At 71.2% G+C, this 56,150-nt stretch carries 53 protein-coding genes and 1 pseudogene (1 of these 54 cut by a window edge); 36 read left to right on the top strand and 18 right to left on the bottom strand.

From position 1 onward, the window contains the following. Window positions 1-28 precede the first annotated feature (28 nt). Complete coding sequence (locus ACFYMM_RS01830; protein WP_388382788.1) at window positions 29-1,003, top strand: ATP-binding cassette domain-containing protein; 975 nt, start codon at window positions 29-31, stop codon at window positions 1,001-1,003. Then, on the top strand, window positions 1,000-1,851 hold the full coding sequence (locus tag ACFYMM_RS01825) for an ABC transporter permease (protein WP_388382785.1): 852 nt from the start codon (window positions 1,000-1,002) through the stop codon (window positions 1,849-1,851). The genes ACFYMM_RS01830 and ACFYMM_RS01825 overlap by 4 nt, the downstream gene beginning before the upstream one ends. A 78-nt stretch (window positions 1,852-1,929) precedes the next feature. On the opposite strand, the gene greA is transcribed toward ACFYMM_RS01825, so the two are convergent. Beyond that, complete coding sequence (gene greA / locus ACFYMM_RS01820; RefSeq protein ID WP_388382783.1) at window positions 1,930-2,430, bottom strand: transcription elongation factor GreA; 501 nt, start codon at window positions 2,428-2,430, stop codon at window positions 1,930-1,932. A 180-nt stretch (window positions 2,431-2,610) separates the two neighbouring features. Further along, window positions 2,611-3,009 carry a DUF4307 domain-containing protein gene (locus ACFYMM_RS01815; protein WP_388382781.1) on the bottom strand — a complete coding sequence of 133 codons (399 nt, stop codon included), beginning with the start codon at window positions 3,007-3,009 and terminating at the stop codon, window positions 2,611-2,613. Window positions 3,010-3,145: 136 nt separating this feature from the next. Between ACFYMM_RS01815 and mca the strand changes: the two genes are divergently transcribed. Together mca and ACFYMM_RS01805 are read left to right on the top strand one after the other, a co-directional pair. After that, a complete protein-coding gene (gene mca, locus ACFYMM_RS01810) occupies window positions 3,146-4,006 on the top strand; it encodes a mycothiol conjugate amidase Mca (protein ID WP_388383294.1) in 861 nt (286 codons plus the stop codon). A gap of 1 nt (window position 4,007) precedes the next feature. Then, window positions 4,008-4,253 (top strand): hypothetical protein, encoded by a 246-nt coding sequence (locus tag ACFYMM_RS01805; protein ID WP_388382779.1) that lies wholly within the window; start codon window positions 4,008-4,010, stop codon window positions 4,251-4,253. 5 nt (window positions 4,254-4,258) lie between these two features. On the opposite strand, the gene ACFYMM_RS01800 is transcribed toward ACFYMM_RS01805, so the two are convergent. Continuing rightward, window positions 4,259-7,459 carry a tetratricopeptide repeat protein gene (locus tag ACFYMM_RS01800; protein ID WP_388382777.1) on the bottom strand — a complete coding sequence of 1,067 codons (3,201 nt, stop codon included), beginning with the start codon at window positions 7,457-7,459 and terminating at the stop codon, window positions 4,259-4,261. 253 nt (window positions 7,460-7,712) lie between these two features. Here ACFYMM_RS01800 and ACFYMM_RS01795 point away from each other — a divergent pair, with 253 nt between their 5' ends. From ACFYMM_RS01795 to ACFYMM_RS01780, 4 genes are all read left to right on the top strand, one after another. Continuing rightward, complete coding sequence (locus ACFYMM_RS01795; protein ID WP_388382775.1) at window positions 7,713-9,764, top strand: thioredoxin domain-containing protein; 2,052 nt, start codon at window positions 7,713-7,715, stop codon at window positions 9,762-9,764. A 205-nt stretch (window positions 9,765-9,969) separates the two neighbouring features. Beyond that, window positions 9,970-11,238, top strand: coding sequence for a glycosyltransferase (locus tag ACFYMM_RS01790; RefSeq protein WP_388382773.1), 1,269 nt, complete (start codon window positions 9,970-9,972; stop codon window positions 11,236-11,238). Next, complete coding sequence (locus ACFYMM_RS01785) at window positions 11,235-12,887, top strand: ArnT family glycosyltransferase (protein ID WP_388382770.1); 1,653 nt, start codon at window positions 11,235-11,237, stop codon at window positions 12,885-12,887. Before ACFYMM_RS01790 ends, ACFYMM_RS01785 begins: the two co-directional genes overlap by 4 nt. Further along, window positions 12,884-15,307, top strand: coding sequence for a galactose oxidase-like domain-containing protein (locus tag ACFYMM_RS01780; protein WP_388382768.1), 2,424 nt, complete (start codon window positions 12,884-12,886; stop codon window positions 15,305-15,307). Before ACFYMM_RS01785 ends, ACFYMM_RS01780 begins: the two co-directional genes overlap by 4 nt. Here the strand turns inward: ACFYMM_RS01780 and ACFYMM_RS01775 are convergent. Both ACFYMM_RS01775 and ACFYMM_RS01770 read right to left on the bottom strand, forming a co-directional pair. After that, entirely contained in the window at window positions 15,304-16,035 is a 732-nt protein-coding gene (locus ACFYMM_RS01775) for a Mut7-C RNAse domain-containing protein (protein ID WP_388382766.1), read from the bottom strand. The two genes, ACFYMM_RS01780 and ACFYMM_RS01775, sit on opposite strands and share 4 nt — an antisense overlap. A gap of 51 nt (window positions 16,036-16,086) precedes the next feature. Then, window positions 16,087-16,800, bottom strand: a complete 714-nt coding sequence (locus ACFYMM_RS01770; RefSeq protein WP_388382764.1) for a hemolysin III family protein — start codon at window positions 16,798-16,800, stop codon at window positions 16,087-16,089. Between the two features lie 296 nt (window positions 16,801-17,096). Between ACFYMM_RS01770 and ACFYMM_RS01765 the strand changes: the two genes are divergently transcribed. Beyond that, complete coding sequence (locus ACFYMM_RS01765; protein WP_388382762.1) at window positions 17,097-18,920, top strand: phosphoenolpyruvate carboxykinase (GTP); 1,824 nt, start codon at window positions 17,097-17,099, stop codon at window positions 18,918-18,920. A 190-nt stretch (window positions 18,921-19,110) separates the two neighbouring features. On the opposite strand, the pseudogene ACFYMM_RS01760 reads toward ACFYMM_RS01765, so the two are convergent. After that, a pseudogene (locus tag ACFYMM_RS01760) lies at window positions 19,111-19,512 on the bottom strand (hypothetical protein); the annotation flags it as partial. Between the two features lie 89 nt (window positions 19,513-19,601). Then, window positions 19,602-20,813, bottom strand: a complete 1,212-nt coding sequence (locus tag ACFYMM_RS01755) for a pyridoxal phosphate-dependent aminotransferase (protein ID WP_388382760.1) — start codon at window positions 20,811-20,813, stop codon at window positions 19,602-19,604. 126 nt (window positions 20,814-20,939) lie between these two features. Between ACFYMM_RS01755 and ACFYMM_RS01750 the strand changes: the two genes are divergently transcribed. Then, on the top strand, window positions 20,940-21,167 hold the full coding sequence (locus ACFYMM_RS01750) for a hypothetical protein (RefSeq protein ID WP_388382758.1): 228 nt from the start codon (window positions 20,940-20,942) through the stop codon (window positions 21,165-21,167). Between the two features lie 129 nt (window positions 21,168-21,296). Further along, on the top strand, window positions 21,297-22,145 hold the full coding sequence (locus tag ACFYMM_RS01745; protein WP_388382757.1) for a trypsin-like serine peptidase: 849 nt from the start codon (window positions 21,297-21,299) through the stop codon (window positions 22,143-22,145). A 3-nt stretch (window positions 22,146-22,148) separates the two neighbouring features. On the opposite strand, the gene ACFYMM_RS01740 is transcribed toward ACFYMM_RS01745, so the two are convergent. Continuing rightward, window positions 22,149-23,762, bottom strand: a complete 1,614-nt coding sequence (locus ACFYMM_RS01740; protein ID WP_388382755.1) for an amidohydrolase family protein — start codon at window positions 23,760-23,762, stop codon at window positions 22,149-22,151. A gap of 37 nt (window positions 23,763-23,799) precedes the next feature. After that, complete coding sequence (locus tag ACFYMM_RS01735) at window positions 23,800-25,089, bottom strand: alanine racemase (RefSeq protein WP_388382753.1); 1,290 nt, start codon at window positions 25,087-25,089, stop codon at window positions 23,800-23,802. 136 nt (window positions 25,090-25,225) lie between these two features. Here ACFYMM_RS01735 and ACFYMM_RS01730 point away from each other — a divergent pair, with 136 nt between their 5' ends. The 4 genes from ACFYMM_RS01730 to ACFYMM_RS01715 all read left to right on the top strand — a co-directional run bounded on the left by ACFYMM_RS01730 (window position 25,226) and on the right by ACFYMM_RS01715 (window position 28,082). Continuing rightward, complete coding sequence (locus tag ACFYMM_RS01730; protein WP_388382751.1) at window positions 25,226-26,257, top strand: sugar kinase; 1,032 nt, start codon at window positions 25,226-25,228, stop codon at window positions 26,255-26,257. Continuing rightward, window positions 26,254-27,018: an IclR family transcriptional regulator gene (locus ACFYMM_RS01725; RefSeq protein ID WP_388382749.1), complete on the top strand. Its 765-nt coding sequence runs from the start codon at window positions 26,254-26,256 to the stop codon at window positions 27,016-27,018. The genes ACFYMM_RS01730 and ACFYMM_RS01725 overlap by 4 nt, the downstream gene beginning before the upstream one ends. Further along, window positions 27,015-27,425 (top strand): RidA family protein, encoded by a 411-nt coding sequence (locus ACFYMM_RS01720; RefSeq protein WP_388382747.1) that lies wholly within the window; start codon window positions 27,015-27,017, stop codon window positions 27,423-27,425. The genes ACFYMM_RS01725 and ACFYMM_RS01720 overlap by 4 nt, the downstream gene beginning before the upstream one ends. A 69-nt stretch (window positions 27,426-27,494) precedes the next feature. Next, a complete protein-coding gene (locus ACFYMM_RS01715) occupies window positions 27,495-28,082 on the top strand; it encodes a hypothetical protein (protein WP_388382746.1) in 588 nt (195 codons plus the stop codon). A 55-nt stretch (window positions 28,083-28,137) separates the two neighbouring features. On the opposite strand, the gene ACFYMM_RS01710 is transcribed toward ACFYMM_RS01715, so the two are convergent. Then, window positions 28,138-29,829 (bottom strand): chitinase, encoded by a 1,692-nt coding sequence (locus ACFYMM_RS01710; protein WP_388382744.1) that lies wholly within the window; start codon window positions 29,827-29,829, stop codon window positions 28,138-28,140. Between the two features lie 326 nt (window positions 29,830-30,155). On the opposite strand from ACFYMM_RS01710, the gene ACFYMM_RS01705 reads away from it, so the two are divergent. The 14 genes from ACFYMM_RS01705 to ACFYMM_RS01640 all read left to right on the top strand — a co-directional run bounded on the left by ACFYMM_RS01705 (window position 30,156) and on the right by ACFYMM_RS01640 (window position 41,364). Beyond that, entirely contained in the window at window positions 30,156-31,016 is an 861-nt protein-coding gene (locus tag ACFYMM_RS01705) for a hypothetical protein (protein ID WP_388382742.1), read from the top strand. A gap of 106 nt (window positions 31,017-31,122) precedes the next feature. Then, the gene (cpaB, locus tag ACFYMM_RS01700) at window positions 31,123-31,824 is read left to right on the top strand and encodes a Flp pilus assembly protein CpaB (protein WP_388382740.1); all 702 of its coding nucleotides are present in this window, start codon (window positions 31,123-31,125) and stop codon (window positions 31,822-31,824) included. Window positions 31,825-31,836: 12 nt separating this feature from the next. Next, window positions 31,837-33,084: a CpaE family protein gene (locus ACFYMM_RS01695; protein ID WP_388382738.1), complete on the top strand. Its 1,248-nt coding sequence runs from the start codon at window positions 31,837-31,839 to the stop codon at window positions 33,082-33,084. A 6-nt stretch (window positions 33,085-33,090) separates the two neighbouring features. Continuing rightward, the gene (locus ACFYMM_RS01690; RefSeq protein WP_388382736.1) at window positions 33,091-33,474 is read left to right on the top strand and encodes a TadE/TadG family type IV pilus assembly protein; all 384 of its coding nucleotides are present in this window, start codon (window positions 33,091-33,093) and stop codon (window positions 33,472-33,474) included. 1 nt (window position 33,475) lies between these two features. Further along, window positions 33,476-33,829 (top strand): TadE/TadG family type IV pilus assembly protein, encoded by a 354-nt coding sequence (locus ACFYMM_RS01685; RefSeq protein WP_388382734.1) that lies wholly within the window; start codon window positions 33,476-33,478, stop codon window positions 33,827-33,829. 25 nt (window positions 33,830-33,854) lie between these two features. Further along, window positions 33,855-35,192, top strand: coding sequence for a CpaF family protein (locus ACFYMM_RS01680; protein ID WP_388382733.1), 1,338 nt, complete (start codon window positions 33,855-33,857; stop codon window positions 35,190-35,192). Window positions 35,193-35,200: 8 nt separating this feature from the next. Then, window positions 35,201-36,145: a type II secretion system F family protein gene (locus ACFYMM_RS01675; RefSeq protein WP_388382731.1), complete on the top strand. Its 945-nt coding sequence runs from the start codon at window positions 35,201-35,203 to the stop codon at window positions 36,143-36,145. A gap of 10 nt (window positions 36,146-36,155) precedes the next feature. Then, window positions 36,156-37,043: a DUF5936 domain-containing protein gene (locus ACFYMM_RS01670; RefSeq protein ID WP_388382729.1), complete on the top strand. Its 888-nt coding sequence runs from the start codon at window positions 36,156-36,158 to the stop codon at window positions 37,041-37,043. 18 nt (window positions 37,044-37,061) lie between these two features. After that, a complete protein-coding gene (locus tag ACFYMM_RS01665) occupies window positions 37,062-38,417 on the top strand; it encodes a sensor histidine kinase (RefSeq protein WP_388382727.1) in 1,356 nt (451 codons plus the stop codon). A gap of 13 nt (window positions 38,418-38,430) precedes the next feature. Continuing rightward, entirely contained in the window at window positions 38,431-39,204 is a 774-nt protein-coding gene (locus ACFYMM_RS01660; protein WP_388382725.1) for a response regulator, read from the top strand. Window positions 39,205-39,332: 128 nt separating this feature from the next. Then, a complete protein-coding gene (locus ACFYMM_RS01655; RefSeq protein WP_388383292.1) occupies window positions 39,333-39,521 on the top strand; it encodes a Flp family type IVb pilin in 189 nt (62 codons plus the stop codon). Continuing rightward, window positions 39,518-40,117, top strand: a complete 600-nt coding sequence (locus tag ACFYMM_RS01650) for a pilus assembly protein TadG-related protein (RefSeq protein WP_388383290.1) — start codon at window positions 39,518-39,520, stop codon at window positions 40,115-40,117. The genes ACFYMM_RS01655 and ACFYMM_RS01650 overlap by 4 nt, the downstream gene beginning before the upstream one ends. 34 nt (window positions 40,118-40,151) lie before the next feature. Further along, window positions 40,152-40,733 (top strand): hypothetical protein, encoded by a 582-nt coding sequence (locus ACFYMM_RS01645; protein ID WP_388382723.1) that lies wholly within the window; start codon window positions 40,152-40,154, stop codon window positions 40,731-40,733. 7 nt (window positions 40,734-40,740) lie between these two features. Beyond that, on the top strand, window positions 40,741-41,364 hold the full coding sequence (locus ACFYMM_RS01640; RefSeq protein WP_388382721.1) for an OmpA family protein: 624 nt from the start codon (window positions 40,741-40,743) through the stop codon (window positions 41,362-41,364). Window positions 41,365-41,366: 2 nt separating this feature from the next. Here the strand turns inward: ACFYMM_RS01640 and ACFYMM_RS01635 are convergent, their stop codons facing one another. After that, complete coding sequence (locus tag ACFYMM_RS01635) at window positions 41,367-41,762, bottom strand: DUF192 domain-containing protein (RefSeq protein WP_388382719.1); 396 nt, start codon at window positions 41,760-41,762, stop codon at window positions 41,367-41,369. A gap of 138 nt (window positions 41,763-41,900) precedes the next feature. Between ACFYMM_RS01635 and ACFYMM_RS01630 the strand changes: the two genes are divergently transcribed. From ACFYMM_RS01630 to ACFYMM_RS01610, 5 genes are all read left to right on the top strand, one after another. After that, the gene (locus tag ACFYMM_RS01630) at window positions 41,901-42,692 is read left to right on the top strand and encodes a methyltransferase domain-containing protein (RefSeq protein ID WP_388382717.1); all 792 of its coding nucleotides are present in this window, start codon (window positions 41,901-41,903) and stop codon (window positions 42,690-42,692) included. 612 nt (window positions 42,693-43,304) lie between these two features. Beyond that, on the top strand, window positions 43,305-44,078 hold the full coding sequence (locus tag ACFYMM_RS01625) for an isoprenyl transferase (RefSeq protein ID WP_388382715.1): 774 nt from the start codon (window positions 43,305-43,307) through the stop codon (window positions 44,076-44,078). Between the two features lie 331 nt (window positions 44,079-44,409). Beyond that, entirely contained in the window at window positions 44,410-45,735 is a 1,326-nt protein-coding gene (locus ACFYMM_RS01620; RefSeq protein ID WP_388382713.1) for a PhoH family protein, read from the top strand. Between the two features lie 432 nt (window positions 45,736-46,167). Beyond that, on the top strand, window positions 46,168-46,866 hold the full coding sequence (locus ACFYMM_RS01615; RefSeq protein ID WP_388382711.1) for a transglycosylase SLT domain-containing protein: 699 nt from the start codon (window positions 46,168-46,170) through the stop codon (window positions 46,864-46,866). A gap of 141 nt (window positions 46,867-47,007) precedes the next feature. Then, window positions 47,008-48,342, top strand: a complete 1,335-nt coding sequence (locus ACFYMM_RS01610; protein WP_388382709.1) for an AI-2E family transporter — start codon at window positions 47,008-47,010, stop codon at window positions 48,340-48,342. 39 nt (window positions 48,343-48,381) lie between these two features. Here ACFYMM_RS01610 and ACFYMM_RS01605 read toward each other — a convergent pair whose 3' ends face one another. Both ACFYMM_RS01605 and ACFYMM_RS01600 read right to left on the bottom strand, forming a co-directional pair. Next, on the bottom strand, window positions 48,382-48,915 hold the full coding sequence (locus ACFYMM_RS01605; RefSeq protein ID WP_388382707.1) for an alkyl hydroperoxide reductase: 534 nt from the start codon (window positions 48,913-48,915) through the stop codon (window positions 48,382-48,384). A gap of 5 nt (window positions 48,916-48,920) precedes the next feature. Then, window positions 48,921-49,475: a peroxiredoxin gene (locus ACFYMM_RS01600; RefSeq protein WP_388382705.1), complete on the bottom strand. Its 555-nt coding sequence runs from the start codon at window positions 49,473-49,475 to the stop codon at window positions 48,921-48,923. Window positions 49,476-49,614: 139 nt separating this feature from the next. Between ACFYMM_RS01600 and ACFYMM_RS01595 the strand changes: the two genes are divergently transcribed. Beyond that, the gene (locus ACFYMM_RS01595; RefSeq protein WP_388383288.1) at window positions 49,615-50,556 is read left to right on the top strand and encodes a hydrogen peroxide-inducible genes activator; all 942 of its coding nucleotides are present in this window, start codon (window positions 49,615-49,617) and stop codon (window positions 50,554-50,556) included. A 41-nt stretch (window positions 50,557-50,597) separates the two neighbouring features. Here the strand turns inward: ACFYMM_RS01595 and ACFYMM_RS01590 are convergent, their stop codons facing one another. The 5 genes from ACFYMM_RS01590 to ACFYMM_RS01570 all read right to left on the bottom strand — a co-directional run bounded on the left by ACFYMM_RS01590 (window position 50,598) and on the right by ACFYMM_RS01570 (window position 55,463). Continuing rightward, entirely contained in the window at window positions 50,598-52,940 is a 2,343-nt protein-coding gene (locus ACFYMM_RS01590) for an ABC transporter permease (protein WP_388382703.1), read from the bottom strand. Further along, window positions 52,937-53,626: an ABC transporter ATP-binding protein gene (locus ACFYMM_RS01585; RefSeq protein ID WP_388382701.1), complete on the bottom strand. Its 690-nt coding sequence runs from the start codon at window positions 53,624-53,626 to the stop codon at window positions 52,937-52,939. The genes ACFYMM_RS01590 and ACFYMM_RS01585 overlap by 4 nt, the downstream gene beginning before the upstream one ends. Next, the gene (locus ACFYMM_RS01580) at window positions 53,623-54,147 is read right to left on the bottom strand and encodes a PadR family transcriptional regulator (RefSeq protein WP_388382699.1); all 525 of its coding nucleotides are present in this window, start codon (window positions 54,145-54,147) and stop codon (window positions 53,623-53,625) included. The genes ACFYMM_RS01585 and ACFYMM_RS01580 overlap by 4 nt, the downstream gene beginning before the upstream one ends. A 105-nt stretch (window positions 54,148-54,252) precedes the next feature. Continuing rightward, the gene (locus tag ACFYMM_RS01575) at window positions 54,253-54,507 is read right to left on the bottom strand and encodes a hypothetical protein (protein ID WP_388382697.1); all 255 of its coding nucleotides are present in this window, start codon (window positions 54,505-54,507) and stop codon (window positions 54,253-54,255) included. Continuing rightward, on the bottom strand, window positions 54,504-55,463 hold the full coding sequence (locus ACFYMM_RS01570) for an SPFH domain-containing protein (protein WP_388382694.1): 960 nt from the start codon (window positions 55,461-55,463) through the stop codon (window positions 54,504-54,506). The genes ACFYMM_RS01575 and ACFYMM_RS01570 overlap by 4 nt, the downstream gene beginning before the upstream one ends. 261 nt (window positions 55,464-55,724) lie before the next feature. On the opposite strand from ACFYMM_RS01570, the gene ACFYMM_RS01565 reads away from it, so the two are divergent. Further along, a protein-coding gene (locus ACFYMM_RS01565; RefSeq protein WP_388382692.1) for a transglycosylase domain-containing protein crosses the window boundary here: on the top strand, window positions 55,725-56,150 show its 5' end (the start). It continues 1,971 nt past the right edge of the window; only the first 426 of its 2,397 coding nucleotides appear in the window; its start codon is at window positions 55,725-55,727; the stop codon falls past the right edge of the window.

The raw sequence follows: 56,150 nt of genomic DNA, 5'->3' as shown, positions 1-56,150 counted from the left end.
AAGAATTCCCGACGACGTGGAGACTCACATGCCAGGTGCCATCTATGCCGAAGGCCTGGTGAAGACGTTCGGCGACGTAAAGGCGCTGGACGGCGTCGACCTCGATGTCCCCGAGGGCACGGTCCTCGGCCTGCTAGGGCCGAACGGCGCCGGCAAGACGACGACCGTCCGCTGCCTGACCACCCTGCTGAGCCCCGACAGCGGCAAGGCGGTCGTCGCCGGCATCGACGTGCTCAAACATCCCGACACCGTGCGCCGCTCCATCGGCCTGTCCGGCCAGTTCGCGGCCGTCGACGAATACCTGACCGGCCGCGAGAACCTGCAGATGGTCGGCCGGCTCTACCAGATGAGGTCCAGGGCGGCGAAGGCACGCGCGGCCGAGCTGCTGGAGCAGTTCCACCTCGCCGACGCCGCCGACCGCCCCGCCAAGACCTACTCCGGAGGCATGCGCCGCCGGCTCGACCTCGCCGCCGCCCTGGTGGTCTCGCCGCCGGTGATGTTCATGGACGAGCCGACCACCGGCCTTGACCCGCGCAACCGCCAGCAGCTGTGGGAGGTCATCAAACAGCTGGTCTCCGGGGGTACGACGCTGCTGCTCACCACCCAGTACCTGGAAGAGGCCGACCACCTCGCCCACGACATCGCGGTCGTCGACCACGGACGCGTCATAGCCCAGGGCACCTCCGACCAGCTCAAGGCCCGCACCGGCGGCGAGCGCGTGGAGGTCGTGGTCCACGAGCGCGAGCACATCGCGACCGCGGCCGAGGTCCTGCGCGGCTTCGGCAAGGGCGACACCACGGTCGAGGAGCACACCCGCAAGCTCACCGTCCCGGTCACCGGAGGCGCCAAGCTGCTCGCCGAGGTCATCCGGGAGCTGGACGGCCGCGGGATCGAGATAGACGACATCGGACTGCGCCGCCCCACCCTCGACGACGTCTTCCTGTCCCTGACAGGACACGTGGCCGAGGCGGACGGCGACAACAAAGAGGAGGCCGCCAAGTGAGTGCCGCCACCGAGACCGCGCGCGTCGCGGCACCCGCCAATCCCGTCGTCCAGTCCGTGCGCGATTCGCTGGTCGTGGCCCAGCGCAATCTGATCCGCATGGCCCGGATCCCCGAGATGCTCGTGTTCGGGCTGATCCAGCCCATCATGTTCGTGGTGCTGTTCACCTACGTCTTCGGCGGGTCGATCCAGGTGGGCTCGTCCACCTCCACGCAGGCCTACCGCGAGTTCCTGATGGCCGGCATCTTCGCCCAGACCGTCACGTTCGCCACGGCGGGCGCCGGTGCGGGCATCGCCGACGACATGCACAAGGGCCTCATCGACCGCTTCCGCTCCCTGCCCATGGCGCGCGGCGCGGTGCTGACCGGGCGCACCCTCGCCGACCTGGTCCAGACGGCGCTGACCCTGCTCGTCCTCGCGGTCGTGGCCCTGCTGGTCGGCTGGCGCACGCACGAGAACTTCGGCAAGGTGCTCGCCGGGTTCGCACTGCTCCTGCTGCTCGGGTACGCGTTCTCCTGGATCGGCGCGCTCATCGGCCTGTCCGTGCGCACCCCCGAAGCGGCGACCTCGGGCGGTCTGATCTGGCTGTTCCCGCTGACGTTCATCTCGAACGCGTTCGTCGACGCGAACCAGATGCCGGCCTTCCTGCGGCACATCGCGGAGTGGAACCCGTTCAGCGCCACCGTGCAGGCCGCCCGCGAGTTGTTCGGCAACTTCCCGCCGGGCTTCCGGGCGCCGGACGCCTGGCCCATGCAGCACCCCGTGTGGGCCTCGCTGATCTGGTCGGTCGCGATCATCCTGATATTCCGCACGCTCGCGGTCCGCAAGTACCGCAGGGCGGCCGGCTGACCGAGGATCTTCCATGACAGCGCCCCCGGCGTCGCGTGGCGCCGGGGGCGGGTCAGGGGTTCGGATGCGGGGCCCGGGTCAGCCCGAGTACGGCTCGGCCTTGAGGATCCGCACGGAGGCCTTCTTGCCGTTCGGCAGCTCGTACTCCGCGTCCTCGCCGACCTTGTGGCCGATGACACCGGTGCCCAGCGGGGACTGCGGTGAGTACGTCTCGACGTCGGCGCTCGCGTACTCGCGGGAGGCGAGCAGGAACGTCATGGTGTCGTCCTCGTCACCGTCGAAGGCGATCGTCACGACCATGCCGGGCGCGACCGTGCCATCGGTCGAGGTGGGAGCCTCGCCGACCTTGGCGTTCTCGAGAAGCTGGGTCAGCTGGCGCACACGCAGCTCCTGCTTGCCCTGCTCCTCCTTGGCCGCGTGGTACCCGCCGTTCTCGCGCAGGTCGCCCTCCTCGCGCGCGGCCGCGATCTTGGCGGCGATCTCCGTGCGCGCAGGACCAGTAAGGTACTCAAGCTCGTTCCTGAGCTTGTTGTACGCCTCCTGGGTCAGCCAGGTGACGTTCTCGCTGGTCTGGGTCACAGGGTGCTCCTCGTCGGTACAGGGAATACAAAGCATCGCCCTACCCAGAAGAATGGTCCTTCACGGATGGGCGAAACCACGAGCCTAACAATTACACGGCCGTAGGGGGAGGACATAAGGCATCAGAATTACGTCAGCGCAGGTCAGAGGGTACCTATTCCGGGTGGTGCCCAGGTCGTGTCAGTCGGCGTGGCAGCCGAGCAGCTCGGCGGTCATTCCCTTGGCCGTCGTACGCAGGGTGACGACCTTGTCGATGCGGGTGGCCGAGCCGGTGAAGCGGAAGTCCGCCCGGCCCACCTCGTTGCCGTCGGCGCCCTGGGAGCGCAGGGTGCAGTAGCCGTTCGTGCCGGAATCCTTGTGCACTTCGAGATGTACCTGAACCGCGCTGTCGGACGCCTCGAAGGTGACCACCTGGGCGCTGATCTTGTTCTCGACGACGTAGTGGTAGGCGAAGTAGCCGACGAGCAGGAGCAGGACCACGCCGAACACCGCACCGGCGATCTTGAGCTTGTGGTCGGCGCGCTCGTCCGAGGAGCGGCCGTAGCGGCCCTCGGGCAGCCGCGTGCTCGCCGTACTCATGATCGTCCTCTCGGCAGGGACCGGGCCCCGGAATTAATCGCCCCCCGCTTCGGTCACTATAGAAGCCGCCGATCGCACCCGAAGACACGGGGCGCCGACTTACGAGGATTGAGTCTTGACTGACCAGCTGCGACTGATGGCCGTTCACGCGCACCCCGACGACGAGTCGAGCAAGGGCGCGGCCACCATGGCCAAGTACGTGTCCGAGGGGGTGGACGTGCTGGTGGTGACCTGCACCGGCGGGGAGCGCGGCTCCATCCTCAATCCGAAGCTGCAGGGCGACACGTACATCGAGGAGCACATCCACGAGGTACGCAAGAAGGAGATGGACGAGGCCCGCGAAATCCTCGGCATCAAGCAGGAGTGGCTCGGCTTCGTCGACTCCGGGCTGCCCGAGGGCGACCCGCTGCCCCCGCTGCCCGACGGCTGCTTCGCCCTCGAGGACGTCGACAAGGCGGCCGGTGAGCTGGTGAAGCAGATCCGCTCCTTCCGTCCCCAGGTGATCACCACCTACGACGAGAACGGCGGCTACCCGCACCCCGACCACATCATGACCCACAAGATCTCCATGGTGGCGTTCGAGGGCGCGGCGGACACCGAGAAGTACCCCGAGCAGGAGTTCGGCGCCGCCTACCAGCCGCTGAAGCTCTACTACAACCAGGGCTTCAACCGCCCCCGCACCGAGGCCCTGCACAAGGCCATGCTGGACCGTGGTCTGGAGTCGCCGTACGGGGACTGGCTCAAGCGCTGGTCGCAGATGGAGCGCACCGAGCGCACGCTGACCACCCACATCCCGTGCGCCGACTTCTTCGAGATCCGGGACAAGGCGCTGATCGCCCACGCCACGCAGATCGACCCGGACGGCGGCTGGTTCAAGGTGCCGATGGAGCTGCAGAAGGAGGTCTGGCCGACGGAGGAGTACGAGCTGGCGAAGTCGCTCGTCGATACCTCCCTCCCCGAGGACGACCTCTTTGCGGGCATCCGCGACAATGCCTGACATGAGCGCAAGCCTGGCACTGACGCACCTGGTCCCCCTCGCCAAGGAGGTCGACCAGAACAAGGTCACACCCGGAGTCCTCGGCTTCATCGTCTTCGCGGTGATGGCCCTGGCGGTGTGGGGCCTCATGAAGTCGATGAGCAAGCAGATGCGGAAGGTCGACTTCAAGGAGGCCCCGGACCCCGAGGCGGACACCGAGGCCGAGGCGGGGGCCGCCACCGCCGACGGGAAGCCGCGGCGGGGCTGACCGGATCACCGCCCGGCCGGCACCGGAACGCCCATCACCTCCCGGGCGTGGCGGTCCGGCACCATTCCCAGCCGCCACGCCTGCCAGCCCGCCTCCAGGTTCACGCCCCGTTCCAGGAGCAGCTGGTACGCGCCCGCGTACTCGTTCAGCTTCTCGTCCCGGACCGGGTGACCGGCCCGGGCGAGCCGGCCCAGCTCCTCCTGGGCGACCGCGGTGCCCACCTCCACCCCGCCGGGCGCCGCGTAGGGCAGCAGGGTGCAGCGCAGGAAGCGGGCCCAGTCCTCGCCCCTGCGGTCGCCGTAGGACGTGAAGAGGGTCAGTGCCTCGTCGCACAGGGCGAGCGCCTGCTGGGTACGGGCGTTGCCCGCGTCCACGACCGCCAGCTCCAGGCAGGTCCAGGCCTCGCCGTGGGCGACGCCGATGCGCTGGAAGTCGGCGCGGGCGTCGACGAGCAGCTGCCGGGCGAAGCCGGAGTTGCGCAGTGAGCCGGTCTGGGCGGCGCGCTGGTCGCGGGTGACGCGGGCCGAGTGGTGGCGGGCACAGGCCAGGCCGTAGACGTCCCGCATGCGGGAGAACATCGTCCGGGAGCGTTCCAGCTCACGGACCGCCTGGTCCAGGTTTCCGGTCTCCTCCAGCGCCTGCCCCAGGTAGTAGACCGTCCAGGCCTCGCCGCGCGCGTCCTCGTTCTCCCGGTGCCGGGCGGCCGCTCGACGCAGCCCGTCCACGGCCGGGGCGCTGTCGCCGTCGACCAGCCGGGCCCGGGCCAGCTGGGTCAGCGCCCAGGCCTCGCCGCGGGCGTCCCGCGTACGGCCGTAACGGTCGAGGGCGGCCCGCAGCTCCGTCTCCGCGCGCGGCACGTCACCCATGCGCAGCGCCAGCTGCCCGAGCTGGAAGTGGGCCCAGGCCTCGCCGTGCAGGGAGCCGCCCTCGTGGTGCAGGACCAGGGAGCGGGTGAGCAGGTCGAGGGCCTCCGACAGACGGGCCCGGTCGCGCTGGACCGCCGCCAGGGCGTGCATGGTCCAGGCGCGGTCGGTGGCCAGTCCGGGGGCCGCCTGGAGGTCGAGGGCCTCCTGGAGCCTGGCCGCGGCCTCGGTCAGGTTGCCCTGGTGGTGCAGGGTGATGCCCAGGGAGCACAGGGCACGGGCCGCGCCCGCGTCGTGATGCGCCTCCAGGTACAGGTCGACGACGGAGGCCAGGGTGGTGCGGGCCTTGTCGAGTTCGCCCAGCTGGCGGGCCGCGATGCCGGTGCGCCACTGCACCGAGCGCACCAGCAGGCCCTGGTCCACTGCCTGGGTCAGCTCGCTGATCTCACCGAGCCGGTAGAGGTCGCCGCGCAGCAGGCAGTAGTCGCACAGCGCGCCGAGCAGGTTCAGGACGGCCGCCTGGTTCACGTCCTCCGCCTGGCGCAGGGCCGCCGTGATGAAGCTGGACTCGTCGTCCAGCCAGCGCAGCGCCTCGTCGAGCGAGGTGAAGCCGTGCGGGCGGAACTGGTTCGAACGGGTCGACATGTTGCCGTCGACCAGGCGCAGCACCGAGTCGGCGAGTTCCGCGTAGTTCACGATCAGGCGTTCCTGGGCGGCCGTGCGGTCGGACGGTTCCTCCTCGTCCCGCAGACGGGCCTGTGCGAAGGCGCGCACCAGGTCGTGCAGCCGGTAGCGGTTGCCGCGGACGTGGTCGATCAGCCCGGCCCGCGCGAGCGCGGCCAGGTGCCGGGTGGCCTCCGCCTCGTCCGTGGCGAGCAGCGCGGCGGCGGCCGCCGCGCCGAGGGAGGCCCGCCCGGCCAGCGCGAGCCTGCGCAGCAGCCGACGCGCGGTGTCGGACTGGTCGGTGTAGCGCAGCCACAGCACGCGCTCGACCGGCTCCACCGGTCCGTACGCGCCGAGGTCGGTGGCCAGTTGGCGCGGTGAGCGCGGTCCCAGCGAGGATCCCGCGACGCGCAGCGCCAGCGGCAGCCCGCCGCACAGCTCCCGGATCAGGTCGGCGGACTCGGCGTCGTAGGGACCGCTGGGGTCCTGCGCCGCCGCGCCGAGCAGTTCCTCGGCGCCCGCCGCGTCCAGCGCCTCCACCGGGAGGTGGTGCACCCAGGCCGCGAGGTCGGCGGGCAGGTCCAGGGGTGCCCGGGTGGTGACCAGGACCAGGCTGTCGGAGCGGTCGGGGATCAGGGCACGGACCTGTTCGGCGTCCGAGGCGTCGTCCAGCACGATGGTCACCGGCAGGCCGGCCAGATGCTGGTGGTACAGCTCGCTCAGCCGCTTGACCTGCTGGTCGGGGGAGGAGCGCTCACGGAACAGCAGCTGCTCGCGGGGCGCGCCGAGCCGGTTGAGCAGGTGCAGCAGCGCGTCGCGGGTGGGCAGCGGCGGATCGCCCCGGCTGTCGCCGCGCAGATCCACGACGACCGCGCCGCGGAAGTGGTCCCTCAGGTCGTGCGTGGCGCGCACCGCGAGTGTCGTACGGCCCGAGCCGGGCGGCCCGTGCAGGACCACCACCGTCGGCCGGGTCTCGGTGGTCGCCCGTGCCGACTGCGCCCACTGCCGGATCCGTGCCAGCTCCTGCCGCCGCCCGGCGAACAGGCCGTCAGGGGTGGGGAGTTGACCGAAGGACTGCTCCAGCACGGTACGCCTGCGGGCCGCCGCGCTCTTGTCCGAACCGCGCAGCTGGGGGCCGGTCTTCTTCGGGGACGTGGAGGCGGTGAGCACCCGCTGCTGGTCGAGGAACGGACGGATGCCGCGCACCTCCAGCGCGGTCAGCCACTGCAGGCGCAGTTGCTCGGGGCCGCCCGGCTGGCCCGTCGCGCCGGCGTGCCGGTGGGCGGCGGGCAGGTGGGAGCCGGCCGCCTTGACCACCGTGGCGGCGGCCGCCACCACGCCCACGGCGATGCCCGCGCCGACCGCCGTACTCGTGCCGGTGCCGAGCGAGACGTCGGCCACCACGGCGGCGACCGCGGCGACGGCGGCCACCAGCAGGGGGGTCCCGGCCCCCTCACGGGCGTAGCGCTGTGCGAAGGTCGGCCGGCCGGCCTCCGCCTCGTCGAGTGCGCGTGTGTAGGCGTCGTACTCCTCGGCGGCGTTCTGCGCCATGGCGTCCAGTGCGCCGCGCGTCCGGGAGAGCAGCAGCTGCCCGTCCAGGCGCCCGCCCGAGCGCCGTACCTCCTCTTCCACGGCCCGTACCACCAGCCGCTCGGCTTCCGCCCGATGGCCGTCCCGCATGTCCCGTCCCCCTCCGGCGGCAACTCCTTTGTCCACGAGTGTCCTTCGCGCGGGGCGGCAGCGCGAGAGGGCGTCGATCAATGGGCGGTCGCGGAGGCCGCCGCACCTCGGTCCGGGCCGGTCGGGCGGGCGGCAGCGCTGGTGGCGGCGCCCGCCGTTCGGCTCGTGATCGACGCCGACGCACGGAGCCGTACCGCCGCGCCCGGTCGGTTCCCTTTCCACGCCGTGCCGGACGGCGTGGGAGAGTGGAAAGGTGAACCGACTGGCCCATGAGACGTCCCCGTACCTGCTCCAGCACGCCGACAACCCCGTCGACTGGTGGCCCTGGTCGGCCGAGGCCTTCGACGAGGCCCGCAAGGCGGACAAACCCGTTCTGCTGAGCGTCGGGTACTCGAGCTGCCACTGGTGTCACGTCATGGCCCACGAGTCCTTCGAGGACCGGGCCACCGCCGACTACCTCAACGAGCACTTCGTCAGCGTCAAGGTGGACCGCGAGGAGCGCCCCGACGTCGACGCCGTCTACATGGAGGCCGTCCAGGCCGCCACCGGCCAGGGCGGCTGGCCCATGACCGTGTTCCTCACCCCCGACGCCGGCCCCTTCTACTTCGGCACCTACTTCCCGCCCGCCCCCCGGCACGGCATGCCCTCCTTCCGGCAGGTGCTGGAGGGCGTACGGCAGGCCTGGAGCGAGCGCCGGGACGAGGTCACCGAGGTCGCCGGGAAGGTCGTCCGCGATCTCTCGCAGCGCGAGATCACCTACCGGACCGCCCAGCTCCCCGGCGAGCAGGAGCAGGCCCAGGCCCTCCTCGGTCTCACCCGGGAGTACGACGCCCAGCGCGGCGGATTCGGCGGCGCGCCCAAGTTCCCGCCGTCCATGGCGCTGGAGTTCCTGCTCCGCCACCACGCCCGTACCGGCGCCGAGGGCGCCCTGCAGATGGCCCGGGACACCTGCGAGCGGATGGCCCGGGGCGGCATCTACGACCAGCTCGGCGGCGGTTTCGCCCGCTACTCCGTCGACCGCGACTGGGTCGTGCCGCATTTCGAGAAGATGCTGTACGACAACGCCCTGCTGTGCCGCGTCTACGCCCACCTCTGGCGCTCCACGGCCGGCGACGGAGCCGCTGACGAGGTCGGCGAACTGGCCCGCCGCGTCGCCCTGGAGACCGCCGACTTCATGGTCCGCGAACTGCGCACCGAGCAGGGCGGCTTCGCCTCCGCCCTGGACGCCGACAGTGACGACGGCACCGGCCGGCATGTCGAGGGGGCGTACTACGTGTGGACCCCCGAGCAGCTGGACGAGGTGCTCGGGCAGGACGCCGAACTCGCCGCCGGGTACTTCGGGGTGACCGAGGAGGGCACCTTCGAACACGGTCGCTCCGTGCTGCAACTCCCGCGGCAGGACGGTGTGTTCGACGCGGAGAAGGTCGCCTCCGTCCGGGAGCGGCTGCTGCGGGCCCGCGCGGAACGCCCCGCCCCCGGCCGGGACGACAAGGTGGTCGCCGCCTGGAACGGCCTCGCGGTGGCGGCCCTCGCCGAGACCGGCGCCTACTTCGACCGCCCCGACCTGGTGGAGGCCGCCGTCGGCGCCGCCGACCTCCTGGTACGGCTCCACCTCGACGAGCACGGCCGTCTCGCCCGCACCAGCCGTGACGGCCAGGTGGGCGCCAACGCGGGCGTGCTGGAGGACTACGCCGACGTCGCCGAGGGCTTCCTCGCCCTCGCGTCCGTCACCGGCGAGGGTGTCTGGCTGGACTTCGCCGGGCTCCTCCTCGACCACGTCCTCACCCGCTTCGCCGATCCGGAGAACGGCGCCCTGTACGACACCGCCGCCGACGCGGAGCGGCTGATCCGCCGGCCGCAGGACCCCACCGACAACGCCACCCCCTCCGGCTGGACCGCCGCCGCGGGCGCCCTGCTGGGCTATGCCGCCCACACCGGTTCCGAGGTCCACCGCACCGCCGCCGAGCGGGCGCTCGGCGTGGTGAAGACGCTCGGGCCCCGGGTGCCGAGGTTCATCGGGTGGGGCCTGGCCGTCGCCGAGGCGCTGCTCGACGGGCCGCGCGAGGTCGCGGTCGTCGGCCCGCGCCTCGGCGAGCCCGGGACGGCCGCCCTGCACCGCACGGCACTGCTGGGCACCGCGCCGGGTGCCGTGGTGGCCGTCGGCAGCCCGCAGAGCGACGAGTTCCCCCTGCTGGCCGACCGGCCGCTGGCGGGGGGCGTGGCCGCCGCGTACGTCTGCCGCAACTTCACCTGCGACGCCCCGACGACCGACCCGGAGCGGCTGCGCGCGGCCCTGGGCGGCTGAAAGGGGCGGGGACGAGGGGTCGTTCACCCTGTCGGAATTGAGGCAGGTGTTCGGAGAGATACCGCTTTCCGACCCAGCGTTCCGAAACATACTATTTATCAGAACGGCGCCCTTGATTCACAGATCCCCCCTAGTCTCTCCACAGTGCCGCGGCGGGGGTAACTCCCCGCCGCGACAGGGGGATTTGGGATCTGGGGGGATCTGTTTGCTGACGTCTGTCCTCATCGCCGCCGTTTCACTGGCCCTGTTCTGGATGGCGGCCTTCACGCTCTGGTGGCAGATGCACGCGTGGCGCACGCCCGAAGTGCTCGCCTCCACCCGCTTCGGCCGGCCCGAGGGGAACGAACAGCTGTCGTTCTCCCTGCTGTTGCCGGCCCGGCACGAACAGGCCGTGCTGGACCACACCGTCCAGCGACTGCTCCGGTCCACACACACCGACTTCGAGATCATCGTGATCGTCGGACACGACGACCCCGAGACCACCGCCGTGGCCGAACGGGCCGCCGAACGCGACCCGCGCGTCCGGGTCGTCGTCGACACCCATGAGAAGAAGAACAAGCCCAAGGCCATGAACACGGCTCTGCCGCACTGCCGCGGCGACGTCGTCGGGGTCTTCGACGCCGAGGACCAGGTCCATCCGGAACTGCTCGCCCACGTCGACCACGCCTTCCGCACCACCGAGGCGGACGTCGTGCAGGGCGGCGTCCAGCTCATCAACTTCCACTCCAGCTGGTACAGCCTGCGCAACTGCCTGGAGTACTTCTTCTGGTTCCGCTCGCGGCTCCATCTGCACGCGCAGAAGGGGTTCATCCCGCTCGGCGGCAACACCGTGTTCGTGCGCACCGAGGTCCTCAGGGAAGCGGACGGCTGGGACCCGAACTGCCTCGCCGAGGACTGCGACCTGGGCGTCAGGCTCTCCAGCGTCGGCAAGAAGGTCGTCGTCGCCTACGACTCCGACATGGTCACCCGCGAGGAGACCCCCGGCTCCCTGATGTCGCTGCTCAAACAGCGCACCCGCTGGAACCAGGGCTTCCTCCAGGTCTACCGGAAGAAGGACTGGCGCCAACTGCCGGGCTTCGGCCGGCGGCTGCTCGCCCGCTACACCCTGATGACCCCGTTCCTGCAGGCCTTCTCCGGTGTGATCATCCCGCTCAACGCGGCCGCCGCGCTCTTCCTCGACGTCCCCGTCGGCGTCGCCTTCCTCACCTTCCTGCCGCTGGTCACCGCCGCCGTCACCTTCGTCTTCGAGGTGGTCGGACTGCACGACTTCGGCAAGCAGTACGGGCTCCGTGTCCGCTTCGTCCACTACGTGAAGCTCGTTCTCGGCGGCCCCTTCTACCAGGTCCTCCTCGCCGGGGCCGCGATCCGCGCCGTATGGCGCGAGCAACGCGGCCGCAACGACTGGGAGCTGACCACTCACGTCGGCGCGCACCTCACCGCGGCCGAGACGATCCGAGAGGACGTTCCTGCGTGACCTCCACTCTTCCCGCGGTGACCGCTCCCGAGGTCCCCGCGCAGCCCCGGCCTGCGCCCACAACCCGTTCGACCGGTCGAACGGACCCGCCGGTGCGGCTCCGCTCCTCGCGCCCGGACCTTCTCCTGTGCGGCGCCCTGCTGGTGACCATCCTCGTGGTCCAGGGCTGGAACATCGCCGACTATCCGACCCTCGGCGACGACGAGGGCACCTACCTCGCCCAGGCCTGGGCGGTCCAGCAGGGCAGAGGCCTGGCCCACTACACCTACTGGTACGACCACCCGCCGCTCGGCTGGATCCAGATAGCCCTGGCCACCTGGATCCCCTCCGCGCTCCACCCCGGCGCGATGACCGTCGCCTCGATGCGCGCGGTGATGCTGCTGGTCAGCGGTGTCAGCGCGGTCCTGGTGTACGTCCTTGGACGGCGGCTGTCGCTGCCCCGCTGGGCGGCCGGCCTCGGCATGGCCCTCTTCGGTCTCTCCCCGCTCTCCGTGGTGCTCCAGCGGGAGATCTTCCTCGACAACATCGCCGTGATGTGGCTGCTGCTCGCGTTCTGCCTCGCCGCCTCGCCCAGCCGCCACCTCTGGCACCACTTCGGTGCCGGACTCGCCGCCGCCGCCGGCGTGCTCACCAAGGAGACGATGCTCGTCGTCCTGCCCGCCCTGTTCGTCACCATGTGGCGCAACAGCCACCGCGACACCCGCAAGTTCGCCCTCACCGGAGCCGTCACCGCCTGCCTCCTGATCGGCTGCTCGTACCCCCTCTTCGCCCTGCTGAAGGGCGAGTTGCTGCCGGGCGCCGGGCATGTCTCGCTCTGGGACGGCATCACGTACCAGATGTCGAGGCCGGGTTCCGGCTTCATCCTCGACCGGGCGTCGGGCTCCTGGGCCGTGCTCCACTCCTGGCTGTACTACGACCGTGTGCTGCCCCTCGGCGGCCTCGCCGCGGCCCTTCCGCTGCTGGCCGCCCGGCGCTGGTCCGGCACCGCCCGCGCACTGGCCGGACCGGCCCTGACCGTGGCGATCCTGGCCGCCGTGGCCATGCGCCCGAACGGCTATCTGCCCGCCATGTACGTCATCGGTGCGCTGCCCTTCCTCGCCCTGGTCCTGGCCGGTGCCGCCGCCTCCCTGACCCGCGCGGTCCTGCGCGGACGGCGCGCGGAGAACGAGCGGCGGTACGTCACCGGGGGGCGGTACGCCCTCGCCGCGGTGCTGGCCGTCGCCGCCGGCGCCTACGTCGTACCGCACTGGTACGACGGCGACCGCACCGCCGTCACCGCCGACGCCAACGCGCCCTACCGCGAGGCGTCCCACTGGCTCGGCAGCGAGGTGCCCGACCCGAAGGGCACCCGCGTCCTGGTCGACGACGCCCTCTGGCTGGACCTGGTCCACGAGGGGTACCGGCCCGGGCTGGGCGCCATCTGGTTCTACAAGGCGGACCTCGACCCGGCGGTGAGCCGGACCATGCCGCACGGCTGGCGGGACGTCGACTACGTGGTCGCCTCGCCGACCGTGCGCCGCGACGCCCGCGACCTGCCCACCGTACGGGCCGCCATCCAGCACTCCACCCCGGTCGCCACGTTCGGCACCGGCCCCGACCGCATCGAGATCCGGCAGATCCGCGACACCGGTCCGGGAGGCGGGCGATGAGCGGCCGGGAGAGGCACACCCGCACGTACCGCAGAAGTGCCGCGCTGGCCGGGGCGGGGGCCCTGACCGCCGGGCTCCTGCTGACCGCCCCCCAGCCCGCCGAGGCCGCCAACCTGGTCAAGAACCCCGGATTCGAAACGGCCGGCACGGACGGCATGCCGTACTGCTGGGAGAAGTCCGGCTGGGGCGACAACGACTTCACCTTCGCCACCACCTCCGACGCCCACTCCGGCGCCGAGGCCATGAAGGTCACGCTCACCCGCCGCGCGGACGGCGACCGCAAGGCGCTGATCACCGAGTCGGCCGCGTGCGCACCGGTGGTGACGGCGGGCAAACAGTACGACCTGTCGCTCTGGTACAAGTCGACCACGCCCGACACCGCCGTCACCCTCTTCCGGCACGACGCGACGGCCGGCTGGCAGTACTGGACCGACCTCAAGACCCTGGACATGGCGGCGGGCTGGACGCCGGCCTCGGTCCGCACCCCCGAGGTCCCGGCCGGCACCGACCGGATCACCTGGGGCGTCTCGGTCTACGGCACCGGCTCGGCCACCACCGACGACTACACGATGGAGCAGGTGCCCGACACCGTCCCGCCGCCGCCCTGCACCGGCACCGCGCAGCAGTGCGCGGACGGCAGCTGGTCGGTGCTGCCGACCCAGAACCCGGTCCGCTCCATGCACTCCGTGGTCCTCGACGACGGCAAGGTGCTGCTGATCGCCGGATCCGGCAACAGCGAGGAGAACTTCGCCGCCGGCTCCTTCACCTCCGCCGTCTACGACCCGGCCGACGGCACCTACAAGGTCATCCCGACCCCGAAGGACATGTTCTGCTCCGGGCACGTCCAGCTCCAGGACGGCCGCGTGCTCGTGATGAGCGGCAACAAGGCGTACCCGGTCGCGGGCGGGCACGGCTACGAGGGGTTCAAGGACTCCTACGTCTTCGACCCGAAGACCGAGACCTACAGCAGGACCAACGACCTCAACGACGGCCACTGGTACCCGTCGGCGACCGAGCTGGGCAACGGCGACGTCGTCTCCTTCGGCGGGCTGCGCGAGGACTCGACGGGCTCGGTGACGGCCGAGTACTGGTCGGACGCCCAGCAGAAATGGCTCGCGCTGTCACAGGTCCACCAGACCTGGTCCTACTGGGGCCTTTACCCGTCGATGATCCTGATGCAGGACGGCCGGCTCTTCTACTCCGGCAGCCATGTCTTCGGCAACAACATCCCGGGCACCGGATCGGCGATCTACGACTACGACGCCAACACCGTCACCCAGATCCCGGGTCTGCGGAACAAGGACGAGCGGGACCAGTCGGCCAGCGTGCTGCTGCCGCCCGCACAGGACCAGCGGGTGCTCACCATCGGCGGCGGCAACATCGACTCCAACCCGGACGCCAACCGCCTGACCGACCTCATCGACCTCAAGCAGGCCAGCCCCTCCTACGTCGCCGGGCCGCCGCTCCCGCAGGGCACCGTCGACCTCGGCAACGGGCCGGTGGCCGAGACCGGCGACCAGGGCAAGATGTACGTCTCCGCCGTCCTGCTGCCCGACGGCAAGGTGCTGGAGACCGGCGGCGCGCTGCACAACCGAGCCGACCCGGTCCACGAGTCCTCGCTCTACGACCCCGACAGCGACACCTTCGACCCGGTGGCCGCCGACCCCGAGGCCCGCGGCTACCACTCCTCGGCGTTCCTGCTGCCCGACGGCCGGGTGATGGCCACCGGCGACAACCCGGGCAACGGCACCTGGAACCACAACGTGTCCATCTACACCCCGCCCTACCTCTACCGGGGCGCCCGCCCGACGATCACCTCACTCATCGACACCGAGTGGAAGTACGGCGACACCCAGCGGATCACCGTCGACCGGCCCATCGCCAAGGCCGAGCTGATCCGCCCGGCGGCCGTGACCCACTCCTCCGACCCCAACCAGCGCTTCGTCGACCTGCCGCTCTCGGTGGACGGTGACAACGTCGACCTCAACGTGACGAGCAACCCCGATCTGGCCCCGCCCGGCTGGTACATGCTCTTCGCCGTCGACGCGAACGGGGTTCCCTCGGTGGCCAGGTGGGTGCACCTGCAAGGGCCGGCCGCGCTCGGCGCCTCCGACGCCACCGCGCACGTCCACTCCTTCGCCGACTCCCCGCAGGGCAAGGTCTCCGGGCCCGGCGGGAAGCGGACGTCGCAGCCGGTCGGCCCCACCATCTCCGGCTGCGACCGGCACTACGGCTCGGTCAACGTCTGCGTCCCGACCGTCTTCCCGCCCGGGGTCGGCAGGACGACGGCGGCCCGCTGCGGCTGGCTGAAACGGAACCAGTACGGCCGCCTGAAGGTCGACGGCGGTGACGATCCCCTCGGCCTGGACCCCGACCGGGACGGTGTGGCCTGCGGAAAGGGCGACCTGACACAGCGCTAGCCGCGGTCGGCGGACTCCGCCAGGGCGCGTTCCACGATGGCCTCCAGCTGATCGTGGTGCGCGCCCTTCCAGTACGCCCGGCCGCACTCGGCGCACTGCGCGAAGACGTCGTACGAGCGGTGGGTGCCGTGCTTGAGCTGATCCGCCACCTCGTCCTTGGTGGCCTCCCTGAGCAGGCCGTTGCAGGCGGTGCAGCGGGTCCAGGGGCGCAGTTCGGGGGCGAAGCGGCCGAGGATGTCGCGCAGCTGCTCCTCGGGGCGGGTGCTGTAGACGTAGGCGCCGGCCCACAGTTCGCGGCGGCGCAGCAGACCCCGGTCGCGGCTGAGCATGACCCGCTGCTCGGCCGCCGAACGCGCGGCCAGCGCCGGGTCCCCGATGTCCGTCGACTCGTACGCCGTGTCCACGCCGAGCAGGCGCAGTCGGCGGGCCAGGGTGCCGAGGTGGACGTCGAGGAGGAAGCGCAGGGGCGCGCCGGGGACGGACTGGGGGCGCTCGACCTCGTGGACGGTCACGTGCTCGCCGGCGGCCGGGACGTACGAGACCGGGACCTCCTGGCCGTCCACGACCAGCGCGCCGACCTCGGTCAGCGGGATGCCGAGGGACTCGACGGCATGGCCGAGCGTGGAGACGCCGTCCGTGGTGAGCGCGGTGGCGCCCTGGCGCCGGGCGGGCGCCACGAACAGCCCGAGGCCGGGGGCGACCTGGACGTGGATCTCGGGGCCGTTCATCCGGGCGGTCCGTTCCGCAGCATGCTCATGGGGCCATTGTCGGGCACATGGTCAGCCGTGCTGGTAGGCCACCAGCGAGATCCCGACGTAGTGGACGACGAAGGCGGCGAGGGTCAGCGAGTGGAAGACCTCGTGGAAGCCGAACCAGCGCGGTGAGGGGTTGGGCCGCTTGATGCCGTAGATCACGCCGCCGGCGCTGTAGAGGAGTCCGCCCACGACCACCAGGACGAGGACCGCGATCCCGCCGGTGCGCATGAAGTCGGGCAGGAAGAAGACGGCCGCCCAGCCCATCGCGATGTAGCAGGGGGTGTAGAGCCAGCGCGGGGCGCCGACCCAGAAGACGCGGAAGACGATGCCTGCCGCGGCCGCGCCCCAGACGCTCCACAGCAGCCACTGTCCCTTGGCTCCCGGCAGCAGCAGCATGGTCAGCGGCGTGTAGGTGCCCGCGATGATCAGGAAGATGTTCGCGTGGTCGAGTCTGCGCAGCACACCGTCCATGCGGGGGCTCCAGTCGCCCCGGTGGTAGAGCGCGCTGACGCCGAACAGCAGGCAGGCGGTCAGGACGTAGATCCCGCAGGCTATGCGGCCACGGGTGGAGTCGGCGAGGGCGGTGAGCACCAGGCCCGCGATGAGCACGGCCGGAAACATGCCGAGGTGCAGCCAGCCGCGGAGCTTGGGTTTGACCGGATGCGGCAGGGAGAGCGCGACGGGACCGCGGCCGGCGGCCGGCGGGTCCGTGGGCGCATCGGGGACGGACGCAGTCATTGGGGCATGGTACCGACGCCACCGTAAGTCATGCGTGAGTGTCCCGCTGTGACCTGCCCGAACGCAAAAAGTCCTTCAGCTGAACCCAACGTGGACGCAAAAAATCACGGAAACCGTGGGATTCCTCACGCTGCTCACCTGTGACCTCCTCTGGACAGATGGGCACTCGCATCGCAGGATCAAATGAGTGCGGTCGGCACCGGATGAGCGGCTACGAAGCATCCGGGTCGCAGCCCCCACGGGGCCAAGGAACAATCCCTGACAAGGGAAAAAAAATCCCTCACTTAGGAGCAATCGTGGCGCGCGACATCGCGGCTCCCTCCGTCGTTCCCACCCACCACCAGGAACTCGTCTCCTGGGTCAACGAGATCGCCGAACTGACGCAGCCGGACAACGTGGTCTGGTGTGACGGATCCGAGGCCGAGTACGAGCGACTGTGCGAGGAGCTCGTGGCCAAGGGCACCTTCAGGAAGCTGGACCCGATCAAGCGCCCGCACTCCTACTACGCCGCCTCCGACCCGACCGATGTCGCGCGGGTCGAGGACCGTACGTTCATCTGCTCCGAGCGCGAGCAGGACGCCGGCCCCACCAACCACTGGAAGGCCCCCGACGAGATGCGGGAGATCTTCCAGGGCGAGAAGGGCCTGTTCCGGGGCTCGATGCGGGGGCGCACGATGTACGTCGTGCCGTTCTGCATGGGACCGCTGGGATCGCCGCTGTCGGCGCTGGGCGTGGAGATCACCGACTCCGCCTACGTCGCCGTGTCGATGCGCACGATGACGCGCATGGGGCAGCAGGTGCTCGACGAACTCGGCGACGAGGGCTTCTTCGTCAAGGCCGTCCACACCCTCGGCGCCCCGCTGGAGCCCGGCCAGGACGACGTCCCCTGGCCCTGCAACTCGACGAAGTACATCTCGCACTTCCCCGAGAGCCGCGAGATCTGGTCGTACGGCTCCGGCTACGGCGGCAACGCGCTGCTCGGCAAGAAGTGCTACGCCCTGCGCATCGCCTCCGTCATGGCGCGCGACGAGGGCTGGCTCGCCGAGCACATGCTGATCCTCAAGCTGACCCCGCCGCAGGGTGAGTCCAAGTACGTGGCCGCCGCCTTCCCGAGCGCCTGCGGCAAGACCAACCTCGCCATGCTGGAGCCCACGATCTCCGGCTGGACCGTGGAGACCATCGGCGACGACATCGCCTGGATGCGCTTCGGCGAGGACGGCCGTCTGTACGCCATCAACCCCGAGGCCGGTTTCTTCGGCGTCGCGCCCGGCACCGGTGAGCACACCAACGCCAACGCGATGAAGACGCTGTGGGGCAACGCGGTCTTCACCAACGTCGCCCTCACCGAAGACGGCGACGTGTGGTGGGAGGGCATGACGGAGGAGCCGCCGGCCCGTCTGACCGACTGGAAGGGCAACGACTGGACGCCCGCCTCCCAGACGCCGGCCGCCCACCCCAACGCCCGCTTCACCGTGCCGGCCGCGCAGTGCCCGATCATCGCGCCGGAGTGGGAGGACCCCAAGGGCGTGCCGATCTCGGCGATCCTGTTCGGCGGACGCCGTGCGAGCGCGGTGCCGCTGGTGACGGAGTCCTTCGACTGGAACCACGGCGTCTTCCTGGGCGCCAACGTGGCCTCCGAGAAGACCGCCGCCGCCGAGGGCAAGGTCGGCGAGCTGCGCCGCGACCCCTTCGCCATGCTGCCGTTCTGCGGCTACAACATGGGCGACTACATGGCCCACTGGATCGACGTGGCCAAGGACAAGGACGCGGCCAAGCTGCCGAAGATCTACTACGTCAACTGGTTCCGCAAGAACGACGAGGGCAAGTTCGTCTGGCCCGGCTTCGGCGAGAACAGCCGTGTCCTGAAGTGGATCGTCGAGCGTCTGGACGGCAAGGCCGAGGGCGTCGAGACCCCGATCGGCATCCTGCCGGCCAAGGCCGCCCTGGACACCAAGGGCCTCGAACTGTCCGAGTCCGACCTGGACTTCCTGCTCACGGTGGACAAGGAGATCTGGCGCGAGGAGGCGGCGCTGGTCCCCGAGCACCTCAACACCTTCGGCGACCACACCCCGAAGGAGCTGTGGGAGGAGTACCGGGCACTGGTGGAGCGCCTCGGCTGACCACCTGACCGGTCGCACCGGGGAGGCTGTGGCTCCCGGTCCGCGCGTCGCTGCGGGTGCACGCGGACCGGGGCCGTTCGATGGGCCGGTGCTATCCGGCGGTGGTGCTCAGCTCGGGCGAGGGCGAGGACGAGGGCGAGGGCGAGGACGAGGCGGCCGGGGAAGCCGGGGCCGTCGGCGAGGACGGCTGCTGGGACTGGGCCGCCGCGTGGGCGTCCATCCGCTCGGCCGCCAGGATCGCCGCCGCCGTGTCCGCCCGGGAGGCGGCGACCACCAGGGCGCGCCCGGCCAGGGCGTGCGCCCTGCGGTGCAGGGTCTGCGGGGCGTCGACGGCGGGGAGGGACGCGCGGGCCGGCGTACGCCCGCCGCGCAGCCGGGTCACCTGCCCGGCGAGGCGTTCGGCGGCCGTCTCCAGGTCGGCGGAGGGGGTCAGCGCGCGCAGCTCGTCCGTGACGGCGAGCAGGGCCGCGAGGTGTCCGGCGAGCTGGATGTCCAGCTCCTCCTCGCGCGAGCGGTGCGGGAAGTCGGAGGTGCTGGGGGTGCCGCCGGCCATCGTGCTGCGGACCGACTTGGTGTGGATCGGTTCGTACATGGGGGATGGCCTCCTGTGCTCTGACAGGAAGCCATCCTAGCTTGGATTCCGTCTAAAGTTGAGTGCGGTCGCGGATTGTGCTCCGTTGACTACGGCTGGCCGTATCCGTCGAGGAAGTGTCCGATCCGGGTCACCGCGTCCCGCAGGTCCCCGACCGTCGGCAGGGTGACCACCCGGAAGTGGTCGGGTTCCGGCCAGTTGAAGCCGGTGCCCTGGACGACCATGATCTTCTCCCGGCGCAGCAGGTCCAGGACCATCTGCCGGTCGTCCTTGATCTTGAAGACCTTCGGGTCCAGGCGCGGGAAGAGGTAGAGCGCCCCCTTCGGCCGTACGCAGCTGACACCCGGGATCCGGGTGAGCAGCTCGTAGGCGACGTCCATCTGGTCCTTGAGCCGTCCGCCCGGCAGCACCAGGTCGTTGATCGTCTGGCGTCCGCTGAGCGCGGCGACGACGCCGTGCTGGCCCGGCATGTTCGCGCACAGCCGCATGTTGGCCAGGATGGTCAGGCCCTCGATGTAGGAGTCGGCGTGGGAGCGCGGGCCGGAGATCGACACCCAGCCGACGCGGTAGCCGGCCACCCGGTAGGCCTTCGACATGCCGTTGAAGGTGAGGGTGAGCAGGTCCGGGGCGACCTTCGCGGTCGGGGTGTGCGTGGCGCCGTCGTAGAGGATCTTGTCGTAGATCTCGTCGGAGCAGACCAGCAGGTTGTGGCGGCGGGCGATGTCGGTGAGCCCCCTGATCATCGCCTCGTCGTAGACGGCACCCGTGGGGTTGTTCGGGTTGATGATGACGATCGCCTTGGTGCGGTCGGTGACCTTCCGCTCCACGTCCGCGAGGTCGGGCATCCAGTCGGACTGCTCGTCGCAGCGGTAGTGCACGGCCGTACCGCCGGAGAGGGAGACGGCGGCGGTCCACAGCGGGTAGTCGGGGGCCGGTACGAGGACCTCGTCCCCGTCGTCCAGCAGTCCCTGCATCGCCATCACGATCAGCTCGGAGACGCCGTTGCCGATGAAGACGTGTTCGACGTCCGTCTCGATGCCGAGGGTCTGGTTGTGCATGACCACCGCCCGGCGGGCGGCCAGCAGGCCCTTCGCGTCGCCGTACCCGTGCGCGGAGGAGACGTTGCGGAGGATGTCCTCCAGGATCTCGGGCGGGCACTCGAAGCCGAACGCCGCCGGGTTGCCCGTGTTGAGCTTCAGGATGCGGTGACCGGCCGCCTCGAGCCGCATCGCCTCCTGGAGCACCGGGCCCCGGATCTCGTAACAGACGTTGGCGAGCTTGGTCGACTGGATCACCTGCATGTCCGTGAGCTTACGGCCCGGTAACGCACCCCGGGCCGTGTTTTCCACCACGTGAGACACCGCGTTTTGGGTTGTTGTCGCCGGTAGCTGTCTCATCAGCCACTTGCGTCTCTGGAATTCGCCGCCATGTCCACCCCACGTGAGGACGGAGGCGGGGCGTACGGCGCGCACGGGGCGGGCGACGCTCCCGCGGGTCCGCCGAACGTCTGCCAGCCGCAGGCGGCCACTGCCCCGGTCTACGAGGAGTACGCCGACCCCACTGCCACCTCCGCACCCGTCGGCGCGGTGAGTCACCCCGGCCGGGGCCACGGCGCCACCAAGCGACCCAAATGGCTTGCGCGCAAAGTAAGTTGAACCGCGCGGGCAAGCCGTTCGCATACAAGTCCTTGCTCAACCGCACCCCTCTCATGAGAATGTCCATGACAAGACGGACGGGCGACCGGAAGATCTCCGGTCGCTCACGTCCGCAGAGGGGACCCCCACATGAACAAGCCTCTCCTTGCCGCGCTCTCCGCCCTGGCCATCGCCGGGTTCGGCGCGGCACCGGCGGTCGCGGCGCCCCAGGCCGGAACGGTCAAGGCGCCCGGGGCCAAGGCGGTGACCGTCAACTTCGCCGGTACCGTCTCGCTCAGCAACTGCTCCGGCTCCGTCATCCGCTTCCCCAACTCCGCGGACACCGACCCGGCGCTCGTGCTGACCAACGGCCACTGCCTGGAGACGGGCTTCCCGGGCCCCGGCGAGGTCATCACCGGCCAGTCCTCCAGCCGTAGCTTCGGCCTGCTCAACTCCTCGGGCTCCAGAATCGGCACGCTAAGGGCCAACCAGGTCGTCTACTCGACCATGACGGACACCGACGTCACGATCTACCGCACCACCACCACCTACGCGGCGATCAAGAACTCGTACGGCATCAGCCCGCTCACCGTGAGCGCCACGCACCCCGTCGCCGGCAGCGCGATCAAGGTCGTCTCCGGCTACTGGAAGACCATCTACAGCTGCAACGTCGACGGGTTCGTGTACCGGCTGAAGGAGGGCGACTGGACCTGGAAGGACTCCGTCCGCTACACCTCCGCCTGCAACACCATCGGCGGCACCTCGGGCTCCCCCGTGATCGACACCACCACCGGCCAGGTCGTCGCCGTCAACAACACGGGCAACGAGGACGGCGAGCGCTGCACCGAGAACAACCCCTGCGAGGTCGACGCGAACGGCACCGTGACCGTCCGCCAGGGCATCAACTACGCCGAGGAGACCTACCTCATCCCGGCCTGCTTCACCACCGGCAACAAGCTGGACCTCACCCTCAGCGGCTGCACCCTGCCCAGGCCGTAGCGCTCACGCCCAGGGAGTGCGGCGCACCGACCGCCCCGCAAGTACGTCGGTGCGGCGGCCGTCCTCGATCACGAACCGGCCGTCGACCAGCACGTAGGGGATGCCGACGGGCAGCGCGCGGGGCCGCTCGAAGGTGGCCCCCGCCGCGACCGTCCCGGGGTCGAACAGGACCAGGTCGGCGCGGTAGCCCTCGCGCACCAGCCCGCGGTCCGGCAGACGCAGCCGGGCCGCGGGCCGCGCGGTGAGGTGCGCGACGCACTCCTCCAGCGAGAGCACCCCCAACTCCCGCACATAGTGGCCGAGATAGTGCGGGAAGGTGCCGTAGGCGCGCGGATGCGGCTTGGCGCCCTGGAGGATGCCGTCCGAGCCGCCGGTGTGCGCGCGGTGCCGCATGATCGTACGGACGTTCTCCTCGTGGCCGACGTGCTGGAGGATCGTCGGGCCCAGCCGGTCCTCGACCAGCAGTCGGCGGACGGTCGTCCAGGGGTGCTCGCCGCGCAGCTCGGCGGACTCCCGGACGGTACGGCCGACGTGGTCGGCGAGGGCCGGGTCGGTGACGCCCGAGATCTCGACGGTGTCCCAGTCGACGGGCACCCCGTGGCAGCCGTCGGAGCCGCTCACCTCGAGATCGTGCCGGATCCGCTCGGCCGTCCCCGGGTCGGCCAGCCGGGCGAGGATCTCCGGGGGGCCGCCCTCGCCCGCCCAGCCGGGCAGCAGCGCCGCCAGCGTCGTGCAGCCCGGCGTGTAGGGATAGGTGTCGAGGGTGATGTCCGCGCCCTGTGCGACGGCCTTGTCGAGGAGGGCGAGCAGCTCGGGCGCCCGGCCCTCGTTCACCCGGAAGTTCATGGTGGCGTGGGCGAGGTGCAGCGCAACGCCCGCCTCGCGGGCGAGGGCCACCATCTCCTCGTACGCCTCCAGGGCGCCCGCCCCGTAGGAGCGGTGGTGCGGGCAGTAGTAGCCGCCGTAGGACGCCACCACCCGGCACAGCTCGGTGAGTTCGGCGTTCCCGGCGTACCTGCCGGGGGTGTAGGTGAGCCCGGAGGACATGCCGACGGCGCCCTGCTCCAGGCCCTCCGCGACCAGCCGCCGCATACGGTCCAGCTCCCGGGGCGTGGCCGGGCGGTCCTCCCAGCCGACGGCGAGGGCCCGGACCGTGCCCTGCGGGACCAGGTAGGCCGCGTTCACGGCGACGCCCCTGTCCAGCCGGTCCAGGTACTCGCCCACCGACCGCCAGTCGAAGTCGATGTCGTCGCCGTACCCGTTCCAGCCGGTGATCGCCTGGCGCACCTGTGCCAGCGTACGGTCGTCGACGGGCGCGTACGACAGCCCGTCCTGGCCCAGGACTTCGAGGGTCACCCCCTGCGCGGCCTTCGCGCTGTGCTCGGGGTCGCGCAGCAGCGCCAGGTCGGAGTGGGCGTGCATGTCGATGAAGCCGGGGGAGAGGACCAGGCCCTCGGCGTCCAGCTCCCGCACGGCACGCGGGCGCAGACAGCCCGCCGCCGCGGCCTCCTTCACGATCGAGACGATCCGGCCGCCGTCGACCACGACGTCGGCGCGGTACGAGGGTTCCCCGCTGCCGTCGACGACGTCCGCGTCCCGGATGACGAGCTGCTCCACGAGCCTGGCCTCCTGTCCTCCCTGGCGTGCGGACTGTCTAGAAGAACGTGCGGACGTATTCCACGACCGTGCCGTCGGCCTCGGCCACCGGGATCAGCTGCCACTTGTCGAAGATCGTGCAGGGGTGGGACAGGCCGAGGCCGACCCAGTCACCGACCTCCAGGTCCGCCTCCGGTGCCGTACGCAGCCAGGTGTGCTGGTCGGACAGGCCGGTGACCTCGATGCCGGTGGCCGGGCGTTCGGTACCGTCCCGCCGCACCACCTGGGCCATGGGCAGGTCCAGGTCGTGGGCCGCGTCCCGCTTGCCCGCGTTGGTGAAGGCCTGCTCGGGAGAGGGGCGGGAGACCACCTGCGACCAGAGGCGGAAAGCGGGTTGCAGGGCGCCCTCCTCGGGGACGCGGCCGAAGGGGGTCAGCCTCCGGTAGTGCCCGTCGTCGTGCGAGACGTACGCGCCCGAACGCAGCAGCCTCAGCACGGGGACGGAGAGTCCGGGCAGCTCGGCGAAGACGTCGGCGACCGCGTCGAACCAGGCGCTGCCGCCCGCGCTCACCACGATCTCGTCCGTCCCGGTGAACCGCCCGGCCTTGTCGAGGTCCACGGCCAGCGCCACCAGCCGCCGCAGATACGCCCGCACCCGCTCGGGATCGGCGCGCGGCACCTCGCCCTCGTAGCCCGCGACGCCGACGAGCCGCAGGTGCTCCGCGCGGGCCACGGCGTCCGCGACCGCCGCGCCCTCGGCCTCGGTGCGCACGCCGGTCCGGGCGCCGTCGCCCGCGGCCAGCTCGATCACGACGTCCACCGGGCGGGCGGCGCTCCGCAGGGCCGCGTCCATCAGCTCGGCGCCGCGCACCGAGTCGACGTAGCAGACGAAACGGAAGGAGGGGTCGGCGGCCAGTTCGGCGGCGAGGCGGCGCAGGGCGGCCGCGTCCACCAGCTCGTTGGCCAGGAAGATCCGTCCGAACCCGAACGCCCGGGCCACCCACACCTGGTGCGGCACCGCGAGGGTGATGCCCCACGCGCCCCGTGCGAGCTGGCGTTCGAAGAGCTGTGGGGCCATGGAGGTCTTGCCGTGCGGCGCGAAGGCGAGGCCGTGGCGGGCGGCGTACGCCTCCATCAGCGCCAGGTTGTGCCCCAGGCGCTCGGCGGAGAGGACCAGGACGGGTGTCGCGAAGCCGCCGGTGAACAGGTTGCGGCGCTGGGCGGCCAGCTCGGCGACGGTCAGGCCGGCGGCGTCCGGGGGCAGGCCCTTGAAACGGTGGTCGACACGTTCCTCGGCGAGCCGGGCGAGCGCCTCGGTGCTTGTCGCGGTACCGGCTTCGCTGGCCATGTCCCCTCCTGGTCTCCCGAGATCGTTGCATATTCTGCAACGGTCGTTGCGCATATCGCTCACCGCTGTCTAGCATCTCGGCCGTCGGGGGTCAACGAAGCCGCCGCCCCCGCCCGAACGAGGAGCCACGACCATCGTGAACCCCGAGGTCGTCGATGTCGTCACGCTCGGCGAGTCCATGGTCGCCTTCCTGCCGACCCGCCCCGGCCGCCTCGCCGACGTCCCCTCCTTCGACCGCGCCATCGGTGGCGCCGAGTCCAACGTGGCCTGCGCGCTGGCCGCCGCCGGGCACGGGGCGCGCTGGGTCAGCCGGGTCGGCGCGGACGGCTTCGGCGACCATCTGGTGGAGACGGTCGGCTCCTACGGCGTGGACGTCAGCGCCGTACGACGCGACCCGGAGCGGCCGACCGGCGTCTACTTCCGCACGGCCGGCGACCGCTCCACCGCCGCGCACGAGGTGGCGTACTACCGGGCCGGCTCGGCGGCCTGCGCGATGTCACCGGCACGGGTCGACCTCGACGCGGTACGCGCCTGCCGGGTGCTGCACCTGTCGGGCATCACGGCGGCGCTGTCGGCCGGCTGCCTGGACCTCGTGCGGACCCTGCTGGCCCCCGGCGCCGGCCGCCCACCGCTCGTCTCCTTCGACGTCAACCACCGTCCGGGCCTGTGGGGCCGCGCGACCGGGGCGGAAGTCCTGCTGGACCTGGCGCGGACGGCGGACCTCGTGTTCCTGGGAGACGACGAGGCCCAGGCGGCCTGGGGGCTCGGGGGCGACCCGGAGACGGTCCGGGCGGCCCTGCCGGAGCCGGAGGTCCTGGTCGTCAAGCAGGGGGCGCGCGGGGTGACGGTGTTCGAACGGGGCGCGGAACGCGGCACCTTCGTGCCCGCCCTCAGGGTCGACGCCGTGGCGGCGGTCGGCGCCGGGGACGCCTTCGCCGCCGGCTTCCTCTCCGGCACCCTGCGCGGGCTCCCCCTCGCCGACAGGGCCCGGCACGGCCACCTCATGGCGGCCGCCGCCCTCACCGCCCCCGGCGACCTCGCCCCGCCCCCGGCCCGCGACCACGCCGACCGGCTGGCGGCCCTCGACGACGACGCGTGGGGCAGACTTCGGCTCGGCCCCGGCTGGACGCGAGCCGAGCAGGCCCCCCAGGAGGCGATCACCCCATGAGCCAGACCGTCGACCGCGCGCTGAGCATCCTGCCGCTGCTCGCCGAGGGCCCCGCCGACCTCGGCCAGGTCGCCGACCGGCTCGGCGTGCACAAGTCCACCGCCCTGCGCCTCCTGCGCACCCTGCACGAGCACGGCCTCGTCTACCGCCAGTCCGACCAGCGTTACCGGCTGGGCGCCCGCCTGTTCGCCCTGGCCCAGGAGGCGATGGAGAACCTCGACATCCGCGAGATCGCCCACCCCCACCTCGTCCGCCTCAACGAACAGTGCGGGCACACCGTCCACCTCGCCGTGTACGAGGAGGGCGAGGTGCTGTACATCGACAAGGTGGAGAGCCGGTACCCCGTACGGATGTACTCGCGGATCGGCAAGCCGGTCGCCATCACCGTCGCGGCCGTCGCCAAGCTGCTCCTCGCCGACCTGCCCGAGCCCGAGCGCCGCGCCCTCGCCGAACGGCTCGACTACCCCCTGTACACGGCCCGTTCCACCCCCGACGCCCCCGCCTTCGTACGGGAGTTGGAGAAGGTGCGCGAACAGGGCTGGGCCACCGACCTCGGCGGCCACGAGGAGTCCGTCAACTGCGTCGCCGCCCCCGTCCGCGACGCCCACGGAAGGGTCGTCGCCGCGATGTCGGTCTCCGCGCCGAACGTCGTCGTCACCGCCGGCCAACTCCTCACCCTGCTCCCGCTGGTGCGCCGTACGGCGGATGCGATCAGCGGCGAGTACTCCGGCAGAACCCCAGGGAAGGACATCTCCGCATGACCGAGAAGACCGCGCTCACCCCGAAGACTCACACGGCTCCGCCCGCGCGGTTCTCGCACGGGGTGAGGAAGGGGAACATCCTCCAGGTCGCCGGGCAGGTCGCGTTCCTCCCGGCCGAGGAGGGCAGGCCCCGCGCGCTCGTCGGCCCGGGCCTGCGTGAACAGACCCGCCAGACCCTCGACAACGTCAAGGCGGTCCTCGACGAGGGCGGCGCCTCCTGGGAGGACGTGATGATGATCCGCGTCTACCTCACGGACACCGACCACTTCGCCGAGATGAACGAGATCTACAACACCTACTTCGACGAGCAGGCCCTCACCCAGCCGCCGGCCGCCCGCACGACCGTGTACGTCGGCCTTCCGGCCGGCCATCTCGTCGAGATCGACGCCCTGGCCGTCCTCGGCTGACGCGGATGTGAAAGGCGGGCCGGCCGGGCTGGCTGGTTCTGGCACAGGTATGTCGTCCATACTTCCGCCGTGGAGCAGCGCATAGGATCGAGCAGCCAGCCCCTGAAGGGCGAGCCCGTGACGGGCGCCGGATTCGACCCGGCCTTCATCCCCGGGCTCACCTCACCGGCGAGCCCGGAGCCGGCGGACGCCAAGCCGGACGATGTCGAGCCGGACGATCCCCGGCCGGAGGACGCCGAGGGTTCGGCGGACGCGGCGCCGGCCGCGGGGACGGCACCGCGAGAGCCTGCGAAGGAAGCCGCCGAGGCGGCCGTCGACGCCGAAGAGGCCGACGCCGACGCCGGGTCGGACGACGCGGACGACGCCCCGCAGGGCCCCGTCTTCGAGGCCGCCGACCGACGCGCCAGGATCGTCGCGGACCGCAAGGGCGTACGCCTGAGCCTCGACGAGGAGGCCTGCGAGTTCGGCTGGGACGAGATCGGCGCGATCGAGACCGAGTCACCGCGCTTCGGCAAGCGGTTCACCATCACGGTGCACACGCCCGAGAGGCGCTGGTACCCGATCGAGATCGAGGCGACGTCCAGGGCCCGCTTCCAGGAGTGGGAGGAACAACTGGACGCGGTGCTGGACGCGTACTTCGAGGAAGACGCCGGCTGAGGGGCGCGGCGGGGGCGGTCCCGGATCTCCCGCCCCCGTCGCACCCCGGCCTCACCTACGGCAGCCCGTGCACGTGCGCCCCGACCGCACTCGACCAGGCGTTCCCCGAAGCCGCGTCCCAGTTCGTCGACCAGGTCATCGCGCCCCGTAGCCCGGGGTACGTCTTCGACGGCTTGAAGGATCCGCAGCCCGTGCCCCTGGTCAGGCAGTCCAGCGCGTTGTCCAGCACGGCCGGCGACACGTACCCGCTGCCCGCCGCGCTCGTCGACGCCGGCAGGCCGAGGCCCACCTGGGACGGGGACAGGCCGCCCTCCAACTGGACGCAGGCCAGGGCCGTGAGGAAGTCCACCGTGCCCTGGCTGTACACCTTGCCGTCGCAGCCCAGCATCGAACCGCTGTTGTAGTACTGCGTGTTGACGACCGTGAGGATGTCCTTCAGGTTCAGGGCCGTCCGGAAGTAGGTGTTCGACGTCGACTGCATGTCGATCGTCTGCGGTGCCATCGTGAGCACGAGCGAAGAGCCCGCCTTGGCCGACAGCGACCGCAGCGCCTGGGTCATGTACGTGGCGTTCAGCCCGTTCTCCAGGTCGATGTCCACGCCGTCGAAGCCGTACGTCCGCATCAGCGAGTACACCGAGTCCGCGAAGTTCGCCGCCGAGGCCGGGTCGCTCACCGACACCGTGCCGTTCTGGCCGCCCACCGAGACGACGACCTTCTTCCCGGCCGCCTGCTTCGCCCTGATGTCCGCCTTGAACTGGTCGACGGTGTAACCGCCGAGGCCCGCCGAGTCCAGGTTGAAGGTGACGGCGCCGGGCGTCGTCGTCGCGTCCGCGAACGCCACGGCGATGATGTCGTACGCCGAGGGCACGTCGGAGAGCCGCTGGACGGTCGCCCCGTTGTCGAAGTTCTGCCAGTAGCCCGTCACGGCGTGCTTCGGCACCGAACCCCCGCCTCCGCTGCCGCCGGACGCCGTCGTCGCCGTCACCGCCGCCGACCTCGCCGACTCGCCCGCCGAGTTCGTCGCCGTCACCTGGAAGGAGTACGAGGTCGAGGCGGCGAGGCCGGTCACCGTCGCCGAGGTGCCCGTCACCGTCGCCACCTCGGTGCCGTCCCGGTAGACGCCGTAGCCCGTCGCGCCCGACACCGCGGCCCAGGACAGCGACACGGACGACGACGTCGTACCGGACACGGACAGGCCGCCGGGCGCGGCCGGGACCGTGGGAGCCGGGTCGCCGCCACCGCCGCCGTCCGGGCCGTACACGGACACGTCGTCCGCGTAGTAGGCCGCCTGGGCGTACCAGCCGTGCGTGTACACCGTCACCGAGGTCGTCGAGGACCCGGTCGTGAAGCTCGTCGACAGCTGCTTCCAGGAGGACGAGTCGGGCGTCCAGGCCGACACGTCCGTGGTGCCGGTGCCCGTCACGCCCAGGTACGCGTACCCGCCCTGCACCCAGGCGCTCAGCGTGTACGTCGAGTTCGGCTTCACGGCCACCGTCTGGGTGCACTGAGCGTCGTCCTGCCCGGCCGGGGTCGCCTTCAGCGCGGCCGTGCCGCCGTGCACCGGCGAGGAGACCGTCGTGCCGCTGCCCGCCGAGCAGGTCCAGCCGGCCAGGCCCGACTCGAAGCCGGCGTCGCGCACGTTGTTGACGTCCGCCGCGGACGCCGGGGCGGCGGCGAGCCCCGCCACGGTGAGGGCGAGGGCGGCGGCAGCGGACCACATCGGGATCCGCCGTCTGCGTCTGGGCATGCCTGGTACGCGGTCCACTGGGACCTCCGGGTGGGGAGTCGGGGAGGGGGAGAGGGGTGAGACGGCGGCCACCGCCGCGACTCCCAAGTTGGTCCAGACCAATCACCCTGTCAAGAGGTCCAGGCCGACCCGGGGAGAAAGCCGTTGCTCAACCTGTCCCGGTTTGACGGGACTTGTGCAACGGCAGTTCCCGACGAGCTACACAAACGCTGTTCTCCGGTCATACGGCCGTGGTTACAGTGCTCAGGTAGTCACGCAATGAAGTCGTCCCGGCGCAGCGGAGCAACACCGGTGGGCCGACGGGTGGGAAGAGCGGGGAGCTGCGCGTGCCAACTGCCATTGCCGTGACGAGCGCCGACCTGGCGCTGCCGCCGCAGGACGAACGCACCATGCCCGCGGCCGTCCTGCGCGACCTCGACACCCGGCCCCTGGAAGACGCCCTCGGCGAACTGCACGCCCTCGTCGAGCAGCACGGGTACGTGATCGTCCTGTGCCCCCAGGCCGTGCCCCCGAGCGTGGTGCGGCGCCTGTACACCCTGCGGGCGCTCATGGAGAGTGACCGGATCGCCCTCTTCCGGCCCGAGCTGCCCCCGCTCGGCATCGCCGTGCTCGCCCGCCAGTTGCGCCAGCTCGCCTCCTGCGACCTGAGTCCCGGGGTGCTGGCCTCCGCCGGACGGCTGCTCACCCACTACATCCACGCCGGCGCCGTCCTCGGCACCGTGGCCAAGCTCGACCGGGTGCCCGTGGGCCTGAAGGCGCACGCCAAGTCCTGGGTGCCGGGCAGCCAGTTCGCGGTGCTCGCCCATCCCGAACCGCAACTCGTGCGGATCACCCCCGACGCCACCCTGAAGGGCCCCGAGTTCAGCACCTGGATGCTGGTCGCCAAGGGGCAGCTGCAGTCCGAGTGGACCGGCACCCTCGCCAAGGCCTGGAACGTGCACGGGCTGCGCGAGACCCCGCTCCCCGGTGAGTCGCCGGCCTGGTGGGGGACGGCCAAGGTCGTCGAGTTCTGCAGCTATCTCGCCGACCTCTCGGTGCTCTACCAACTGGTCACCTCGGTACGGCAGACCAGCTGCCACTGGTGCGGCATCGACGTCCTCGGCGACCGCTGCGTCTTCTGCTCCGCCGGCCCGCCGGTCTACGAGCCACCCGCGCCCCGGGCCCTGGAGCAACGCACGCCCGCCTGAGACCCGGGGCCGGAGGCGCGGGCCCGCCACCCGCCGACCGGCCCCGCACCGCCACCGCTCGCTCACTGCCCGCTCGACCGATTCCCCCAATGAGGTTGCACGGTTCATGAACTCCCGTCAGCGCCGAGGCGTGATACTCCTGATCCTGTCGGCCCTGTGCGCGCTCGGCGCCTTCGCCGGCGTGCTCTCCGTCATCGACGACGCGAAGTCCAAGGTCGGCCCCGAGGTCACCGCGTACCAGGTGCAGTCCGACGTGGCGCCGTACACCGCGCTGACCCCGGATCAGTTCCAGAAGATCAGGATGCCGAAACGGTGGCTGTCGTCCAACGCGGTCACCAGCCTCGCCGGCATCCAGGGCAAGATCGCCGTGACCACCCTGCGCAAGGGATCGCTGCTCCAGAGCGACATGATCGTCGACCAGCCGGCGCTCCAGGCGGGCCAGCAGGAGGTCGCCATCATGATCGACGCGGCCACCGGCGTGGCGGGCAAGATCACCCCCGGCTCCCGGGTCAACGTCTACGCCACCTTCCAGGGCAGACGGGACGGCGACCCGAACCAGTCGAAGATCATCGTGACCGACGCCCGGGTCCTCGACGTCGGCAAACTCACCTCCCTGGACCCCGACAACAAGAACCAGCAGCCCACCCAGGCCGTCCCCATCACCTTCGCGCTGTCCACCCTGGACGCCCAGCGCCTCACCTACGCCGAGTCCTTCGCCCAGCGGGTCCGGCTGGCGCTGGTCGCGCCCGGCGGCGAGACCACCGTCCCGGACAAGGACCGCACCTACGAACTCTCGACGGACAAGTGAGAGGCGGCCCGCATGCCCATCAGGATCCTCCCCGCCGTCGCGGACCCGGACGCCGTCCGCTCCCTCACCACCCTGCTCAGCCAGCTCCCGGACGCCGAACCGGTCACCCCGGTCACCGACTCCACCCAGCTCGTCGACACCCTCGCCCGGCTCGCCGCCGAGTCGGTCGACGAACTGCCCGAGGTCGTCGTCGTCCATGAGCGCATCGGCCCGGTCCCCGCGCTGGAGCTGATCCGCGAGGTCGCCCTGCGCTTCCCGGCCGTCGGCGTCATCCTCGTCACCACCGACGCCGGCCCCGCCCTGTTCGCCGCCGCCATGGACTCCGGCGCCCGCGGCCTGGTCTCCTTCCCGCTCGGCTACGAGGAACTGGCCGGCCGCGTCCAGGCCGTCGCCCAGTGGTCCACGGGCGTACGGCGCCATCTCGGCCACGGCGCCGAGACGGCCGGCGGCGTGGGCGGCACCGTCGTCACGGTCAGCGGCGCCAAGGGAGGCGTCGGCACCACCCTGACCGCCATCCAGCTCGCCCTCGCCGCCCAGGCCTCGGGCCGGGCCACCGCACTGGTCGACCTGGACCTGCAGACCGGCGACATCGCCTCCTACCTGGACGTCCAGTTCCGCCGCTCGGTCGCCGACCTGGCCGGCATCACCGACATCGCCCCGCGCGTCCTCGCCGACGCCGTCTTCCGCCACGACACCGGCCTCGCCCTGCTCCTCGCCCCCGGCGACGGCGAGCGCGGCGAGGAGGTCACCGACCGCGCCGCCCGCCAGATCATCGGCGCGCTGCGCTCCCGCTACGAGGTCGTCGTCGTCGACTGCGGCGCCCAGCTCAGCGGGGCCGGCGCCACCGCCGTCGAGATGGCCGACACCGCCCTGCTGCTGACCACCCCCGACGTGGTCTCGGTACGGGCCGCCAAACGCACCGTGCGGATGTGGGACCGGCTGCAGATCCGCAAGGCCGAGGGGACCACGGTCGTCGTCAACCGTCACACACGGGCCACCGAGATACAGCCCGCGCTCATCCAGCGCATCACCGGCACCGCGCTGGCCCGCACCGCCGTACCCGCCAACTTCAAGGAACTCCAGGGCGTCGTGGACGCCGGGCGCATCCACGAACTCGACGGCAGGAGCACGGTGAAACAGGCCCTGTGGGCCCTCGCGGGCGAACTCGGCCTGGTCCGGGCCGCCGAGAACTCCCACCGCGCCGGCGGCCGGCCGCGCGGCGACCGCGGGCCGGTGACCTTCAGGCGCCGGAAGGAGTGAAGACCGATGAGAGGGGCCGTCCGGGACGACCGGGGCCAGGTCAGCATCGAGTTCCTCGGCATGACACCGCTGATCGTCCTGACCCTGGTGCTGATGTGGCAGTGCGTGCTGGTGGGGTACACCTTCACGCTCGCCGGGAATGCTGCCGACGAAGGGGTGCGGGCGGGGACGGCGGTGCCGCGGGGGGAGCGGTTCGGCGTCTGCCGACAGGCCGCGCTGAAGGACCTGTCCGAGGCGTGGAGGGGCGGTGCCACGGTGGAACGCTGCGACGGAACCGGCTATGTGACCGCGGTCGTCGCCCTCAAGGTGCCCGTGCTCTTCCCGGGCTCGATCGACTTCCCCGTCACGGTGCGCGGCCACGCCGGCGCCGTGGAGGAGGTGAAGCACTGAGATGCGCCACGACCGTGCGGGGCGCCGCGACCGGGGACAGGTCGCCGTCGAGTACCTCGGGTTCATCCCCGTCCTGCTGATCGTCGGCATGGCCGGCATCCAGCTCGGCGCGGTCGCCTACGCGGCCGAGCAGGCGGGTACGGCGGCCAGGGCGGGCGCGCGCGCCGCCTCGCTCCGGCAGGACGCGGGCCAGGCCTGCCGGGACGCGGTCAGCGGGGGACTCACCGTGGCATGCGCCGCCTCGGACCAGGGCGACACCGTCACCGTGACCGCCACCGTGCACATCCCCCAGATCGTCCCCGGCTGGGACCTGGGAGACGCCCACAAGTCCGCCACCATGCCGATGGACCACTGACCCGAGGACCGAGGAGCACCGGACGATGAGCCTGCGGGCACGCATCAACTCACCCGAGGAGCACGGCAGCCGGGGCGAGGACGGCCATCTGGTCGCCTCCTACCGGGCCAAGCTCCTGGAGGAGATCGACCTCGCGGAGATGAGTTCGCTCGCGGCGGCCGAGCGGCGCGCCCGCCTCGAACGGGTGCTCGGGCACATCATCAGCCGCGAGGGCCCCGTGCTGTCGACGGCGGAGCGCTCCCAGCTGATCCGCCGCGTCGTCGACGAGGCGCTCGGGCTCGGCATCCTGGAACCGCTCCTGGAGGACGCCTCCATCACGGAGATCATGGTCAACGGCCCGGACGCGATCTTCGTGGAACGCGGCGGCCGGGTCGAACAGCTGCCGATCCGCTTCGTCTCCCAGGACCAGCTGATGCAGACGATCGAGCGGATCGTCTCGACGGTCAACCGGCGCGTCGACGAGTCCAACCCGATGGTCGACGCCCGCCTGCCCTCCGGCGAGCGCGTCAACGTCATCATCCCGCCGCTGTCGCTGACCGGTCCCACCCTCACCATCCGGCGCTTCCCGCGCTCCTTCACCCTCCAGGAGCTGATCGGCCTCGGCTCGCTCGACGAGCACATGGTGTTCCTGCTGGCGGGCCTGGTCCAGGCGAAGTTCAACATCATCGTCTCCGGCGCCACCGGCACCGGGAAGACCACCCTGCTCAACGCGCTCTCCGGGCTGATCCCGGCGCACGAGCGCATCATCACCATCGAGGACTCCGCCGAACTCCAGCTCCAGCAGTCCCATGTGGTCCGGCTGGAGTCCCGCCCGCCGAACGTCGAGGGCAAGGGCCAGGTCACCATCCGCGACCTGGTCCGCAACTCCCTGCGGATGCGCCCCGACCGGATCGTGGTGGGCGAGGTCCGCGGCGGCGAGTCCCTGGACATGCTCCAGGCGATGTCGACCGGCCACGACGGCTCCCTCGCCACCGTGCACGCCAACAGCGCCGAGGACGCCCTCACCCGTCTGCAGACCCTAGCCTCCATGTCCGACGTCGAGGTGCCCTTCGTAGCCCTGCACGACCAGATCAACAGCGCCGTCGACGTCATCGTCCAGCTCACCCGCTTCGCCGACGGGGCCCGCCGCATCACCGAGGTCGCCCTGCTGGACAGCCACGGCGGCGAGCCCTACCGCCTGGCCACGGTCGCCCGGTTCGACGCGCGGCCGATGACCCCCGACGGCCGGGTCCACGGCGCCTTCCAGTACTTCCCGCTGCCCCGCCGCACCGCCGACCGCCTCTACATGGCGAGCCAGCCGATACCCCAGGCCTTCGGCGTCGCCCACACGCTGGACCAGCTCACCACCCGAGAAGCCAGGTAGGTAGGCCCATGGATCTGCACACCCTCGTCACCCTCGCCACGGGCGCCACCCTGCTGACCTGCGTCCTCGCCGTTCTCGGCAGCCACGCGTACGCCACCGGCCGGGCCCGGCGGGCGGAGCTGGTCGACCGGCTGGCGTACACCGGCCAGACGTCGGCCACCGGCCGCCGGCGCCGCTTCCGCGAGCTGGACCGCCGGCTGCGCGGCACCGCGCCGGGCCGCAAACTGCAACTGCGCCTGGCGGCCACCGGCCTGGACGTGACCCCGGGCGAGTTCTTCGTCTACGTGCTCGCCACCGTGGCCGCCCTGTGGCTGATCGGACAGGCGACCCTCGCCCCCTTCTTCGGCCCCCCGGCCGGGCTGCTGGGCGTCGGAGCGGCCTGGCAGTTCCTCAACTGGCAGCGCCAGAAACGCATCGAGCGCTTCATCAACCAACTCCCCGAACTGGCCCGCATCCTCGCCAACGCCACCCAGGCGGGCCTCGCCCTGCGCACCGCGATCGGCATGGCGGCGGAGGAACTGGAGGCCCCGGCGGGCGAGGAACTGGCCAAGGTCGCCGACCAGCTGGCGATCGGCCACTCGCTGGACGACGCCCTGGACGAACTGGCGGACCGGCTCCCCTCACGGGAACTGGTCGTCCTGGTGACGACCCTGGTGCTGTCCAACCGGGCGGGCGGCCAGGTCGTCTCCGCCCTGCGGAACCTGACCGAGACACTCGAGGAACGCAAGGAGACCCGGCGCGAGGTCCGCACCCAGCTCTCCCAGGTGACGATGACCTCGTACGCCGTCCCCGCCCTCGGCGTCGGCGCCCTGTTCCTGATGAACGGCGTCAAGAGCGGCGCCCTGGCCCGGATGACCGGCTCCCCCCTCGGCCAGGCCTGCGTGCTCATCGCGTTCGCCATGTACGCGGTCGGTTTCGTCCTCATCCGCCGTATGAGCCGGATCGACGTCTGAGGGGGCTGGCATGGGATTCCTGCTGGCCCTGCTGATGGGCCTGAGCGTCTGGGGCGTCTTCGCCGGCATCCGCATGTACCGGGCGGACGCCAAGCTCCCCGGCGACCTGGCGATCGCCCTGGAGGTCGGCGCCACCCGCACCGGTGCCGCCAACTCCCTCATCGACCGCATGGGCATGCGCTACGCGCCCACGGTGCTGCGCCTGATGGGCCCCAAGCAGGTCGCCAAGTACCGCCGCAAGATCGATTTCGCGGGCAACCCCGGCGGCCTGACCCTCGACCGCTACGCGGCCCGCCGCGCGGTCTACGGCGCGCTCGGCGGTGTCGGCTTCCTGGTCTTCCTGCTCCGCGGCCAGTGGTTCGTCGCCCTGCTGCTGCTGGCCTTCGGCGCGTTCTGGACGGAGGTCGGCATCTGGTCGGCGATCCGCGTCCGCCGGGACGTCATCGAGCGGACGCTGCCGGACTTCCTGGACGTCCTGGCGGTCGTGGTGAGCGCGGGCCTGGGCTTTAGGCAGGCGCTGGACCGGGTGGCCTCCAAGTACGAGGGGCCCTGGGCGGACGAACTCCGCATCACCCTGCGCCAGATGGACCTCGGCATGAGCCGCCGCGAGGCCTTCGCCGAACTGCGCCGCCGCAACGACTCCGAGCAGGTCGCGATGTTCGTCACCGCACTCCAGCAGGGCGAGGAACTGGGCGCGCCGATCGTCGACACCCTCGTCGCCCTGGCCAAGGACATGCGCCGCACGGACGCCCAGAACGCCCGCCGCAAGGCCGCCCGCGCGGTACCCAAGGCGACCTTGATGATCACCACGTTCATGGTCCCGGCCACGATGCTGCTGCTGGGCGCGGGCCTGCTGCTGGGCTCCGGGGTGGACTTCGGCTCCATCACGGGGAAGTAGGCGGGGCGGGTGGCGGTCATGGGGCTGACGGGAGCGGCGAGGGGGTCCGGGACGAGCGAGCTGTCCGAGCCCTCCGAGAAGATCCAGGTCGGCGCGCTCCAGGCGATGTGCCGGCAGGTCTTCGGCTTCCGCCTGGCGATGATCGCCCTGGCCGCACCGGCGGCCCTGGTCAACGCGGCCCCCGGCGTGGGCGCCCGTCTGGTCGGGGCGGCGGTGGTGGTCACCTTCATGGTGTCGTACGTCCTCTTCCGCGACTGGGAGCGCTTCGGCCCGCTGCTCCTGCGCCACCCCACCCTCCTCGCGGTGGACACCCTCTTCGGCTCCCTGCTCCTGATCTCGGCGGGCCCGGACACCACACTCGCCTACGTCAGCGTCTGCACCCCCCTGCTCGCCGGCCTGGTCTACAGCTGGCGCGGCGCGGCCTGCTTCGCCTCCCTGCAGTCCCTGATCCTGCTGCTGGTGTACGCGACCCTGAAGGAGTACCGCCACACGGCCGTCGCGGAGACCCTGCTGCTGCCCGGCCTGTGCGTGATCGCCGGCGCCATGGGCTCGACCCTGCGCAACCTGCTGCTCCGCTTCGGCGCCGCGACCCAGGCCCTGACCACGGTCCAGGCGCGGCTGGCGGCGACGGAGGCGGTGAGCGCGGAACGGGCCCGGCTGGCCCGGGAGATGCACGACTCCGTCGCCAAGACCCTCTACGGCGTGGCCCTCGCGGCGGACGGCCTGGCGGCCTCGGCCTCGGCGGCCGACCCCGACCCGGCCGTGATCCGCCGACAGGCGGAACTGGTCTCCCGCTCGGCCCGCAGGGCGGCGGCGGAGTCGCGGGAACTGCTGACCGATCTCCGACGGCACGCGGAGCCGGAACCGGAACCGGACCTCCTGACCGAACTGACGGCCCTCACCCGGGCCTTCACCTCGCGGACGGGACTGAGGGCCGACCACCGCCGGGCGGACGACGCCACGCCCCTGCCGCCCCTCCCCCCGACGACCACCCGCCACCTCCTCTCCATCGCCGCGGAGGCGCTGGAGAACGCCCACCGCCACGCGTCCGCGACCCGGGTCGAGGTGAGCGCGCGGGTACGAGGAGACGTCCTGCACCTGAGGGTCCGCGACGACGGCCGGGGCCTCCCTCCCGGCATCACCCTCGAAGGCCTCCGCGCCCTGCGCCACGCGGGCCACTTCGGGCTGCTGGGCATGGCGGAGCGCGCGGCGGCCCTCGGCGCCCGCATCCGCGTCGAGAACGTGCGCGACGCCGAGAGCGTGCGCGACGCCGAGGGCGTGCGCGACGCCGAGGGCGGCGAGGACGCCGGTTTCGGCGAGGACCTTCGAGGCGGCACGGAGGTCCACCTGGAACTCCCCCTGACGGACACCTGAGAGGAGGCGCCCGATGCAGTGTCACCAGTGTCACCCCGAGGACCCCTTCGAGGACTTCCCGCCGGCCACCACCCCCACGGCCCCGCTGCGGATCGTGGTGGCCGACGACAACCCCGTGGTCCGCGCGGGCCTGACGGCCCTCCTGACCGCCCACGGCGACACCACGGTCGTGGCGGAGGCGGCGGACGGCCGGGAGGCCTACGAGGCGGCGCTCCGGCACCGCCCCGACGTCGTCCTCCTCGACGTCCGGATGCCCGGCGTGGACGGCATTTCGGCGCTTCCGCACCTGGTGCGGCTCGCGCCGGTCATGATGCTCACGTACAGCAACGAAACGGAGATCGTCCAGGAGGCGCTGCGCCTCGGCGCCGGGGGCTATCTCGTCCACGGCGAGTTCACGACGGAGCAGCTGGTACGGGCGGTACGGGACGTGGGGGAGGGCCGGCCGCACTTCACGCCCACGGCGGCCGGGGCGTTGCTGTCGCATCTCCGGACGCATGCAACTGCACACACAGGGACGGAACTACCCCTTCCCCTCAAGCCAACTTCTCCCCAAAACCTTTCACAACTGCAATCCGGTGTGGGACAGTCGTACCGGTCGCGGTTCCAACTCAGCACAAGGGAGGCGGAGATCATGGACCTCATCGCATCCGGCATGAACAACCAGCAGATCGCCGCCCTGTGCTTCATCAGCGAGAAGACCGTCAAGAACCACATCAACCGGATCTTCGCCAAACTCCACAGCACGAGCCGCGCACAGGCGGCCGCGAAGTGGCTGGGGGTGGCGTGAGATGGGCACGAGGAGGAACCGGCGTCCACACGGCGATTGGGCCCGGGGTTGGGTCCTGGGGCCCTCTGGGGGGCGGGGCGTACGGCCTTACGGTGCGGACGTCGGAAGCGAACCCGGAGGGATGCACCATGAGCGACTTGCTACTGAAGATGGTGGTTGCCGCGCAGCGTCGTACCGACGACAAGGGGCAGACCGCCGTCGAGTACCTGGGGATCATCGCGGTGGTGGTGGCGATCGTGCTGGCGATCACGGGCACGAGCATCGGCCAGACGATCTTCGACGCGATCAGGGCGAAGATCGCCCAGGTGACCGGCTGACACCTACCGGCAGACACCGCGACGCAGGGCAGGCCTTCCCCATCTACCTCACGGTGGTGGCGGGTCTGCTCTTCCTCGCGTTCGCCTACCTCGCGGTCGGCCAGGCCGCGACCAACAGGAACGGTGCCCAGACGGCCGCGGACGCGGCGGCGCTCGCGGCGGCCCAGGACACGCGGAAACAACTCGCGGCCCTGTGGGTCAAGGACGTACTCGACCCGACCAAGTGGCAGGACGTCTTCGACGGGAAGGTGCCCGTCGATCCCTCGTGCTGGCGCGCCTACCAGCTCGCCGCACAGAACGACGCGCACGTCGAGTCCTGTGCCCCACGCGGCCCGTTGGGTTACCAGGTCTCCGTCCGGACGGACAGGTCCGTCGGCCGCTCCGTGGTCCCCGGCACGGAGAACACGTACTCCAGGGAGTCCGCGTCGGCGGTGGTCGAGGCGCTCTGCACGTTCGAGCTGCCCGGAGGGGGCGCCGGGGGCTCCGCCTTGCCGCGACTCACCTGCAAGGACCGGAACTGGGACCTCGACCCGCACGACCTCGGCAGTCTCCCGGGTCCGCAGGACCTGTTCGACGTCCACCTGGTCGCCGACTGACATGCGAACGACGAGTCAAGAAGGAAGCAGACCCATGAGCGTTCGGTTCACCGCGAAGGCCCGCAGGGGGCTGGTCGCGCTCACGCTGGCGACCGGTCTGGCCGTCGGTGTGGCCGGCTGCGGCGGCGGGGGCGGCGACGGCAAGAAGCCGGAAACGCCCGCGTCCGCTTCGAAGACCGCGGGCTCCGACCCGAGCGCGCAGGAAGGGCAGTCCGACAAGCCCTTGGCCGAGCTGAAGGGATCGGACGGCCTGCTTCTCCAGGTCACCTCCGCGAAACGCGACTCCGGTGGCTTCGTCACCGTGAACGGCACCCTGAAGAACGACGGAGCCAAGAGCATCCTCATCCCCTCCGCCCTGAGCGGCAACGAAACCGAGATCATCCGGAACGGCACGTCTCTGGGTGGCGCCACACTGGTCGACCCGCAGGGCAAGAAGCGGTACTACGTCCTGCGTGACACGGACGGCCGTCCGCTGACCACCACAGGGCTCTCCTCGCTCAAGGCCGGTGACAGCCTGCCGGTCTTCATGCAGTTCCCCGCACCCCCGGCCAACACCACGCAGGTGGAGTTCCAGCTGCCGACCTTCGAGTCCGCCTCCCTCCAGATCTCCGGGTGAGGTCCCAGTGACGATCCCACACCGCTTCCCCCTCACCCTCCTCGCCGCCACCCTCCTCGCCGCAACCAACCTCTGCGCGGCGCACGCCGACGGCACCGACCCCACCGTCCCCCCGGGTACCGAACCCTCCGCCTCGGCCCCGGTGAAGATCGACCCCACCGACCCGGACCTGAAGCTCCCCGAGGGGGCCACGCTCGCCGCGGCCAAGGTGCTGGACATCAAGTCGGTCGTCGAGGACCAGAGCGGGGACGAACGCCGCGAGGACACCAACGCCGACGTGAAGTTCGCGCTGCAGGCAGAGGTCCTGTTCAGCAAGGACAGTGCCAGGCTCGGCGACGAGGCGAAGGCCCGTATCCAGGCGATCGCGGACGAGATCAAGAAGCAGAACGCGACCCAGGTCAGGGTCTTCGGCTTCACGGACGACCTCGGCTCCTCCGCCCACGGCGACATCCTGTCCAAGCAGCGCGCCAACGCCGTACAGGCCGTCCTGGACCAGGACCTGAACGACCCGAACGTCACCTTCGAGGTGCGCGGCTACGGCGAGCAGTACCCGATCGCGGACAACTCGACGGAGGAGGGCCGCAGGAAGAACCGAAGGGTCGAGGTCACCTTCCCCCGCACGGGGAGCTGACCTCAGGGCACCAGCACGCTCACCCGGGCCCCGTCGCCCAGCCCCCAGCCCGCCATCGCCCCCGCCTCGGCCTCCAGGACGTGCCGGGAGCGCAGGCGGGGGAGGCCCAGGCGGCCGGGGGCCATGGTGCGGACGGCGATGACGTCGAGGTGGCGGTCCAGGTAGGCGACGTCGATGGGGATGCGCATCCGGAAGGTGTGCACACCGCCGGCCGGGGAGAGCAGCATCGCCCCGTCGACCGCGTCACGGCCCAGCAGGCCCTTCGTGCGGGCCCGGTAGGACGTCGCGATCTCCAGCGGGACGGAGACCGACGTCCCGTCCTCGCGGTGCACGACGAGCATCCCCCGCCCGTCCCGCCACTTCCGCCGGACCGGCTTTTCCCGCCTGCGTAGCTCCATCGCCCGCCCCCTCTCTCCCGCTCTCCCGGACCGACCGTAGCGCCCTCCACGAAGGGGCGGAGGACACCCTCCGAGACGCCGGCGACGGCGAAGAAAAATCGGCAGCGCCCGGCGGCACCGCGTTGGGACGATCACGTCATGGGAGAACGGACAGACCACCGCGATTTCGAGGACCTCCTCGCAGAGGGCGCCGCCGTTCCCACCGAGGGATGGGACTTCTCGTGGTTCGAGGGGCGGGCCACCGAGGCACGGCCCTCCTGGGGCTATGCCCGCTCGGCGGGCGGCCGGCTGGCCCGGGCCACCGCCGCGCTGGACCTGCAGACCGGGGGAGGGGAGGTCCTGGACTTCGCTCTCGCCTCGGCGGCCCCGGCCCGGCCGGTGTCGCTCGCCGCCACCGAGGGCTGGCCGCCCAACGCGGCCCGGGCCACCGCGCTGCTCCACCCGCGCGGTGCGGTGGTCGTCGGCGTGCCGCAGGACGCTCCGCTGCCCTTCGCCGACGGGGCCTTCGACCTGGTGCTCAGCCGTCACCCGGTGCGCCCGCAGTGGGCGGAGATCGCCCGTGTCCTCACCCCCGGCGGCACCTACTTCGCCCAGCACGTCGGCCCGGCCAGCGTCTTCGAACTGGTCGAGTTCTTCCTGGGGCCGCAGTCCGACGCCACGCGGGGCAACCGCCACCCCGACCGTGAGCGCGCCGAAGCCGAGGCGGCGGGGCTGGAGGTCGTCGGACTGCGGGCCGAGCGGCTGCGGACGGAGTTCCACGACATCGCGGCCGTCGTCCACTTCCTGCGCAAGGTGGTCTGGATGGTCCCCGGCTTCACGGTCGAGGCGTACGAGCCGCAACTGCGCGCCCTGCACGAGCGGATCGAGGCCGAGGGCCCCTTCGTCGCCCACAGCACCCGGCACCTCTTCGACATCCGCAGGCCGCGCTAGCCGTTCACTTCCCGGGTTCCTTCCACACGGTTTCCACATCGTTACCGCACACGGGTCGCATTCAGCCCCACCCGTCACGTAAGTTCAGACCAACGTTATTCGCGTGAGCAAAGCTGCGCGGGTGGTACCGCGCAGTGGAGGGGGCTGCGCGGTGCCGTGACGTCGCCGGGGGCGCGTCGAGCCACCGTTCGCCGGCCGGATCCCCCACCCGGGGGAACCCTCGGACAACTCGCCGACGGTTCACCAAGACGGCCCAAACCCTCTTGATCGATGTGTATACGGCCCGATTCCCTGGGAATCAGCTGTGATTCGGCCACCTGAAACCCCTGAATCCAACGTTCCGCGCTAACCCGGGCGTTGCCGGGCGACTCCGGAGAGTAGTTGTGGCACGCGAATGCGCGCAGCATCACTTACGAAGGGTTATGGTGGAAACCCCCCCTCGGGCCGGTCCGTCTCCCCCCCACGGACCGGCCCGTTTTTTCTTTCCCCCAACGGGCGGAGCGCTTCGCGCGGGGCCGGAGGCCGCGCCCCCAACTCGGGCCGGGCTCCCGGCAGGAGTAGGCTGCGCCCCGCGGGGACCCTTAACCGCGCCACAGGAGGGGCTGACATCACGTGAACCTGCGCGACAAGCTGCGCGGCCTGCTCGTCGGGCTCTACGCACGCCGGGTGGAAGGCCACCTGGACCACGCTCAGGTGCCCAAGCACATCGGCGTCATCATGGACGGCAACCGCCGCTGGGCGAAGGCCTCCGGTTCCACCACCGTCCACGGTCACCGAGCCGGCGCGGACAAGATCGAGGAGTTCCTCGGCTGGTGCAGCGAGACGGACGTCGAGGTCGTCACCCTCTGGCTGCTGTCCACGGACAACCTGGACCGGCCCAAGGACGAACTGGTCCCGCTCCTCGGCATCATCGAGGACGTCGTACGCACCCTGGCCGCCGACGGCCGCTGGCGGGTCCACCACGTCGGCACGCCCGACATCCTCCCCTCCCCCATGCGCAACGCGCTCAAGGAGGCCGAGGAGGCCACCGCCCACGTCGACGGAATACTGGTCAACGTGGCCATCGGCTACGGCGGACGCCAGGAGATCGCCGACGCCGTCCGCGCGATGCTCCTCGACGCCCACGACCGGAACGTCCCGATGGAGGAGCTGGCGGAGTCCGTCGACGTCGACATGATCGGACGTCATCTCTACACCGGCGCCCAGCCCGACCCGGACCTGGTGATCCGCACCAGCGGCGAACAGAGATTGTCCGGATTCATGCTCTGGCAGACCGCGCACTCCGAGTACTACTTCTGCGAGGTCTTCTGGCCGGCCTTCCGCAAGGTCGACTTCCTGCGCGCCCTGCGCGACTACGCCGCACGTCACCGGCGCTACGGCGGCTGAGCACCGTCATCACGGAGGCGAAACCGCCCCGTATACCCCCGTTGGGGCGGACGTAACAAGGAGTTCACCAGCGCGCTGTCCCATGCGTTTGCATGGCGCCGCTTGTTCGAGGGCATAAGCCAAGCAGGTCGACGCCCGAACCACGGGTGTCGGATCTCAGCGGGCGGCACGGGGCCGTCCGCCCGGGAGGCCCTTTGCACCAGCCCGATCGTGCGGTCACAGCACGGACGAACAGGCGGAGGGCCGGTTCTCGGCCCGTGCACGGCGGCCGACGACCGGTCCAGCTCCACTCCGTCGCTCCCCGACCTCATCCGAGGGGGTACGTCCTTCCGTGGTGACCAGCACAAAGCGCCACAAGCCAGACCGGCGCACCTATGTTCTCGACACCAGCGTCCTGCTGGCCGATCCGAACGCCCTGAGCCGCTTCGACGAGCACGAGGTCGTGCTCCCCATCGTCGTGGTCACGGAGCTGGAGGCCAAGCGGCACCATCCCGAACTCGGCTACTTCGCCCGGCAGGCCCTGCGCCTGCTCGACGAGTTCCGGGTGAAGCACGGCCGCCTCGACGCCCCCATCCCGATCGGGGAACTCGGCGGGACCGTCCGTGTCGAGCTCAACCACTCGGACCCCAGCGTGCTGCCCACCGGCTACCGCCTGGGGGACAACGACTCCCGCATCCTCGCGGTGGCCCGCAACCTGCAGGCCGAGGGGTACGACGTCACCGTCGTCTCGAAGGATCTGCCGCTCAGGATCAAGGCCTCCTCCGTCGGTCTCCTCGCCGAGGAGTACCGCGCCGAGCTGGCCATCACGGACGCCTCCGGCTGGACCGGAATGTCCGAACTGACCCTGTCCGGCGAACAGGTGGACATCCTCTTCGAGGAAGGACACGTGTACGTCCCGGAGGCCGCCCACCTCCCCGTGCACACGGGTCTGACCATCCAGTCCGAGCGCGGCAAGGCGCTGGGCCGGGTGACGGCCGAGGGCAACGTCCGCGTGGTGCGCGGCGACCGGGAGGCGTTCGGCATCAAGGGCCGCAGCGCCGAGCAGCGCATCGCGCTCGACCTGCTGCTCGACCCGGACGTGGGCATCGTGTCCATGGGCGGCCGGGCCGGCACCGGCAAGTCGGCGCTGGCGCTGTGCGCGGGCCTGGAGGCGGTGCTGGAGCGGCGCCAGCACCAGAAGGTGATGGTCTTCCGGCCGCTGTACGCGGTCGGCGGCCAGGAGCTGGGCTATCTGCCGGGCTCCGAGGCGGAGAAGATGAGTCCCTGGGCGCAGGCGGTCTTCGACACCCTCTCCGCGGTCACCAGCCGTGAGGTCATCGAGGAGGTCACCGCGCGCGGGATGCTGGAGGTGCTCCCGCTCACCCACATCCGCGGCCGCTCGCTGCACGACGCGTTCGTGATCGTGGACGAGGCGCAGTCCCTGGAAAGGAATGTGCTCCTCACCGTTCTGTCCCGAATCGGCGCGAATTCCCGGGTCGTTCTGACCCATGATGTGGCGCAAAGGGACAATCTGCGGGTCGGACGGTACGACGGTGTCGTGGCCGTCGTGGAGAAACTGAAGGGGCATCCGCTTTTCGCGCACGTGACCCTGACCCGGTCCGAGAGGTCCCAGATCGCTGCACTTGTGACCGAAATGCTCGAAGAGGGGCACATCTGACGCAACTGGGTTAGTCGACCCACCTGTTGGGCGCCGTCCGGCAAAAGGTCCAGAGCCTAGCCGGGCGGCGCCTTGGCGTGTGGCCGTTTCCTGAAACCCACAGGGACAAACGAGATGTGAGCTTTCACACGCAACTCGGAATTGCCACCCGGCGTCGGGTTACGGCAGAGTCTCATTCCTGTCAGGCCCCGCATACGACACACCTGTACCCATGGGGGTACCCCCGCACCTTTGGTAGTGGGAGAGGTCCAGAGCAGCAATGCCAACTCCATAGCGACGTCGTATGCCGCCCGCGCACCATGAGGCACTCCCCTCGGGGGAGTCGCCCACCGGGCCCGTGCCTCCCGTGACCCCGCAGTTGGGAGGCCAGCGTCAAGGGCACGATTGCGTCCGCCAGGGTCACCGAAGCGGGCGATGCTGGAAGGAAACCGTGTGAGCCGGATTTCGGTCCGGGGATTCGCAGTGGCCTCGGCCACCGCGGTCACCGCCGTCGGAAGCGTCGTCGGAGTTGCCTCGGGCAGCGTCGCGCAGAACAACGACGCCGAGCCGACGGCCGCCGACACCACGCTCCTCGCGGACATACCCGCGGGTCAGCAGGCGCAGGTGCAGACCGCGTCCCTGACGCAGCAGGCCGACACGCAGGCCATCGCCGCGGACGCGAGCGCCAAGAAGGACGCCGAGGCGGCGGCCCGCAAGGCCGCGGCCGACACCGCGTACGCGAAGAAGGCGGACGCGGAGAAGGCGGCCAAGCTGGCCAAGCAGCGCGCCGAGGCGAAGTCCGCGGCGGCGAGCCGCGGCGACGTCCGCGACTCCTCCAGCTTCCCCGTCCAGACCTCCTACACGATCGCGCAGATCCAGGCGATGGCGCGTCAGATCGTCGGGGGCGGGCAGTTCCAGTGCTTCAGCAACATCGTGGACCACGAGTCCAGCTGGAACTACCAGGCGGTCAACGCCTCCTCCGGCGCCTACGGCCTGGTCCAGGCCCTGCCCGCCGGCAAGATGGCGTCCGCCGGCGCCGACTGGCGGACCAACCCGGCCACGCAGATCAAGTGGGGCCTCAACTACATGAACCAGCGCTACGGCAGTCCGTGTGACGCCTGGACGTACTGGCAGGCGAACGGCAACTACTGAGCCGCGACCGCCGGTGCCCGACTCCGCAGAGCCCCTCCCCGTCCTAGGGGGAGGGGCTCTCGCCCTGTACGGTCGATCCGGACGACTCCAGGGGGGAGTGGCGGCCGGAGCCCCAGGGACACGGGGGGAAGAGGACGGATCATGTCGCGAGTGCCAGGGTGGCTGGGCCGGCTCGGTGCCGGGCTCACCGAGATGGGCGAGCGGTTGGACGAGCGGCGCGCCGAGGTGGAGAAGGAGCACACGGAGCCCGAGCGGGCCGTGACCCGGCTCGCGACGGAGCCGGTGGCGGCCCCGGCCCCCCGCCCCGCCGTACCGGCCGGCCCCCGCCCCGACCCGGCGCAGGCCGTGCCGTGGGGCGTCCGGGTCGCCGCCGAGGCCGGCTGGCGACTGCTGGTGCTGGCCGGCACGGTCTGGGTCCTCATGCGGGTCATCAGCGCCGTACAACTGGTCGTGTTCGCCTTCGTCATCGCCCTGCTCATCACCGCGCTGCTGCAGCCGACGGTCTCCCGGCTCAGGCGCTACGGCGTGCCGCGCGGCCCGGCCACCGCGCTCACCGCCATCTCCGGCTTCGTCGTCATCGGGCTGATGGGCTGGTTCGTGACCTGGCAGGTCATGGAGAACATCGACACCCTCTCCAACCAGATCCAGCACGGCATCGACGACCTGCGCAACTGGCTGCTGAAGAGCCCCTTCCACGTCACCGACAAGCAGATCAACCAGATCGCCAAGAACCTCCGCGAGGCGATCGGCGCCAACACCGACCAGATAACGTCCGCCGGACTGGAGGGTGTTCAGGTCGTCGTCGAGACCCTGACCGGCATCCTGCTGGTGTTCTTCTCGACGCTGTTCCTGCTCTACGACGGCGAGCGCATCTGGGACTGGTTCCTGAAGCTGGTCCCGTCCGCCGCCCGCCCCGGCGTGGCCGGCGCCGGCCCCCGCGCCTGGCGCACCCTGACGGCCTACGTCCGGGGTACGGTCCTGGTCGCCCTGATCGACGCCATCTTCATCGGCCTGGGCATCTACTTCCTGAACGTGCCGATGGCCGTCCCGCTGGCCGTGTTCATCTTCCTGTTCTCGTTCATCCCGCTGGTCGGCGCGGTCGCCTCCGGCGCGCTCGCGGTGGTGGTGGCGCTGGTGACGCAGGGCGTCTTCACGGCCCTGATGACCCTGCTGGTGGTCCTGGCGGTCCAGCAGATCGAGGGCCATGTCCTGCAGCCGTTCATCCTCGGCCGCGCGGTCCGCGTCCATCCGCTCGCCGTGGTCCTCACCGTGGCGGCCGGCGGCATGGTGGCCGGCATCGGCGGCGCCGTGGTCGCCGTACCGCTGGTGGCGGTGACGAACACGGTGGTGGGCTATCTGCGGCAGTACTCGGAGGAGGTCCACCGCCGGTCGGTCCCCGTGGCGGTCGATGAGGGGACCGTCCCGGTCGAGGAGGAACCCGTCCCGGTAGCGGAAAGCCCCGTCCACGAGGAGTGAACGGGGCTCAGGCCCCGTCGTGGGGCGGGCGCGGATCGCCTACTCGGCGAGGACGGCCTCCGCGTCGAGCGTCACGCCGACCGCCTGGATCACGGACGCGATCTTGAACGCCTCCTGGACGACCTCGCGGTCGACGCCGGCCTTGCGGAGCACCTGCTCGTGCGAGTCCAGGCACATCCCGCAGCCGTTGATGGCGGACACGGCGAACGACCACAGTTCGAAGTCGACCTTGTCCACACCGGGGTTGCCGATGACGTTCATCCGCAGGCCCGCGCGCAGGCTGCCGTACTCGTGGTCGGACAGCAGGTGCCGGGTGCGGTAGAAGACGTTGTTCATCGCCATGACGGCGGCCGCGGACCTGGCCGCGTCGTACGCCTCGGGGGAGAGGTTCGCCTTCGCGTCGGGCGCCAGCTCGCGCAGGACGATCGGGGAGCGGGAGGCGATCGCCGTCGCCAGCACCGTGCCCCACAGCTGCTGGGCCGGCAGGTCGGAGTTGCCGATGACCGAACCCAGGTTCAGCTTCAGGTCCTTGGCGTAGTCCGGAAGGGCGGACTTGAGGGTGTCGAGGGACATGTCCGTCACTCTCCGGCCAGCAGCTTGACCGGGTCCAGGGTCTCGTCGCCCTTGCTCCAGTTGCACGGGCACAGCTCGTCCGTCTGCAGGGCGTCCAGGACCCGCAGGACCTCCTTGGGGTTACGGCCGACGGAGCCGGCGGTCACCATGGAGAACTGGATCTCGTTGTTCTGGTCCACGACGAAGACCGCGCGCTTGGCGAAGCCGTCCTCGCCCTCGATGCCGAGGTCCCGCATCAGCTCGTGCTTGGAGTCGGCCATCATCGGGAACGGCAGGTCGCGCAGGTCGTCGTGGTCCTTGCGCCAGGCGTGGTGGACGAACTCCGAGTCCCCGGAGAAACCCAGCACCTGGGCGTCGCGGTCGGCGAACTCCTCGTTCAGCTTGCCGAAGGCGGCGATCTCGGTCGGGCACACGAAGGTGAAGTCCTTGGGCCAGGCGAACACGATCTTCCACTTGCCCTCGTAGGTCTTGTGGTTGATCGTCTCGAACTCCGCGCCCTTCTCCAGCGAGACGCAGGCGGTCAGTTCGAACTCGGGGAACTTGTCACCGACAGTGAGCACACGCTCTCCTTGCAACGAAGAAACACCCGGATCGCGGGCGTTCCTCATGGGTTGGACGATCTCGATGCTGGCACAGGGTGCATTGATTCGGGAAATAGCTACACTTGGTCATGTTGATCGGAGGCGGCTATCAGTGACCATGGGTAAGCGGCGCCAGCCGAGCCTCGCCCAGCTGCGGGCCTTCAGCGCCGTGGCGGACCACCTGCACTTCAGGGACGCGGCGGCCGCCATCGGGATGAGCCAGCCCGCGCTGTCCGGTGCCGTCTCGGCGCTGGAGGAGACCCTGGGCGTGACCCTGCTCGAGCGTACGACCCGCAAGGTGCTGCTCTCGCCCGCCGGTGAGCGGCTGGCCGTACGGGCGAAGGCGGTGCTGGCGGCGGTCGGGGCGCTGCTGGAGGAGGCGGAGGCGGTCCGCGCGCCGTTCACCGGCGTGCTCCGGCTCGGCGTCATCCCGACCGTCGCCCCGTACCTGCTGCCCACCGTGCTGCGCCTCGTGCACGACCGCTATCCGCACCTCGACCTCCAGGTGCACGAGGAACAGACCGCCAACCTCATCGAGGGGCTGGCCGGCGGACGCCTGGACCTGCTGCTGCTCGCGGTCCCCCTCGGCGTCCCCGGCACGGTCGAACTCCCCCTGTTCGACGAGGACTTCGTGCTGGTCACCCCGCCCGACCACCGGCTCGGCGGCCAGGAGGGCATCCCGCGCGAGGCACTCCGGGAGCTGAACCTGCTGCTCCTGGACGAGGGACACTGCCTGCGCGACCAGGCACTCGACATCTGCCGGGAGGCGGGCCGCGCGGACGCACCGGTCACCACCACGGCCGCGGGGCTGTCCACGCTCGTCCAGCTGGTCGCGGGCGGCCTCGGCTGCACCCTGCTGCCGCGCACCGCGCTGAAGCTGGAGACGACCCGCGGCAGCCGGCTCCTCACCGGCCACTTCGCCGACCCCGCCCCGAGCCGCCGCGTCGCCCTCGCCATGCGGACGGGCGCGGCCCGGGCCGCCGAGTACGAGAAACTGGCGGCGGCCCTGCGCGAGGCCCTGCGCGCCCTGCCGGTACGGGTCGTGAACGACGACTCCTGACACCCGCCCCCGCCCGGCACACACGCCTCCCGCATGCGGTCCTACTCGGTGCGCAGTCCCTCCGGGCGCATCATCCGCAGCAGCGGCGGCAGGCTCAGTGCCGTCACCGCGAGGACGATGGCCGCGCCGATGCCGGTCATCGCCAGCACGCCCGGCCAGTCCACGCCCATGGGCGCGCCCACCATCTTGAGCAGCACCGCGCCCAGCGCCAGCCCCACGGCCGAGGCCAGCACCAGGCCGAGCGCGATCGGGATCGCCGTCTGCCACAGCACCGACAGGCTCAGCGTGCGCCGCCGGGTGCCGAAGGCGACCAGCGCCGACAGCAGCTTCCGGCGCTCGCGCAACTGCTCCAGCTGCGAGACCAGCAGGCTCGCGCCGATCAGCGCCAGCACGCAGACGGCCCCGACGAACAGACCCGTGCGGATCGAGGTGAACTTCTGGAGCTCCTCGGTGGACGACCACACCATCGCGTCCGCCAGCGGATCCACCCCCGCCGCCGTGTTGCGGACGTATTCGTGCACGTCCGGCACCGAGTCGTCGAGGGAGACGAACACCGATGCGCTGAGCACGCGGCTCATCGCGTCCGGCACGGAGGCCGGGGTCAGCAGCAGACCGTCGTCCTTGTTGCCGGTCGGGCCGGTGACCGGGGTGACCCGCGGCAGACGGTGCGGCACCGTCCAGGTGAGATCGGGGCCGGCGGCCGGTCCGTCGCTCGTGTCGACGTGGAGGGTGAGGCCCGGCCTGGCCAGCCTGTCCAGGTCCTCGTCGCGTTCCGCGCCCTTCGCCACGAAGACGTCCCCGTCGTGGCAGGACGTCAGCCGCGCCACCTCGCGCAGCGCGGCGCAGTCGCCCACGGTCACGTTCGTCCTGGCCCCGGCCTCATGGCGCCAGTCCCGGTCGGCGACCTCGACGCTGCCCAGCGCCGTGGCCTTGCGTACGCCCTTGGTGGCGGCGAACTTCGCCGAGGCCGGGCCGAGGGCCACCCCCCGGGACAGGTTGACCTGCATCTGGGCCCGGGTGGTGTCCTTGCCGGTCGACTGGGTGTAGTCGCCCTGGATGCCCGCGAACACCATCTGCAGCGCGATCGCCCCGGCCACCGCGACCGCGATGCCGTTCACCATGCGCGCCGCCGTGCCACTGCTCAACTGAAGCCGACGGACCGCGAGTTGCCAGGCGACCGAGCCTCGGCCGAGCCGGGCGACCGCCGCTTCGACGATCCACGGCAGCAGCGTGGTGATGCCGACGAGCAGCAGCAGGACGCCACCGATCACCAGGACCTGGTTGAAGTTGCCGTTCGTGCGGCCCTGGCCGATCATCGGGGCCAGCATCGCGAGCCCGCCGACGGGCAGCAGCAGCCGCCACCACAGCCTGCGCCGCTTCTGCCTGGCCGTACGCACCACGCCCAGCGGTTCGATGACCACCCCGCGCAGGGCGAACAGGGTGACCAGCACCGCCGCCGCCGGGACGGCGAGTGCCACCAGGGCGGCGAGCGCGGGCGTGGGGTTGAGATAGCTGGGGAACACGCTGACGCCCACGATCTCGACCGAGCCCGCGAGCTGACGGCCGAGCAGGAAGAAGACGGTGCCGAAGGCCAGTCCGACCAGCGAACCGGCCAGTGCCTCGCCGGCGGCGATCCGCCGGGTCATCCGGCTGTCGGAACCCACCAGCCGCAGCGCGGCAAGCCTGCGGTCGCGCCGCTCACCGCCGAAGCGCACGGCCGCGGCGATGAACACGGCGACCGGCATCAGCAGCACCACGAAGATGACCAGCACCAGCATGATCAGCACCGGGTCCGGGGCCGAGCTGGACGTCGGTACCGCCTGCGGATGCCCGAACGCGGTGATCCGGGCCGTCTGCCAGCGGTTCATGTGCGCGGACAGGTTCTCGGCCCCGGCGTAGTAGGCGAGTTCCCGCGAGCCGATGAGTCCCGGCTCGCCGATCGTCCCCACCACCCGGTACGGCAACCGCTGCCGCAGCAGCTTCCCGGCACCGGAGTCGAGCAGCTCCTTCAGCGCGGGCGAGACCACCATGTCGCCCGGTGCGGGGTACTTCGACAGGCCCGGTGCCATCGGGGCGCGCGGGCCCTCGGGCTGCACCAGCCGGCCCCGGACGTCGTCGCCGCGGTACGTGGTGTTGGCGTCGGCGATCACCAGCGTGTCGGCGGCCTTCGGGATGTGCGGGCCGTAGGTGTAGTCCAGGCGGGCCTCGTCGCGCTCGTGCCGTACCGCCAGCGCGCTGGGCAGGGCGGTGGTCAGCAGCAGCAGCGCCACGCCGAGCCCGACACCCATCGCCGTCAGCAGCACCCGCATCCAGCCCTCGCGCCCGCCGGTGAAGGCGAACCTGGCCCCCATGCCCAGATCCCGGGCCCATTGACGCACGCTCATACGATGCGCTCCATGTCCCGGGACTTCCCGTCGCGTACGACGATCTCGCGGTCGGAGTAGGCGGCCACCCGGGCCTCGTGGGTGACCAGGACGACGGCCGCGTTGGTCGAGCGGGCCGCGTCCGTCAGCAGTTCCATCACGCGCTCGCCGTTGAGCGAGTCCAGCGCGCCGGTCGGCTCGTCGGCGAACAGCACCCGGGGCCCGGTGACCAGCGCACGGGCCACCGCGACCCGCTGTCCCTGACCGCCGGACACCTCGCCGGGCCGCTTGCCCCGGAGGTCGTCGACCTCGAGGCGCTCCATCCAGTCGAGGGCCGCCTTCTCGGCCTCCTTGCGGGAGGTGCCGTTCAGCCGCAGCGGCAGGGCCACGTTCTCCACGCAGGTCAGCTCCGGTACCAGCTGCCCGAACTGGAAGACGAACCCGAACTCGCTGCGTCGGAGCGCGCTGCGCTGGGCGTCGCTCATGGTCGCCAGCTCCCGCTCCTGGTACGTGATGGAACCGGAGTCGGGCGGCACGATCCCGGCGAGACAGTGCAGCAGCGTGGACTTTCCGGACCCGGAGGGGCCCATCACGGCGACGACCTCGCCGGGGTGTATGGAGAACTCGGCGCCGTCCAGGGCGACGGTCGGCCCGTAGGCCTTGCGCAGGTCCTGGGCGGCGAGCAGGGAACCGGCCGGCGGGGTCATCGGGCCACCACCTCACGCAGCTTCTCCAGCCGGGCGGCCGTGAGCTCCAGCCAGCGCAGGTCGGCCTCCAGATGGAACAGGGCGTGGTCGCACACCAGTTGGTCGGCCAGGTCGCCCTTGCGCTTGCGGTCGGTCAGGATCCGCATGCTGCGCAGGTGCTCGGAGCGCTGGGTGTCGAGGACGTCGCCCGCGTCCCGGTGGGTCAGCAGGGCGAGGACGACCTTGGTGTAGAGGGTCGACTGGAGGTACGGCTCCGGCTTCTCCGGTGTCGCCAGCCACTGCTCGACATCGGTGACGCCGGCGTCCGTGATGGCGTACCGCTTCCGCTCCGGGCCGCCGCCCGCCTCGATGCCGTCGACCTCGACGAGGCCGCTCTTCAGCAGCCGGGACATCGTCGAGTAGACCTGGCCGTAGTGCAGCGGCCGGTCGTGACCGAACTTCTCGTCGAAGGCCCGCTTCAGGTCGTAACCGTGGCGCGGGCCGGACTCCAGGAGCCCCAGAAGAGTGTGACCAATGGACATGCCGAGCACTCTACACACCGTGTATACGCGCTATGTATACGCGGAGTGTGCAGTCCACGGCGGGCCGTACGGCCGCCCAGGTGGGGCGCGATTGTCACGGTTCCGCTACACCGGGCCCGAGGGGCCGGGCGGGCGGCCGCGCCGGGGCAGCGGGCCGGTCTCCTTCGGCAGCCGTCCCGCCTCCGCGAGCGCCTTGCGCAGCAGGAACTCGATCTGCGCGTTCGCCGACCGCAGCTCGTCCCCGGCCCACCGGGCCAGCGCGTCGTACACCGACGGGTCCAGCCGCAGCAGCACCTGCTTGCGCTGCTGCGGCCGGCGCTTCGGCGGCTCCTGGGCGGGGAGGTCCGAAGGATCCGTCACTGGTAGAGGGTCCCGGTGTTCAGCACGGGCTGCGGCGCCCGGTCGCCGCACAGCACGACCATCAGGTTGGAGACCATCGCCGCCTTCCGCTCCTCGTCCAGCTCCACGATCCCCTGCTCCGCGATCCGGGCGAGCGCCGCCTCGACCATGCCGACCGCGCCGTCCACGATCTCCCGCCGCGCGGAGACCACCGCGCCGGCCTGCTGCCGCTGGAGCATCGCCGAGGCGATCTCGGGAGCGTACGCGAGATGGGTGAAGCGCGACTCGACGACGCGCACGCCCGCCGCCTCCACTCGCGCCTGCAGTTCGACGGCGAGCTTCTCGGTGATCTCCTCGGCGTTGCCGCGCAGCGAGAGGCCGTCCGCCTCGTGGGCGTCGTAGGGATACTCGATGGCGATGTGCCGCACGGCCGTCTCGGTCTGCGTGGCGACGAACTCCGTGTAGTCGTCCACCTCGAAGGTCGCCTGCGCGGTGTCCTCGATCTTCCACACCACGACCGCGGCCAGCTCGATCGGGTTCCCGTAGGCGTCGTTGACCTTGAGGACGGCGGTCTCGTGGTTGCGTACGCGGGTGGAGATCTTCACGCGCGAGGTGAAGGGGTTCACCCAGCGCAGGCCGTCCTGCCGGATCGTGCCCTTGTAGCGGCCGAAGAGCTGGACCACCCGGGCCTCGCCCGGCGCCACCGTGTTCAGACCGCACATGGCGATGAAGGCGACGAGCGCGATCAGGATGCCGCCGGCTATGAGGGCGGCCTTGGCGCCGGCCGCGGAGGCGACGCTCCCGGCGGCCACCATCGCCGCGCCGGCCAGCAGTCCGGCCAGGCCGAGCAGCAGGGCGAGCCCGCCGCCGATGCTGGGCGCGGTGAACTCCCGTACGCGCGGGGCGGGCATCTCGGGTATGTCGGCGGTCGCGGACGCGTCGTCGGCGGACACGGGTGTGGACTCGGGTGTGGACATGGGTGGCCCCCGTTCTCCTGGCGCCGGGTCATGGACGCCTGGCTTGCTCGACTTCACCTAGCTTCCTTCTAGCATAGTGATAACACTTTCCCGCCCGGAAGCAACCCTCTGGCTCCGTAACCCGTCGGTTCCCTTGGGGCGGGTGCTGATTGTCACGTCCGCAAAAGAGCGGATCGAGCGCTCTTTGTCATATAGACGGGTGTTAGCTTTCGAAGCTGACCGCGAGGGTGACCACGAGACGGAAGCGGAGTAGACGGACCCATGGGGCGAGCGGAAGAGAGACGAGCGCGGCAGCGCGGTGGCCACCGCGCGGCGCCCAGAGGTCGCTCGTCGGGTGCTCCGGCCGGCGGCGCGTCGGCCGGCGGCCCCCCGGCCGGCGGCGCGCCGGCCGGCGTGGAGAGCGGCGGCAGGGCCGCCACCAGGGCCGCCAGAAGCGGAAAGAGCGCCAAGGGCGCCAAGAAGGGCCTCATACGCCGGCTCTTCACCTGGAAGAAGATGCTCGGCACCTTCTTCGGCATGTGCCTGCTCGTGATCGCCGCCTTCATCGGCCTGTACCTGTGGGTGGACGTGCCGCAGGGCAACGCGGCCGCCCAGCAGGAGAGCAACGTCTACAAGTACAGCGACGGCTCCATCCTGGCCCGGGTGGGCACGGTCAACCGCGAGAGCGTGGACCTGTCCAAGGTGCCC

Source organism: Streptomyces sp. NPDC006739 (assembly GCF_042869815.1).
Taxonomy (GTDB): domain Bacteria; phylum Actinomycetota; class Actinomycetes; order Streptomycetales; family Streptomycetaceae; genus Streptomyces.
This window is presented reverse-complemented; position numbering and strand designations above follow the sequence as displayed.

Excerpts from the sequence above, each read along its gene's own strand:
- ACFYMM_RS01830 (WP_388382788.1), top strand. The coding sequence starts at position 29 with ATGCCAGGTGCCATCTATGCCGAAGGCCTGGTGAAGACGTTCGGCGAC.
- ACFYMM_RS01815 (WP_388382781.1), bottom strand. The coding sequence starts at position 3,009 with ATGAGTACGGCGAGCACGCGGCTGCCCGAGGGCCGCTACGGCCGCTCC.
- mca (WP_388383294.1), top strand. The coding sequence starts at position 3,146 with ATGGCCGTTCACGCGCACCCCGACGACGAGTCGAGCAAGGGCGCGGCC.
- ACFYMM_RS01805 (WP_388382779.1), top strand. The coding sequence starts at position 4,008 with ATGAGCGCAAGCCTGGCACTGACGCACCTGGTCCCCCTCGCCAAGGAG.
- ACFYMM_RS01800 (WP_388382777.1), bottom strand. The coding sequence starts at position 7,459 with ATGCGGGACGGCCATCGGGCGGAAGCCGAGCGGCTGGTGGTACGGGCC.
- ACFYMM_RS01780 (WP_388382768.1), top strand. The coding sequence starts at position 12,884 with ATGAGCGGCCGGGAGAGGCACACCCGCACGTACCGCAGAAGTGCCGCG.
- ACFYMM_RS01775 (WP_388382766.1), bottom strand. The coding sequence starts at position 16,035 with ATGAACGGCCCCGAGATCCACGTCCAGGTCGCCCCCGGCCTCGGGCTG.
- ACFYMM_RS01770 (WP_388382764.1), bottom strand. The coding sequence starts at position 16,800 with ATGACTGCGTCCGTCCCCGATGCGCCCACGGACCCGCCGGCCGCCGGC.
- ACFYMM_RS01755 (WP_388382760.1), bottom strand. The coding sequence starts at position 20,813 with ATGCAGGTGATCCAGTCGACCAAGCTCGCCAACGTCTGTTACGAGATC.
- ACFYMM_RS01750 (WP_388382758.1), top strand. The coding sequence starts at position 20,940 with ATGTCCACCCCACGTGAGGACGGAGGCGGGGCGTACGGCGCGCACGGG.
- ACFYMM_RS01745 (WP_388382757.1), top strand. The coding sequence starts at position 21,297 with ATGAACAAGCCTCTCCTTGCCGCGCTCTCCGCCCTGGCCATCGCCGGG.
- ACFYMM_RS01735 (WP_388382753.1), bottom strand. The coding sequence starts at position 25,089 with ATGGCCAGCGAAGCCGGTACCGCGACAAGCACCGAGGCGCTCGCCCGG.
- ACFYMM_RS01725 (WP_388382749.1), top strand. The coding sequence starts at position 26,254 with ATGAGCCAGACCGTCGACCGCGCGCTGAGCATCCTGCCGCTGCTCGCC.
- ACFYMM_RS01720 (WP_388382747.1), top strand. The coding sequence starts at position 27,015 with ATGACCGAGAAGACCGCGCTCACCCCGAAGACTCACACGGCTCCGCCC.
- ACFYMM_RS01710 (WP_388382744.1), bottom strand. The coding sequence starts at position 29,829 with ATGCCCAGACGCAGACGGCGGATCCCGATGTGGTCCGCTGCCGCCGCC.
- cpaB (WP_388382740.1), top strand. The coding sequence starts at position 31,123 with ATGAACTCCCGTCAGCGCCGAGGCGTGATACTCCTGATCCTGTCGGCC.
- ACFYMM_RS01695 (WP_388382738.1), top strand. The coding sequence starts at position 31,837 with ATGCCCATCAGGATCCTCCCCGCCGTCGCGGACCCGGACGCCGTCCGC.
- ACFYMM_RS01690 (WP_388382736.1), top strand. The coding sequence starts at position 33,091 with ATGAGAGGGGCCGTCCGGGACGACCGGGGCCAGGTCAGCATCGAGTTC.
- ACFYMM_RS01685 (WP_388382734.1), top strand. The coding sequence starts at position 33,476 with ATGCGCCACGACCGTGCGGGGCGCCGCGACCGGGGACAGGTCGCCGTC.
- ACFYMM_RS01680 (WP_388382733.1), top strand. The coding sequence starts at position 33,855 with ATGAGCCTGCGGGCACGCATCAACTCACCCGAGGAGCACGGCAGCCGG.
- ACFYMM_RS01675 (WP_388382731.1), top strand. The coding sequence starts at position 35,201 with ATGGATCTGCACACCCTCGTCACCCTCGCCACGGGCGCCACCCTGCTG.
- ACFYMM_RS01670 (WP_388382729.1), top strand. The coding sequence starts at position 36,156 with ATGGGATTCCTGCTGGCCCTGCTGATGGGCCTGAGCGTCTGGGGCGTC.
- ACFYMM_RS01665 (WP_388382727.1), top strand. The coding sequence starts at position 37,062 with ATGGGGCTGACGGGAGCGGCGAGGGGGTCCGGGACGAGCGAGCTGTCC.
- ACFYMM_RS01660 (WP_388382725.1), top strand. The coding sequence starts at position 38,431 with ATGCAGTGTCACCAGTGTCACCCCGAGGACCCCTTCGAGGACTTCCCG.
- ACFYMM_RS01655 (WP_388383292.1), top strand. The coding sequence starts at position 39,333 with ATGAGCGACTTGCTACTGAAGATGGTGGTTGCCGCGCAGCGTCGTACC.
- ACFYMM_RS01645 (WP_388382723.1), top strand. The coding sequence starts at position 40,152 with ATGAGCGTTCGGTTCACCGCGAAGGCCCGCAGGGGGCTGGTCGCGCTC.
- ACFYMM_RS01635 (WP_388382719.1), bottom strand. The coding sequence starts at position 41,762 with ATGGAGCTACGCAGGCGGGAAAAGCCGGTCCGGCGGAAGTGGCGGGAC.
- ACFYMM_RS01630 (WP_388382717.1), top strand. The coding sequence starts at position 41,901 with ATGGGAGAACGGACAGACCACCGCGATTTCGAGGACCTCCTCGCAGAG.
- ACFYMM_RS01610 (WP_388382709.1), top strand. The coding sequence starts at position 47,008 with ATGTCGCGAGTGCCAGGGTGGCTGGGCCGGCTCGGTGCCGGGCTCACC.
- ACFYMM_RS01605 (WP_388382707.1), bottom strand. The coding sequence starts at position 48,915 with ATGTCCCTCGACACCCTCAAGTCCGCCCTTCCGGACTACGCCAAGGAC.
- ACFYMM_RS01595 (WP_388383288.1), top strand. The coding sequence starts at position 49,615 with ATGGGTAAGCGGCGCCAGCCGAGCCTCGCCCAGCTGCGGGCCTTCAGC.
- ACFYMM_RS01590 (WP_388382703.1), bottom strand. The coding sequence starts at position 52,940 with ATGAGCGTGCGTCAATGGGCCCGGGATCTGGGCATGGGGGCCAGGTTC.
- ACFYMM_RS01585 (WP_388382701.1), bottom strand. The coding sequence starts at position 53,626 with ATGACCCCGCCGGCCGGTTCCCTGCTCGCCGCCCAGGACCTGCGCAAG.
- ACFYMM_RS01580 (WP_388382699.1), bottom strand. The coding sequence starts at position 54,147 with ATGTCCATTGGTCACACTCTTCTGGGGCTCCTGGAGTCCGGCCCGCGC.
- ACFYMM_RS01570 (WP_388382694.1), bottom strand. The coding sequence starts at position 55,463 with ATGTCCACACCCGAGTCCACACCCGTGTCCGCCGACGACGCGTCCGCG.